At 57.6% G+C, this 57,671-nt stretch carries 47 protein-coding genes (1 of these 47 running past the window's edge); 20 read left to right on the top strand and 27 right to left on the bottom strand.

From position 1 onward, the window contains the following. The 3 genes from PSV43_RS01720 to PSV43_RS26100 form a co-directional block, all read right to left on the bottom strand. Positions 1-359 carry the start of a hypothetical protein gene (locus tag PSV43_RS01720; protein ID WP_300193041.1) on the bottom strand. The gene continues 562 nt to the left of window position 1, outside the view, so only the first 359 of its 921 coding nucleotides appear in the window; its start codon is at positions 357-359; the stop codon falls past the left edge of the window. A 69-nt stretch (positions 360-428) separates the two neighbouring features. Then, the gene (locus tag PSV43_RS01715; protein ID WP_300193039.1) at positions 429-2,144 is read right to left on the bottom strand and encodes a hypothetical protein; all 1,716 of its coding nucleotides are present in this window, start codon (positions 2,142-2,144) and stop codon (positions 429-431) included. Positions 2,145-2,207: 63 nt separating this feature from the next. After that, on the bottom strand, positions 2,208-2,498 hold the full coding sequence (locus tag PSV43_RS26100) for a PLDc N-terminal domain-containing protein (protein WP_345784643.1): 291 nt from the start codon (positions 2,496-2,498) through the stop codon (positions 2,208-2,210). Between the two features lie 533 nt (positions 2,499-3,031). Between PSV43_RS26100 and PSV43_RS01710 the strand changes: the two genes are divergently transcribed. Both PSV43_RS01710 and PSV43_RS01705 read left to right on the top strand, forming a co-directional pair. Next, positions 3,032-3,439 carry a hypothetical protein gene (locus PSV43_RS01710; RefSeq protein ID WP_300193037.1) on the top strand — a complete coding sequence of 136 codons (408 nt, stop codon included), beginning with the start codon at positions 3,032-3,034 and terminating at the stop codon, positions 3,437-3,439. 91 nt (positions 3,440-3,530) lie between these two features. Next, on the top strand, positions 3,531-4,667 hold the full coding sequence (locus PSV43_RS01705; protein WP_300193035.1) for an endonuclease/exonuclease/phosphatase family protein: 1,137 nt from the start codon (positions 3,531-3,533) through the stop codon (positions 4,665-4,667). Between the two features lie 35 nt (positions 4,668-4,702). Here the strand turns inward: PSV43_RS01705 and PSV43_RS01700 are convergent, their stop codons facing one another. From PSV43_RS01700 to PSV43_RS01690, 3 genes are read right to left on the bottom strand one after another with little or no spacing between them, the layout of a single operon-like run. Continuing rightward, positions 4,703-5,524, bottom strand: a complete 822-nt coding sequence (locus PSV43_RS01700) for a class I SAM-dependent methyltransferase (protein WP_300193033.1) — start codon at positions 5,522-5,524, stop codon at positions 4,703-4,705. Between the two features lie 5 nt (positions 5,525-5,529). Further along, positions 5,530-6,756 carry a glycosyltransferase family 4 protein gene (locus tag PSV43_RS01695; RefSeq protein WP_300193031.1) on the bottom strand — a complete coding sequence of 409 codons (1,227 nt, stop codon included), beginning with the start codon at positions 6,754-6,756 and terminating at the stop codon, positions 5,530-5,532. Between the two features lie 37 nt (positions 6,757-6,793). Further along, entirely contained in the window at positions 6,794-7,825 is a 1,032-nt protein-coding gene (locus tag PSV43_RS01690) for a glycosyltransferase (protein WP_300193029.1), read from the bottom strand. Positions 7,826-7,991: 166 nt separating this feature from the next. On the opposite strand from PSV43_RS01690, the gene PSV43_RS01685 reads away from it, so the two are divergent. Then, complete coding sequence (locus tag PSV43_RS01685) at positions 7,992-9,179, top strand: hypothetical protein (protein ID WP_300193027.1); 1,188 nt, start codon at positions 7,992-7,994, stop codon at positions 9,177-9,179. A gap of 3 nt (positions 9,180-9,182) precedes the next feature. Further along, entirely contained in the window at positions 9,183-10,346 is a 1,164-nt protein-coding gene (locus tag PSV43_RS01680) for a glycosyltransferase (RefSeq protein ID WP_300193025.1), read from the top strand. Between the two features lie 3 nt (positions 10,347-10,349). Here the strand turns inward: PSV43_RS01680 and PSV43_RS01675 are convergent, their stop codons facing one another. Together PSV43_RS01675 and PSV43_RS01670 are read right to left on the bottom strand one after the other, a co-directional pair. After that, on the bottom strand, positions 10,350-11,840 hold the full coding sequence (locus tag PSV43_RS01675; RefSeq protein WP_300193023.1) for a sugar transferase: 1,491 nt from the start codon (positions 11,838-11,840) through the stop codon (positions 10,350-10,352). Between the two features lie 162 nt (positions 11,841-12,002). Continuing rightward, a complete protein-coding gene (locus tag PSV43_RS01670) occupies positions 12,003-13,178 on the bottom strand; it encodes a glycosyltransferase (protein WP_300193021.1) in 1,176 nt (391 codons plus the stop codon). Positions 13,179-13,495: 317 nt separating this feature from the next. Here PSV43_RS01670 and PSV43_RS01665 point away from each other — a divergent pair, with 317 nt between their 5' ends. Next, a complete protein-coding gene (locus PSV43_RS01665; protein WP_300193019.1) occupies positions 13,496-15,031 on the top strand; it encodes a YifB family Mg chelatase-like AAA ATPase in 1,536 nt (511 codons plus the stop codon). A 103-nt stretch (positions 15,032-15,134) separates the two neighbouring features. Then, positions 15,135-15,815, top strand: a complete 681-nt coding sequence (locus PSV43_RS01660) for a hypothetical protein (RefSeq protein ID WP_300193017.1) — start codon at positions 15,135-15,137, stop codon at positions 15,813-15,815. A 61-nt stretch (positions 15,816-15,876) separates the two neighbouring features. Here the strand turns inward: PSV43_RS01660 and PSV43_RS01655 are convergent, their stop codons facing one another. The 4 genes from PSV43_RS01655 to PSV43_RS01640 all read right to left on the bottom strand — a co-directional run bounded on the left by PSV43_RS01655 (position 15,877) and on the right by PSV43_RS01640 (position 19,175). After that, positions 15,877-16,704, bottom strand: coding sequence for an AraC family transcriptional regulator (locus PSV43_RS01655; RefSeq protein ID WP_300193015.1), 828 nt, complete (start codon positions 16,702-16,704; stop codon positions 15,877-15,879). Between the two features lie 132 nt (positions 16,705-16,836). After that, complete coding sequence (locus PSV43_RS01650; protein WP_300193013.1) at positions 16,837-17,841, bottom strand: hypothetical protein; 1,005 nt, start codon at positions 17,839-17,841, stop codon at positions 16,837-16,839. 316 nt (positions 17,842-18,157) lie between these two features. Beyond that, the gene (locus PSV43_RS01645) at positions 18,158-18,478 is read right to left on the bottom strand and encodes a hypothetical protein (protein ID WP_300193011.1); all 321 of its coding nucleotides are present in this window, start codon (positions 18,476-18,478) and stop codon (positions 18,158-18,160) included. Next, positions 18,435-19,175 carry a ChuX/HutX family heme-like substrate-binding protein gene (locus PSV43_RS01640; RefSeq protein WP_300193010.1) on the bottom strand — a complete coding sequence of 247 codons (741 nt, stop codon included), beginning with the start codon at positions 19,173-19,175 and terminating at the stop codon, positions 18,435-18,437. The genes PSV43_RS01645 and PSV43_RS01640 overlap by 44 nt, the downstream gene beginning before the upstream one ends. A gap of 141 nt (positions 19,176-19,316) precedes the next feature. Between PSV43_RS01640 and PSV43_RS01635 the strand changes: the two genes are divergently transcribed. The 4 genes from PSV43_RS01635 (at position 19,317) to PSV43_RS01620 (ending at position 23,495) form a co-directional block, all read left to right on the top strand. Then, positions 19,317-19,511 carry a hypothetical protein gene (locus PSV43_RS01635; protein WP_300193009.1) on the top strand — a complete coding sequence of 65 codons (195 nt, stop codon included), beginning with the start codon at positions 19,317-19,319 and terminating at the stop codon, positions 19,509-19,511. Further along, complete coding sequence (locus PSV43_RS01630; protein WP_300193007.1) at positions 19,508-19,804, top strand: hypothetical protein; 297 nt, start codon at positions 19,508-19,510, stop codon at positions 19,802-19,804. Before PSV43_RS01635 ends, PSV43_RS01630 begins: the two co-directional genes overlap by 4 nt. A 135-nt stretch (positions 19,805-19,939) precedes the next feature. Next, positions 19,940-22,264, top strand: a complete 2,325-nt coding sequence (locus tag PSV43_RS01625; RefSeq protein ID WP_300193005.1) for a TonB-dependent hemoglobin/transferrin/lactoferrin family receptor — start codon at positions 19,940-19,942, stop codon at positions 22,262-22,264. Positions 22,265-22,589: 325 nt separating this feature from the next. Continuing rightward, positions 22,590-23,495 (top strand): DMT family transporter, encoded by a 906-nt coding sequence (locus PSV43_RS01620; RefSeq protein WP_300193003.1) that lies wholly within the window; start codon positions 22,590-22,592, stop codon positions 23,493-23,495. Position 23,496: 1 nt separating this feature from the next. On the opposite strand, the gene PSV43_RS01615 is transcribed toward PSV43_RS01620, so the two are convergent. The 3 genes from PSV43_RS01615 to PSV43_RS01605 all read right to left on the bottom strand — a co-directional run bounded on the left by PSV43_RS01615 (position 23,497) and on the right by PSV43_RS01605 (position 33,019). Then, positions 23,497-25,548 (bottom strand): BamA/TamA family outer membrane protein, encoded by a 2,052-nt coding sequence (locus PSV43_RS01615; protein WP_300193001.1) that lies wholly within the window; start codon positions 25,546-25,548, stop codon positions 23,497-23,499. A 17-nt stretch (positions 25,549-25,565) separates the two neighbouring features. After that, entirely contained in the window at positions 25,566-29,318 is a 3,753-nt protein-coding gene (locus tag PSV43_RS01610) for a translocation/assembly module TamB domain-containing protein (RefSeq protein ID WP_300192999.1), read from the bottom strand. Positions 29,319-29,425: 107 nt separating this feature from the next. Beyond that, positions 29,426-33,019, bottom strand: coding sequence for a PVC-type heme-binding CxxCH protein (locus PSV43_RS01605; protein ID WP_300192997.1), 3,594 nt, complete (start codon positions 33,017-33,019; stop codon positions 29,426-29,428). 126 nt (positions 33,020-33,145) lie between these two features. Here PSV43_RS01605 and PSV43_RS01600 point away from each other — a divergent pair, with 126 nt between their 5' ends. The 4 genes from PSV43_RS01600 to PSV43_RS01585 all read left to right on the top strand — a co-directional run bounded on the left by PSV43_RS01600 (position 33,146) and on the right by PSV43_RS01585 (position 36,897). After that, complete coding sequence (locus tag PSV43_RS01600) at positions 33,146-33,409, top strand: UPF0175 family protein (protein WP_300192995.1); 264 nt, start codon at positions 33,146-33,148, stop codon at positions 33,407-33,409. Next, positions 33,406-33,600: a hypothetical protein gene (locus PSV43_RS01595; RefSeq protein ID WP_300192993.1), complete on the top strand. Its 195-nt coding sequence runs from the start codon at positions 33,406-33,408 to the stop codon at positions 33,598-33,600. The genes PSV43_RS01600 and PSV43_RS01595 overlap by 4 nt, the downstream gene beginning before the upstream one ends. Positions 33,601-33,695: 95 nt before the next feature. After that, positions 33,696-33,896 carry a hypothetical protein gene (locus tag PSV43_RS01590; protein ID WP_300192991.1) on the top strand — a complete coding sequence of 67 codons (201 nt, stop codon included), beginning with the start codon at positions 33,696-33,698 and terminating at the stop codon, positions 33,894-33,896. 82 nt (positions 33,897-33,978) lie between these two features. Beyond that, on the top strand, positions 33,979-36,897 hold the full coding sequence (locus tag PSV43_RS01585) for a M28 family peptidase (protein ID WP_300192989.1): 2,919 nt from the start codon (positions 33,979-33,981) through the stop codon (positions 36,895-36,897). Between the two features lie 530 nt (positions 36,898-37,427). Here PSV43_RS01585 and PSV43_RS01580 read toward each other — a convergent pair. Beyond that, positions 37,428-38,972: a DUF1549 domain-containing protein gene (locus PSV43_RS01580; protein ID WP_300192987.1), complete on the bottom strand. Its 1,545-nt coding sequence runs from the start codon at positions 38,970-38,972 to the stop codon at positions 37,428-37,430. Between the two features lie 91 nt (positions 38,973-39,063). Here PSV43_RS01580 and purD point away from each other — a divergent pair, with 91 nt between their 5' ends. After that, entirely contained in the window at positions 39,064-40,314 is a 1,251-nt protein-coding gene (gene purD, locus PSV43_RS01575) for a phosphoribosylamine--glycine ligase (protein ID WP_300192986.1), read from the top strand. Positions 40,315-40,683: 369 nt separating this feature from the next. Here the strand turns inward: purD and PSV43_RS01570 are convergent, their stop codons facing one another. After that, positions 40,684-42,087: a DUF362 domain-containing protein gene (locus PSV43_RS01570; protein ID WP_300192985.1), complete on the bottom strand. Its 1,404-nt coding sequence runs from the start codon at positions 42,085-42,087 to the stop codon at positions 40,684-40,686. 94 nt (positions 42,088-42,181) lie between these two features. Between PSV43_RS01570 and PSV43_RS01565 the strand changes: the two genes are divergently transcribed. Together PSV43_RS01565 and PSV43_RS01560 are read left to right on the top strand one after the other, a co-directional pair. After that, positions 42,182-42,826, top strand: coding sequence for a M23 family metallopeptidase (locus PSV43_RS01565; protein ID WP_300192983.1), 645 nt, complete (start codon positions 42,182-42,184; stop codon positions 42,824-42,826). A 64-nt stretch (positions 42,827-42,890) separates the two neighbouring features. After that, a complete protein-coding gene (locus PSV43_RS01560; RefSeq protein ID WP_300192981.1) occupies positions 42,891-43,439 on the top strand; it encodes a hypothetical protein in 549 nt (182 codons plus the stop codon). Positions 43,440-43,453: 14 nt separating this feature from the next. Here the strand turns inward: PSV43_RS01560 and PSV43_RS01555 are convergent, their stop codons facing one another. After that, positions 43,454-44,962, bottom strand: coding sequence for a hypothetical protein (locus tag PSV43_RS01555; protein ID WP_300192979.1), 1,509 nt, complete (start codon positions 44,960-44,962; stop codon positions 43,454-43,456). Between the two features lie 19 nt (positions 44,963-44,981). Further along, on the bottom strand, positions 44,982-46,541 hold the full coding sequence (locus tag PSV43_RS01550) for a PA14 domain-containing protein (RefSeq protein WP_300192977.1): 1,560 nt from the start codon (positions 46,539-46,541) through the stop codon (positions 44,982-44,984). Positions 46,542-46,665: 124 nt separating this feature from the next. On the opposite strand from PSV43_RS01550, the gene PSV43_RS01545 reads away from it, so the two are divergent. Further along, complete coding sequence (locus PSV43_RS01545; RefSeq protein WP_300192975.1) at positions 46,666-47,211, top strand: hypothetical protein; 546 nt, start codon at positions 46,666-46,668, stop codon at positions 47,209-47,211. Positions 47,212-47,217: 6 nt separating this feature from the next. Here the strand turns inward: PSV43_RS01545 and PSV43_RS01540 are convergent, their stop codons facing one another. Continuing rightward, the gene (locus tag PSV43_RS01540; protein WP_300192973.1) at positions 47,218-47,475 is read right to left on the bottom strand and encodes a hypothetical protein; all 258 of its coding nucleotides are present in this window, start codon (positions 47,473-47,475) and stop codon (positions 47,218-47,220) included. Between the two features lie 202 nt (positions 47,476-47,677). Here PSV43_RS01540 and PSV43_RS01535 point away from each other — a divergent pair, with 202 nt between their 5' ends. Beyond that, on the top strand, positions 47,678-47,995 hold the full coding sequence (locus tag PSV43_RS01535; RefSeq protein WP_300192971.1) for an ATP-dependent Clp protease adaptor ClpS: 318 nt from the start codon (positions 47,678-47,680) through the stop codon (positions 47,993-47,995). A 1-nt stretch (position 47,996) separates the two neighbouring features. Here PSV43_RS01535 and PSV43_RS01530 read toward each other — a convergent pair whose 3' ends face one another. Next, positions 47,997-49,268, bottom strand: coding sequence for an MFS transporter (locus PSV43_RS01530; RefSeq protein ID WP_300192969.1), 1,272 nt, complete (start codon positions 49,266-49,268; stop codon positions 47,997-47,999). A gap of 174 nt (positions 49,269-49,442) precedes the next feature. Here PSV43_RS01530 and PSV43_RS01525 point away from each other — a divergent pair, with 174 nt between their 5' ends. Beyond that, entirely contained in the window at positions 49,443-49,979 is a 537-nt protein-coding gene (locus PSV43_RS01525) for a ferritin (protein WP_300192967.1), read from the top strand. Between the two features lie 4 nt (positions 49,980-49,983). Here the strand turns inward: PSV43_RS01525 and PSV43_RS01520 are convergent, their stop codons facing one another. From PSV43_RS01520 to PSV43_RS01495, 6 genes are all read right to left on the bottom strand, one after another. Continuing rightward, positions 49,984-52,581: a hypothetical protein gene (locus PSV43_RS01520; protein ID WP_300192966.1), complete on the bottom strand. Its 2,598-nt coding sequence runs from the start codon at positions 52,579-52,581 to the stop codon at positions 49,984-49,986. Between the two features lie 56 nt (positions 52,582-52,637). Further along, on the bottom strand, positions 52,638-54,641 hold the full coding sequence (locus PSV43_RS01515; protein WP_300192964.1) for a VWA domain-containing protein: 2,004 nt from the start codon (positions 54,639-54,641) through the stop codon (positions 52,638-52,640). Positions 54,642-54,646: 5 nt separating this feature from the next. Next, on the bottom strand, positions 54,647-55,675 hold the full coding sequence (locus PSV43_RS01510) for a VWA domain-containing protein (RefSeq protein ID WP_300192962.1): 1,029 nt from the start codon (positions 55,673-55,675) through the stop codon (positions 54,647-54,649). Continuing rightward, positions 55,672-56,232, bottom strand: coding sequence for a DUF4381 family protein (locus tag PSV43_RS01505; protein ID WP_300192960.1), 561 nt, complete (start codon positions 56,230-56,232; stop codon positions 55,672-55,674). The genes PSV43_RS01510 and PSV43_RS01505 overlap by 4 nt, the downstream gene beginning before the upstream one ends. Continuing rightward, on the bottom strand, positions 56,229-57,149 hold the full coding sequence (locus tag PSV43_RS01500; RefSeq protein ID WP_300192959.1) for a DUF58 domain-containing protein: 921 nt from the start codon (positions 57,147-57,149) through the stop codon (positions 56,229-56,231). Before PSV43_RS01500 ends, PSV43_RS01505 begins: the two co-directional genes overlap by 4 nt. 13 nt (positions 57,150-57,162) lie before the next feature. Next, on the bottom strand, positions 57,163-57,671 hold a 509-nt coding region (locus tag PSV43_RS01495), incomplete at its 5' end, for a MoxR family ATPase (RefSeq protein ID WP_300192957.1).

Here is a 57,671-nt window from a genome sequence, read left to right as displayed (position 1 = left end):
AAATCCACGCGGTAAGGCAGCAGACGGACGACGAAACGGGTCATTTCTCCCACACCCAAGATCATTCCCGGCGGCGTCGCTTCAAAGGCTCCATTATCAGCCGGATCAATGTTTTGAATCATGCCATCATGGTTCATGTCTGCATCGATATCCAGTTTGGCAATCTGGCGTTCTGCGTCCAAAAAGGAGTTAACTCGCTGACCGAAATACTTGTGGAAACTTGAAGGCGCATCCTTGTTGGTTTGCAATGATGGCGAGTCTTCAGCTTTGATACTTACTGAAAGTGCTGATAATACCCAGGTGCAAAGACACACAGCGGAGCGTGTGAATGAATGAGTTGGGGAATGCAGTGAGTCCATGGGAGTTATATACACTAAGTGGTTAAGAATGGAAAAGGAACTTGTCGGTGGTGGATTTCACAGGCAAAATTAAAAATACCTTCTGATCGTAACGCCGATAAGATGTTCGGAGAATCTTGCGGGGTTGTCGACCTGATAATCTTCATACTGATAAAACAAACTGCCGGTAAGACGCATTCCAAGCTGCTGTGTAGCAGTCACCATATAGCGCCATCTGTCACCGGTAAGCGTGCTCTGGCTGAACTTGTCATAGATGATCGATGCATTTAGTTGGGTAAAATCCAAGGGTTGGTAATTGAACGCAACTCCTACAGATGTTCGCCGGGCGGTCTGCATGGTGAGAAGGTTGGTTTCGCTGTCCGCGTATTGAATGAATGCATTCCCGTATGAACGGCTGTTAAGGCGTTGGTTTATGCTGTATTGCGCATATCTTGACAGGAGCGCTTCGCCAACGACATTGTTGTGGAAAACGGTTTCTCCTAGGCCAAAGGACTGAGTCGTGTTCTGGGTGAGTGAATGCCTTAAGTCGATATTCCAAATAAAACGGTTCCCACTCGATCCACGCGCCCCGGCTCCTGTCATGAAGAAATCACCTACGCTTCCCAGCCAGTTGAGATTTTCTGTTAGCCTTCCGGTTAAGCTCAACAAGAATTGATGCATAACGCTATCGGATCCACCGTAAGCATACATGTCGTAAGAAAATCGTGGTGCGAACGGAATCTTGGAGCCCTCATAACCCAAGGCCACGCCTATGTTTTCTAAATTTGCATGATTTCTGAACTCATAGCCTTGCCAAAAATCCACATGACGTCCTGTAATCCACAACCTCCATGAATTGTCAAATACGAGCGTCGATAAGGACATGCCAATGGTATTCCCAAACCTTGCATAACCTGAGTTTTGGAATGAATTGGTTGGTCCAGGTGTCTGGAAGCCATAAAAATAACGGCCCGCCCTGTCGTATCCGTTGACAGTCGCCGACGAAAACCAGTTTAAGCTCGATTGCCCTATGAATTCGTCATAGAAGAGCACGTCCCAAGAACCTAGGGTTTTGCTGTAATTTAAACGGGTGAACAATGCGGGTCCTCCGCCCCCTCCGCCAAATTGTAGAGCAAAGCGATTTGTAAAAGGGAGATACATGAGATCCGCTACTGCAGAAAGGTACAGGGAGTCGGAAATTCGGAGGACTCCACGCACGCCGACATCTACATAGGCAATGACTCCGTCTCCTTCGTCTCCTCTGTTTCCCGTGGTATTGAGGTTGCCATTATAATCTGACCATATGGCTCCTGCGCCCACCCATAAGAGGTCGAAATAGAGGGGGCCAGCTTTGACGGTGGCCAGTTCTGGCGCAAATGATCGGGTGAAAATACCACCCAAATTACCGTCTACCGTTAGGGAGTTGTTATCCATCTGACTAAACTGCATTGTCCACGCATCATGCGGAGTCAGCCAGCCGAGGGTCTGGTTCAAGGGTCTGAAAAAATTCTGATTTCGCTGGTAAAAATCAGGATCCGAATCCTCATAGGGGAACAGACCTGAAGCAGTTTGCATACCTGCATCGGGGCCTTCCGCATTGCCCAGGGCTGCTCCCTGAGGAGATCTGGCGTTGTAAGCGCCTCGGAGCAAAGCGCTTTCTCCCAAGGTGGGAAAGTAACCTTGTCCTCCTCTGGTCGTAGGTAGCGTGGGCTCAACAATAGTATCCTGTGCCCCAGACTGTGTTGCACAAGCACAAAACAATGCCATAAACAGAGCGGCAGCTGTTGGTAGTTGATTTGTGATCATGAAAAAAGAAGTCTTCTTCTGAAGGGTATTTAGAAAGGGTGTGAGTTGAGGCTGTAGTCTAATTCACGAATTCCAGTGTTTTGGGCCTTGCGGCGGGGCAGGGCTGAATTGCTTTAGAAAGTGAAAGTCTGATGATGCCAAGCAGCGGATGCAGTAAATAGCGATGCCAATTACTGGTAGAAAAGTTACGAGCAGAATCCATGCCAGTTTCAGGGCGAGGCTGGAAGTGGTTTTCTTAATGCTTAAGATCGTAGCGATGATAAAAATGAAATATATAGCGCCGAGTGCCCAGTAGACTTCCTTGCTGACGTTTTCGGGCGCAAGGGTTAAAAATTTGATTAATAAAGTTAGCATGCCATCTCAAAAAATGGGGTGTCACAATGAGCGTATACTTTGACAGTTTGTGTTTCTGCGTCTTTGTCGGGGATAACAATTAAGGATATACTCGGTTACGCTCCGGGCTGAGCTTGCAAAAGTCGGTGACCTAAACGCAGAATCGAGGGTGCTGCAAATCATAAAATGTCTTGTTTTCGGAGAATTAGCATTTGAATAAATATATATTTGAACGACGCCTGTTGTCACTCGCGGAAGATTACAATTTTTCTGGGATCCGTGGTGCTTAAGAAATACTTGCTTAATTTTTTTGGTATGTCCAAACTTGAATCCTCTGCTCACATACGGTTGCTGTTGCCGCTTTTTTCAGTTTTTTTATTGACCAATTGCGCGTCCCTTTACCCTTTCGGTGCAAGCCAGAACGGTCATTATTTCGGAGGGCAGGGTAACTCTATTACTCCTTCAGTCTACATCCCCAAGGACATTCAGCGTGAAGAGTCGGTCTTCGATCAACGATCGGGAGCTGGTAAAAAGCAAACCGTTATCTCTTACCCGTGAAACGCTTTAAGCGCCCTTCACATGGGGAGATTAAAAAAGGTTTGCAGGTCATATTTAAGCCAAGGGCGGCGACCATGCGGAGCGGAGAGGGAATTGATCCAACTTTGCCCATGACGACACAGCCCAGCCAGCGTAAATTGGGATTCACAATTCTTGAGTCTTGCTTGATGTTGGTGCTGCTGACTGCCTTCTGCTTGGTAACTTTTGCTGTCATCAAGCGGGGGCCGACCAGTGTGCGGGACGCCGATAATCCCGAGTGGAAGAAGAAAGGCGGGGATGAATCCACCATCACCCTGCCGATATCAGGCGATACTCTGCTTCCTGATGTCGTGAGAGAGCAGACTGGTCTGGGTAGCGGCCCGCCTGCGAGGTCCCAGCCAGCGGAGAAGCCACGCGCCCAATGATGATTCAATGGCTTTCGACAGCCCAGACCCAAACACTGCTGCTGACCTGACCGGGCGCGGTGCGCCCACACAGGCGACGCAAATGGGACAGGTGGACCGCATCGCGTCTCGCCTGGGTGGTAAATTGATTGTCGCAGCAGAGCAGGGGGGATTGCTTAAGTTGATCGGTCGTTTTTTTCGCAGCCTCACGCTATGGCTGACCGTGATCTATTTTGTCCTCGGGGCTGGACTCTGCTTTGCCATGCACTTCGTGGGCGAGCGCAACATCACCACCGCCTTTTTGATTTATCTACCGCCGTCGCTCTGGCTTCTCCCCCTAGCGCCGCTCATGCTGCTCGGGCTGCTGTTTTACCGACGGTGTCTGATGGCTCAGATCGCCATGGGATGTTTGCTAATGCTCTGGCTGGGTTATCCGCTCGTCAGGCTCTCTACGGCGACGGGGGATGGGGGTGAGACCCATGAAATTTCAGTGATGACCTACAACCGAGGTCAGAATATGAGCCAAAGCCTGCAGCCGTTCAAGAACGCCACCCATCCTGACATCTTGGTGTTTCAGGAGGCGGGGGGGCGGGCGGCTGGGTTTCTGCATTCTCCAGATTATGCCGAGTTTGGCCATGCAGCGGATATTGGGGAGTTCACCTTGCTCAGCCGCTACCCGATTAAAGACCGCTCTCTGGTGCCTGCTGCGAGCTTGGGTAGCGCCAGGGCTGCACGGTTTGTGATCGATTGGAACGGCAGGCCCATATCAGTCTATGTCGTGCATTTGATGACCCCACGCGATGTGCTCGGTTTTTACATGAGGGGTGCTTTCCTGTGGGGTATCCTCGGGGTTCCGGGCACTCCCGGGGCCGAGAAACGCAGACACTACCAGACGTTTTGGGACCAGCAGATCAACGATGCCAGCCAGATCATGGCGTCCGTGCGCGCAGATGCCAATCCATGCATCCTCGCCGGTGACTTTAACGCGCCACACGTTGGCTATATCCACAGAATGCTGGCTGCGGAACTGGGCGACGCCCACGCGGCGGCCGGGCATGGGTTTGGCTTTACATTTCCCGGGGTGACTCGCAATCCTTTGAGTTTGGGCGGCCCCTGGATGCGCATCGATTATATTTTTTACGACCGACATTGGAAGGCGGTCGAGTGCCTCACTGAAAAGAAACGCCCTTCACAGCATCGGGCTGTAATGGCCAGAATGCGTCTCACAGGCGGAAGTTCGAAGCCGTAAGAAAAGGAAAAGCAGTCTGGATGCGGGCCACCCGCTTACGCGCGAGCAAACATGGTCACCGAAGGAAACAAGCGCCTGGAGATCTTCTGACGAAGTGGGGCTGGCAGCCATCCCACGGCGAGTTCGATGAGGTCGTTTACCCGATTGAGAAAGCGGCTGAAAACAGGTTTGCCAAAGCGATAGACGGAAGAGTGTGAAAACCCGTGTTTTTTCAAAAGATGCCGCATGTCGCTGCTGGTCCATTCTTGAAAGTGAAAGCAGACAAGCTCGTTGCCAAAATGGCGGGAGATGTCGTGCGGGCCTGAGTAACGATGCGGCGTGTCGAAGACATAAACCCCACCTGGCTTGAGCAAGCGGTGGGCCATCGCAAAATGGGCGTCAACGTCTTCGGGGTGCAGGTGCTCGAGAAACTGATAGCTGAAGACGACATCAACTGAGGCATCCGCCACAGCAAGATTATATCCGTCATAAACGATCAGTTCGAGATTATCCGGGAATTGCTCTCCCCCTGAACGTTGATCTGATATATCGACGCCCACCACGCTGTGAACCTCTTTGGCAACAGCCGCAGCAAGTCGGCAATCGCCGGGGGCAAACTCGAGAAAAACGGAATCTTTGCGGAGGAACGGACGAAGCAATCGCATTTGAGATTCGACCTTCCGACGGCTGGACTCCGGCGTCTCGCGCCTTGTCAGTCTCGGGTGATCCGGCACTCGTTCAAACAGTTGGGTGTAAAGAGTTTTGAAAAGTTCGGTTCGCTCCTTTTGCGTTGACTGGCGCATTTGATGAGCAAGTTCCCTCTCCACTTCAAAGTGATGGCGGAGGCGTTCTGGCGTGCGTTGAACTTCGGAAGACATGGCGTTTATACGGAGGCTGGTTTGCAGCGGGTGGTCAGTTCCATGAAGCAGCGAGCGGCCTTCGTCCACGAATGATTCGTTTCGACTGCATTTCGCGCTTTTTGGGCCAATTCCATCGAGAATTTGCGGTCGTGAGCTAGGCTCAATAACAGAGCCGCAAAAGTTGCTGAATCGTCGGCAATGAGGATGTCTTCTTCATGAGTTACTGCCAGCCCTTCGGCTCCAATCGTGGTCGAGACAACAGGGACCCCCATGGCCATGGCTTCATAGATTTTGATGCGGGTGCCACCACCGGCTTTCAACGGAACCACGATGACATCACATTCCTGCACGTGACTCTGGACTTCCTCCACGGTGCCGGTGACTTCGATGCCGGGATCGTTGGTGGCAAGCTCGCGAATTTTTGCGGTTGGTTTGCGGCCGATGATTTTGAAGCGGCAGTCGGGAAGCTTTGCCCTGACGCCTGGCAGGATGTCCTGCACAAAATAAAGGGTCGCATCAATGTTCGGCATCCAGTCCATGGAGCCAAGGAATCCCATGACAAAGGGCTGGCCTTGCGCCCTGGGGGCTGCGGGTTGGAATGCATCCACATCGACACCCGTTGGGACGTGGCCCAGCACATTGGTCAGCTGGTATTCCGTGCGGGCGATTTCAGTATCCTCTGGTGAAACGGTGATGACACCTTCGAACAAGGCGGAAAGGCGGGCTTCCCAGTGATGCATCCGTTTGTATTGGATGCCAAAGTACCATCTTTTAACTGCTGAGGCCTGACTATCAGCGAGGCGCCGCCAGATCTGGGCCTCGATGTTGTGCTGAAAAAGAATCACCGGGCAACGAAACCTCAGGCCGAGGAAATTCAGAGCCGGAGCTAAGAAATCACAAATAACAAAATCAAACGATGGATCATTTGAGAGTTCGCGCAGCTTACAATGCAGTGCCTGGTCTTCGTAGCGCTGCAGTGCATAGGGACGCGTGGTGAAGATCGTGCTTTTGGCAAGGTCGAACCAGAAGCTCAGAGTACCCTTCGCGGGGGAGTGAGTTCGGATCCATATTTTCTCCGCTGCATAAGCAGCACTTTCTTCCTGCGCATGAAGCATCTCGCCTTCCGGTAAAAGAGAGAGATAAACAACGTGGTGCGCTTTGCTCATTTCTGTGAGCAAAGCGTGGGTTCTCCGTTTGCCCCCGGTGTCAAGAGGGAGGAGTGGTCCTGTTTTTACCCAGAGTATGCGCATGCGGTGGGAAGCAAAGTGAGAGTGGTTTGGGCGTCCCTCAAGCAACTTGTCCAACATCGGACTTTTTCTTCCAAAGGCTCAAGGGATCACGGCGACAGCGCAAGTAGGCGAACAAAGCACGGGCACAATTCCATTGGAGCATCAAGAAGCCAGCCGGCACCATGATCCACCGCGAACGAAGGCCTTTATAAGAACAACCGATGAGCCCTAGACTGTAGCAGAGCCCCTGTCCGGCCAGCAGCAGCCATATCAGCGGAGATTTGGGCGCGGCCACATTCAGAGCAAGTGCAGCAACCATCAGCCAGGGAACTGCAAGCCGGGCGTATTTATGCGAGAGCAACTGGATCCAGAGACGATTGCGCCAAGGCAACAGCCAAGTCGGAAACTGCTCCATCATTTGATAGTTGCCGAACAAAGTTCGTAACTTTCGCTCGGCCTCTTTGTCTGGATCGAGGGCTTGGGGGTCAAAGGCAAGGGACTCAGTGGCATAGCCTACGTGCCAGCCTTGCAGCGCTATTTGCATCGGCACCACCACGTCATCAAGAATCGTGCTCGATGGCAGATCAGTGAAAAGCTCCCTGCGAATGGCATAAATGGCTCCTGTGCAACCGATCACGGAATCGAAACGAGCTTCCCACTCCCTGAGTTTTGTCTCCATTCGCCAGTAAATGTCCACGCCCCTGCCGGCACCCGACTCAGATTGGGCGATGACGAGACGGCCGCTCGCCGCGCCGATGGTTGGGTCCTTGAATGCTTCTGCGAGCTTTTGCAGTGCGCTGGCATGAAAGGACTGACGTAAGTCAGCAAAGATGATGATCGGGTGCCGGGCGGATCGAACCGCATCATTGATCGCCGCCCACTTCCCCCGCTGGATCGGATGTGACAAAACGCGAACATTTCCTACCTCGGTGCTGGCCGCCAGAGCGGCGGAATCATCGTCGCAGCCATCACAGAACACAATGTACTCACGGTCACCATCCCATTCGCATGCATGGAGGTTTCTAAGCCGCTCCTGAATGCGACCCGCGCCGTTATGAATGCATAGCACGATGCTGATTGCGGCTGGCATGGGGTGTGTAGCCACCGGTTTCCGAGGGCGCCATCTCGCCAAAAAAAACATCCCGCAGGCATATCCGGCTTGGATGTAAACGATGGCAAGAAGAGTGATGGCCAGCAAAACTGTCATGAACGAAGCGTTCGAGATACCGCAGTGGCATGTAAAGTAAACATGCGTCTTGAACATCGGGCTAATCAGGGGCAAAAAACGGCATGTTCAAACCTTCGCACTTATCCCCGAACGCCCTGCTTTTGGAACGACCATGTTAAAGGCATTCGACAAATGGTTGTTGCCATGGCTGCGTCAAAGCATCGGCTGTTCCAAGGCGCCTGTGACCGATGTCATGCTGGCGGTGTGTGATCACTTCGAACCCTTTCATCACACGGACAAGGACGGGGCCATGCGGCGGATGAAGGCTTGGCACGACAGTCTTCCCGCCGTTACCGATGCGAACAGAGATCATGACGGGAGCGGTCCGCGGCACACCTTTTTCTACCCCGTTGAGCAGTACGATTCCGAGGTCGTGCAATCATTGGCGGCGCTTTGCCAGAAGACTCGGAATGAGGTCGAGGTGCATCTGCATCACGAGAATGACACCGCCGAAAATTTCGCAAGGTTACTTACACAAGGCAAGACCGATTTGCGCAAGCACGGACTGCTGGGCGGAAACGCGAGCGGAGAGGCCGCGTTCGGTTTCATTCACGGCAACTGGGCGCTGGACGATTCCGATCCTCAAGGAGAAGGCTGCGGGGTGAAGGGGGAGCTCGCCATTCTCAAGCAAACGGGCTGCTATGCGGATTTCACCATGCCTTCAGCCCCTCACCGGACGCAGACTCCGATTGTCAATCAGCTCTACTATTCTCGTAGTAACCTCAAAGGCTGTTCACATCATCAGGGCACGCGAGTTTCGAACGGTGAATCTGGCACACGGGGTTTGCGTGATAAAGATGATCACTTGCTGCTGGTTCAGGGGCCCCTCGGCCTGGATTGGCAAAGGCGCAAATGGGGCCTGTTGCCCCGAGTTGAGAACTCGGATATTACTTCAGTCAATCCTCCGACTGCACAACGCATGACGGGTTGGATAAATGCGGGAATCAGCGTGGCCGGGGCGGATGGCTGGCGTTTCGTGAAACTTCACACCCATGGCGGCCCGGAGCGAAATCATGAAGCCTTGATTGGTGACGCACGCCGTAAGTTTCACACTGATTTAACCGCGCTGGCAGCCAGTGCTGGCTTCCGATTACACTACGTGAGCGCACGAGAAATGGTGAATATTCTCCACGCGGCGGAAGATGGGAACAGGGGAAATGCAGGTGAGTGGCGCGACTACATTTACGGTCAGCCCCCGAGTCTGCAAAACGCGTGACCTATGGATCTTCTTTTTGTTTCCAATCTGTTTCCTGACGAGGCGGAGCCGTGGCGCGGCCTCGATAATGTGACGCTGTTGCATGCACTTCGGGATCTGGATGCCAGCCTGAGGATTCGCGTTCTAGCGTTCCGCCCTTCGATCACACACTTTGGCCGTGCTCCAAAGCGGCCGCGAGTTCAAGATGTCTGCTTTCACCCTGAATACTTCTGGACGCCCTATCTTCCAAAACTGGGTGGATTGAATCACTGGCTGTTCGCCCGCGTTCTTGCCAAAGCATGGACTTCACTTCCTGAAGATTTTCACCCACAAGCGATCCTTGCGCCCTGGCTCTTTCCGGATGCCTGTGCGGTTTCGCTTGTTGCTGCAAAGAAAAGTATTCCTGTTGTTGCCGTGGCTCAGGGATCAGATGCGCATCAGTATCTAGACATGCCCATGCGGCGCAGCGCCATTGTGGCGATGACGAAGAGGGTGAAGTCCGTTGTCACCCGCAGCAATGATTTGGAAAAGAGATTGATCAGCCATGGTGCCCGGCTTGGTGGCGTGCAGACGATCTATAACGGCGTGGACGTTCATACGTTCAGGCCCGTGCCTCGGCATGCCGCACGCCGAGGACTTGAACTGCCGCCGGATGAGCAGTTGCTGCTGTTCGTGGGCAATTTTCTTCCCGTGAAGGGGCTTGATCTGCTGCTCCAGTCCTTTGCATTGGTCGTCGCCCGAACGAGTAACCCCATCAAACTGGCGTTGATCGGTGGCGGTCCTTTAGAAAGTGCGCTGCGTAGCCAGGCGGAAGCTTTGGGCATTTCCAGCCGGCTTCTGTTTCTCGGACGTCAGCAGCCTTCTGAAGTTGCACGTTGGATGCAGGCTGCCGATGCCATCTGCATGACGAGCCACAACGAGGGCGTTCCCAATGTAGTGCTGGAATCATTGTCATGCGGACGTGTTCCAGTGTGCACGGATGTCGGCGGGATTGCTGAGATCATCGAACCGATCTTGGGACGCAGATTCCTGGTTCCATCGCGCGATGCCGAGGCCTACGCGTCAGCCCTCATGGATGCGCTGCAGAATTCGCCGGATGAAATGGGACTGCATGAATCAATGCAATCCTTCTCCTGGGAAAATTGCTCGCGGCAATATCTCGACCTGCTCACCAATCACCTCGCCTGATCTTCAGGCTATCCTGGAAGCGGGTTGGAGGTGGCCTTGCTCAGTGGCTATTTTCGCACTCATGACTGCCTCCAGCTGAGAGTATTTTTCTGACGCCTCTCCGCCAGAGTAGCGTTGGCGAGCGGATGGTTTTAACCCGCCGCCCAGAACAACACGCACGGTGTCGAGGAGGATGAGCAAATCGAAGACGACGCCTGCGTGTTTCAGGTAGTAGAGATCGTATTCCAATTTGCACTTCGAATCCTCGATGGAGGCTCCGTACGGGTAGCAGACCTGAGCCCAGCCAGTAAGTCCCGGATGGATCATGTGCCGCTCTTCGTAAAACGGGAGTGTTTCGCTGAGTTGTTTCACGAATCCTGGTCGCTCTGGACGCGGGCCAACGAAAGACATATCTCCCCTAAGAACGTTGATCAGCTGGGGGATTTCGTCGATACGGTACTTGCGCAGCAGGGCTCCACCGGGGAAAACCCGCGGATCCTTAAACGCAGCCGACCATACCGGCCCGGCTGATTCGGCATCAAGACGCATGCTTCGCAGCTTCCAGATTGTGAAGGGCTTGCCGAATCGCCCCACTCGTTCCTGAGTGAAAAACATCGGCCCCTCGGGAGAGAAGATGCGAACGATTGCCATGCCGACCAAGAGAAACGGAGCCAGCACGACCATGAGCACCAATGAGCTGATGATGTCAAAAAGCCGCTTCATTTTACTGAAATAGAGATTCCTCGAGCCTTTCTCTGAATAGAGCAGCCAGTTGAGTGAAACCAGATGCAGAGGAACGTAATGGAGGTGCTTTTCGCACACGTCGATCAAGGGCGTGCACGTGATCCCAAGATAGCGCAATTGACGCAGCCGAGTACGAATCGACCCGTTCTCTATGTGGGCTTCTGAAAAAACCAGACAGTCCAAATTGTATGTCTTCATAATCCTTGGGGCATCGTCAAGGCTCCCAAGGTAATCAGCTTCTTGAATTGAATCCGGGGAAATTGAAATTCTGCCTACCGGATGAACACCTGAAAGAGGCGTTTTCCGAATCCGCTGGTATTCGATCATCTCACTTTCGGATTCGACAAGAAAAGCAATGCGTCGCGGGGCGATCCTGTGCTTGTGAAATATGAACCAGTGATTAACAAGCAGCAGAGGATAGGAAAACAGACAGCCCAAGGCCATGAATCCTCGCCCGACGCGTTGATCAAAACTGATGTAGCCGCAGAGAGTGACGGCGATCAGAGCCATTAAAAAGCCAAATGTTAAAAGAACCAGGTGAATCCTAAACCCTGACCTTCGTTGGGACTCCACGGAGTACAATCCGAGGATGTAGGTGGTGCATACGAGCACAAGCGCCCCGATCACGATGGGCGGAGCAAAGCTGTCGATTCGCCACAACTCGGTGAAGCGAACGTAGTTTGCGATGCCATAGGCGGCTGCAAAGAGCAAAGCATCTCGCGCAGCTCGTTTCGCAATCGTCAAACTATGGGCTGTTCCGGAGGTGTGCATCTCAATGGAGCAGTTGAAGGAAAAGTGGGGTGATGAATTTTGGCTGCGGCGTTTTCCCCGGGATGCTCTTAGAGAACTCCAGGAAGATCGAATTCTTTCCCCAGCTTTTCATATGGGTTAATCGAATAGTATGCATCGGGAAATACCTGTTCACAATTTCCGTTACTCGGCCTTCTTTAATACGTGAAGTCCGAGCAGTCCAAAAGAGAACAGGATGGATACAGCCAGTACATGAACCCAAAACAGCAGATCATGTGCCATGTTTAAATTGACGAAGCCTTGCAGCGACCACTTTAACGTGACAAAACCGATCGTTCCAGCCATTAAGGTCATCAAGGACAGCAGCACAAAGAAAAGAACGCCTTCATCAAGGTGGATCAATTGCCGCGTCAAAGCCAGGGGGCGATCTTCGGTCCGAAGATAAAGCATGCAGCTGAACAAGTAGAACTGGGCCCCCATGACGCCTGCTAGCAGAAGCATCGCCTGGGAGTGGACGTCAAAAATGTGAAACTTGTCCAGAATGCTGATCGGGCCGGTGAAAAACGCGGCAGTCTGCAGAAAGGTTGCCAGCAGCAAGGCAACGATCCCGAGGAGTTCAAACAAGCGGGGCTTCTCCGAAAAGATAAAGAGAAGGTGGCGCATGCCATCCCTCCAGGTGCGCAAATGCGCCACGCGTCCCGGAGGTCCACAACGCAGACCGGAAGAAGTCTCAACGACGACAGCCTTTGCTTTGAGAGATTTAATCAAAAGTTCGGAGGCAAATTCCATCCCGTTCGAGCGGATATCCCACTTTTTGAAAGCCTCTTTTCGCAGGCAGCGGAAGCCGGAATTGCAGTCTGAGAGCCGCCCATGAAACAAGATGTTGATAAGCCACGTGAGCACCGGGGTTCCAAGGTAACGGTGCAGCGGTGGCATCGCGCCAGGCTCGATGCGGCCCTTCATGCGGGACGCGATGGACATGTCTGCATTATGCTTTTTTGCCGCGAGGTAAAGGGGCGCGGCATCTGCATAAAGGTAAGTGCTGTCTGAATCCGCAAACATCACATATTCGCCCCGCCCTGCCTCAATGCCGTTCCGTAAGGCGGCTCCATAGCCGCGCTCTGCCACAGGCACTACCCGGCAGCCCAGGCTGAGAGCGATTTCGCGGGAACGGTCGGTGCTTCCATTGTCAGCCACAATGATTTCGTAAGCGATGCCGCTCGGTGCCAAGCTTTCATTTACCTGCTGAATGCAGGCTGCCAAGGTGGCTTCCTCATTTAGGCATGGAAAAACAAAGCTCAAATCAGTAGCCGGTGTTTCTGAATGATTGTTTGTAATAAGCGGGAGAGTGCTGCTCATGGGCGGGCTTTGCTGCACCTGAATTCATTGAATGGCAAGCCTCCACTTCGACGTTTCTGAGTTCTCGGCGAAGCATTCAAGGGGCGATCTGATACGGGTGAAATGTTTCAACTTCTCAGAAGTGAGTCGCGGTGAAACTGCAGGCTGACTTCAGTGCTAAACATGAGTTACTGTTAGAAAAACTATAACCAACTAAATATCTATTTGTATTTAGCGGGGGTGTTAGGATCAAGGCAGCCTGCGATGAAAGCGGTGAAAGCGAGGAGCGTGAAGCGCGCTTGCACTCGCCTCGACCCACTTCTTAATAGTCGAACCGAATGATCGCCAGAACCTACTCAGCCACTCTTGTGGGCGTTGATGCCGTGGAGGTGGAGATTGAATCCTACGACAGTGGCGGAACCCCTAAAATGTTCATCGTGGGTTTGCCAGATGCTTCGGTGAAGGAAAGCCGCGAGCGTGTCACTGCCGCCATTTCGTCCTCTGGGTTCATGATGAATGACGGAGTGACCACCGTGAACCTGGCTCCGGCTGATTTGAAAAAGGAGGGACCGGGCTTTGACCTGCCCATCGCCATTTCGCTGATCGCACACCGGTCCCGCATCCCCATGGCGATGCTTGCCGAGACCGCCATGATCGGGGAGTTGGCCTTGAATGGCGAACTGCGAACGGTGCGCGGCCTGCTCGCGGTTGCGCTTGAAGCCAGGCGTAAAGGGCGCAAACGGCTGCTGGTGCCCAAGCGGGCAGCACTTGAGGCCAGCGTCGTGGCCGGCATCGATATCGTCGGCGTACAAAATCTCCGCGAGGTCGTGGACTACCTCAAAGGCGATCTGGAAATCGCACCCGAGCCCTGCCGTGCGACGGAGCTTTTCGCCGCCGTCTCCCACTACGACATTGATTTCAATGATGTGAAAGGGCAGGCCGATGCGATCCGCGCCATCGAAATCGCCGTCAGCGGCGGCCATGGGCTGCTGATGATCGGTCCGCCAGGCACCGGCAAATCGATGATCGCCAAACGCATCCCCACCATCATGCCGGGCATGAGCGAGGAAGAGGCCATTGAAACCACCAAAATTCACAGCGCCGCAGGATTGCTGGGCGAGGCCAGCGCCTTTGTTGCCACGCGTCCCTTTCGTTCCCCTCATCACACCATCAGTGATGCCGGTCTGCTCGGTGGCGGCAGCAATCCCGGCCCCGGTGAAGTCTCCCTCTCGCACAATGGCGTGCTCTTCCTTGATGAACTGCCTGAATTCCGCCGCAGCACGCTGGAAGTCCTGCGCCAGCCGCTCGAAGATGGCAAGGTCACCATCTCCCGTGCCGCAGGCTCCGTCACTTTCCCGGCCAAGTTCATGCTCGTCGCGGCGATGAATCCATGCCCCTGCGGCTACTACGGCGATCTCAAACGCGAGTGCCGCTGCGGCTCGGCGGTGATCCAGCGTTATCGTCAGCGCATCAGCGGTCCCTTGCTTGATCGCATCGATCTTCATGTCGATGTGCCGCTCGTTGATTACAAGGCGCTGGCTTCGCGCGAGGGCGGTGAAGCCTCTGAACCCATCCGCAAACGGGTCGAAACCGCACGCGGCATGCAGCATGAGCGCTTCGCCAAACATGCGGGCGTTCATACCAACAGCAGCATGACGCCGCGCCTCATCAAAAAGCACTGCGAACTCGATGCCGAGGGTGCGGGCTGTCTTGAGCACGCCATGAGCGAGATGAATTTCAGCGCCCGGGCCCATGATCGCATTCTCAAAGTGGCGCGCACTCTCGCCGACCTCGGCGGGCACGAGAAAATCACCGCCGACAACGTGCTGGAAGCCATCGGCTACCGCACCCTGGATAGGAAGATGTGGGCGTGATTTTCCGAGGAAACAGCGCAAGACAACGCCAGTTCCTGACAAATGCCCGCAAGAACTCCGCTTCCATCTCATGTATGGCATCAGCTTAAACCTAACCCCCATCATGATCCGCTCACTCCTCGCCCTCACCGCTTTCAGCCTTCTGCCTCTGACAGCCTCCGCACACTCACTCTGGATTGAAGAACTGCCGGACCATGCCGGTCTCGGCGTACGCTTCGCCCAGTGGGGAGACGAATACGAAGTCTCGCCAGGGCATCTCGATTCCTTCGCGCAGGTCTCCGGCTGGACACTCGACGACAAAGGTCAGCCGCAGGTCTTCGACGTGGTCAAAAAGAAGGATCACTTCTTTCTCGGCAAGGTCGAGGCCGGTCGCCCAGCCTTTGCTCAGGCTCAGTTCACCGTGCGCCAGCTCCATGACGACAAGCCAGCCCGTGCCCCCATCTTCTATTGCCGCTGGCAGCCCGAAGGCGCAGGTGCCGGTACGCCCGCGATGACGATGGATGTCGTTCCCACCGGCAAGCCCGGCGAAGCGCGGGTTTACTTCCGTGGCAAGCCCCTCGGCGGTGTCGAACTGCTGTTCTTCTCCCCCAAGGTCACGGATCAGAAAATTCAGGCCGATGCCGAAGGTTATGTGCGTGCACCAGACATCTCAAAGCCCGGCCAGTACTTGCTCGCCGTCGCTCGTTACTCCGAAGAACTCCCCGGTTTCTTCAATGGCATCCCCTTCAACATCACCAGCCACAGCGCCTCGCTGTATTGGACGGTCAAAGAAGCGAAGAAGTAAGACACTGCGGCAAAAAGCCTGGCTGTTGGCGCGATCTGCTAAACAGCCAGTGCATGGATGACTACTTACCGCTGCTCAAGCGGCGCACCCATTGCGAAGGCGGCACGCCTTTCTCCTCTGCAAAGGCTCGGCTGAAGTGCGAGAAGCTTTGATAGCCCACTTCGAGTGCGGCTTCGGAGACATTGCACTTACCCGTGGCGATCAGAGCCGCCGCCCGTTCAATGCGCACCCGCCGCAGCCACTGCGACAGCGTGGAGCCTTCGATCTGTGTGAAGGTGCGGCTCAGATAGCTCGGATTGCAGCCGACAGTCGCGGCCAGTTCATCCAGAGAGGGTGGCGCATCGATTTGTACCAGCATCAGATCCTTCACGCGCTGCACTCGCTCCTGGGCCACTCGCAGCGTACGGCTGATGGCCGTGCCTGCCTCGGCTGCCGTGTCATTGCGGAAGATGGAGTGGATGAAAAACTCGGTCAGACGTGCCGAGTCCAGCAACTGCCTGGCCTGCGAGCACAGATGCGGCGGCATGGCCCCACGTGCCCAGCCTTCATCCTCCTCCGTTAGCGGCTGTCTTAGCAGACTGCGGGCCGTACCGCTAATCAGCGGCTGAAATGCTTCGCCCACCTGCGATGTCACACCCTTCAAGATCAAGCGCAGCCAGGTATCAGGAAACACCAGCGTGAGGCATTCATGACGGTCTCGGCTGGCCAGGCGGCGGGCCATCTTCAAGTCCGCCGGACTGGCGCGCAGCCAGCAAGTCGTTCGCGGTGAAAGAGTGCTGCTGCTGCCATCGCTCCATCTCAGTTCAGCCTCACCACGAAAATTGAGGTGAGCCACGAGAGCATCTGCCGCCGTGGCCCCCGCCCAATCCTCCTCAATACGCTCAGGCATGGTGACCCATGAGCGAAAAGGAGGGTCTGGAACAGGGGTAGGCATTCTAATTGTGATTGAAACTCAATCTCAACATTTCATCGTTTATCCATTTTGGCTAGGTTCAGCGCCGATTATTTTGACTCCGCGACCTTAGGGATGCTTGCCTGCGGGCTTCGCAGGAGCGGGCTCGTCGGGCAGGGGGGCCGAGTCCGCAGCAGGCAGTGTGATGACTTCTGGCGGCGCCTTGACTCCTTTAAGGCTCTCCCCACCGATAGCGATGACCTTGCCAGCTCCGCCACTCAACAACCGATGGAAATACCGTGGATGGGCGAGCTTTGCGACTGCGACCCAAGCCTCACCGCGAAGTTCGAGCAGTTGGCCGGTCACTCCACTGGAAAACAGCCTGCCTTCATGTGCCACCGCCGCAAAACCAAATCCACCGATCTTCTCAGCGGGCAGCGCCGGTCCTTCACTCCATTTGCCCGTCGTCGTGTCGAGCACCGAGACTGCGCTCGTGGTCTTTTCCTCGTCGTTCATGCCGCCGATGGCATACACCTTCGTGCCGATAGTCTGCACCGCGATGGCCCGGCGTTTGAACGGCTGCGCATGGCTTTCCCAGTTCGCATCCGCCTTGCTCAGATCGAGGGTGACATAGGTTTCATGCCACACCGGGTCTTCTTCGCCTTCCATACTCCAGCCGCCGATGACATAGAGAGTGTTGCCAGAGACGATGCTGTCATGGCTGGAACGGCGCTGCGGCAGTTTCGGCAGAGGCACCCACTTGTTGGTGGCGATGTCATAACGCGCCGCTGTCTCGCTCGACCACAAGTCCTGCTTTTCTCCCTTTGCGTTGCGTGCAGCCATGCCGCCGATACGGATCACGCCATCCTTCGCGGCGATGAGGGATGCGCCCTGCGCGGGTTCATCTTTTGCCAGAGTCTCCCATTTGTCCGCACCCTGTTTCCAGCGAAACAAATCACCATGCACTTCATCACGGTTGTACTTGTGGCGCTTCCCGCTGTGGCCACCGTAAAAATACAACGAGCCATCGGGCATGCCTGCAGCACCAAAACTCGCCACACTCAGAGGCATCTCAGGCGGAGTGTCGCTCGCCCTCAATGCGGAGGTGAGGGAGAGCAGGAAAAGGGAAATCAATGGAAGAGCTTTCATACGGATAGCTGCGATACAACAGCTACGCGCCGCTGCTTGCGTTGGTTTGTGAAATACTGGCCCTGAAATGACATGTGCGCCTGACGCCCGAGATTAGGGGCTAATATTCAAAAACAGCCGCGTTGCCACTTTTCCCCCACATCTGGGTTGTGCATGACAAACGCGGTGATGAGACTCCAAATACCATGAAAATGATTTCCGCCATCCTCGCGCTGGAGCAGGTGCATCGGGCCATGAAATAAAAGTACTCCCGAGCTTCAGCTCGTTCTGGTTCTGGACGCTACAGTTTCCCCCCACTACTTCAGCACGCCGCCTCACGCAGCCAGTGCTTCCACTGGATGTGGTGCGTGGGCATCGCCTCCGGCCGCAGGCCCAGCCCAGCGCGAAAATTCCCGGCATCGTCATAGATTTCCAGGCAGAGAGATTCCTGACCGCGCACCTCGAAGCGTGTCACCCAGACTTCTGCCTGGCTCAGTTCACGCCGCAGCGTGAGTTGTGATGTTCCCGCGAAAAACGTCGTGCCGCAGCAGCAGTCCGCCCAGTGGGTCGGATACATGCCCACCGGCAGAAACACAGCATCATTTCTCACACCAATGCCCAGCGGCGCATCCGCCAGGGACATGGCGCGGATGAGGGGCATCACGGCTGTCTCTCGGATCTGCCACGCATGCCGCAGTCCGGCCAAGCCTAACGCACGCCGCCGCGAGACACCTTCCAGACCTGGGAAGGTGCTCGTCGGCAGCGTACGGCGCAGTCCCCCCCCAGAGACTGCGCACGGCCTGGGCGTCCGGCTCTGCTGCACCCAATGTCAGCGCAGCAGCAGAACCAGTTTGCCCAAAGGGAGAGATGTGCGGCGGCATGGCATGCCGGCTCACCAAATGTTCAAATGCAGCGAGGTCGCTGCGGTTCGTGACGAGCAGCTTCAGGCAGCCTTCGCCACTGCGGTCAAAGAATTGCAGCGCCGCAGTCTGCTGCCCGCCTTCCAGCGGTTCCAGTGTGGCGAGCACACCACCGAGCTTCGCCTGACAGATCTCCATTCCGCTCTCCAGGCAGATCCAGTCGGGAGACTCCGGCACCTTCTCAAACCGCGCAGCCTTGAGTGCCTCCGCTGCAGTGACCGGGTGAGAGGGCGCACATGCCATGAGCAATCCTATTTTGCCCAGCGCTGGCAGCAGCCGCGACCAGTCCGCGTCGAGCTGCACATACGCAGAGCCGCAGTCCTCATCATCACACCACATCTCCGACCTCATGCGTTCGATGTCGAAGATGCCAGGTGCGAAACTAAAGGCGATGCGGTGGGTGGAATGAGTCGGGTCCATGAGATTGGTAGGCCGCTTGATACGCCCGCGTCAGGAGACCTTGCTTTCGTTCCTTTGACGAAATCTAGCGGTCAAATGCGCTGCACCTCGCCATGCGCAAACCAGCGGCAGTATTAGTCAAGCCAGCCAAAGCGTTGACGCATGACTCACGGCTATGAGCGCATCGCCATGCAATACACCAATCTGCACACTCGCCTGAACTTTCGCCCTGATCTCAATCCCGCGCTGCTGCGCCGCATCGCAGACATCCGCCGTCGCAGCCGCAAAGCCCGCACGCATGCCGAAAAAATCGCCATGGCGGAGCGGATCGAACCCCGAGCCCAGCCACAACCATGAGCCGTCTCCTCACAGAGGCCGACCAGCGCTGCCTGTTTTATAACGACTGTGTACAGGCCCACCTGCTGGGACTTGATCGCCGATGTCCATGTTTTGAATCTTGCGCGGCAAATGAAACCGCCGTGGTTATCACCTTCGGCGAAGCCGCCGCCTATCTCGACGGCGCCGAAGTACTCCTGCGTTGCGGCGAGCGCCTGCGTGTGCCCGCCGCCTGCCCCTTGCGCCTCGTTGCGGCGGAGGCGGCTGATGTGCTGCTGCTCCGCAGTCCTGTCGCGATGAGCGCGGCGGCATGAACTCATCCTCTTTGCGCTCATTTGTGAAATACTGGCGCTGAATTGATCTGCTGCGCAATTCACCGCAAACGAGCGCCATTCTTGGTCATTCGAACGAAAGCGTGACATGCCTCTGCTGAGTTAAAGCGGCGGTCCATGAAACCACCTCCCGCATTATTGCACACACTCACATTTTTAGCGCTGGCCTGCGGCCTCCCGCTGGCGGCCCAGGAGCAGCCCAAGACCGAACAAGACACCAATGCTTTGGCGAAAAAAGCAGCCAAGACGCAGAATTCAGCCGGTGGTGCCGTGCTTCCTGAAGTTGTCATCGTTGCGTCCCGCAGCGAACAGTCAGGCGCGGATGTTCCAGCCTCCGTCACCGTGCTGGATAAAGATGCCAGCGTTTTCTCCCTCGCCACCAGCATGCGCGACTACGCACGTTATGAGCCCGGCGTCAGCGTTCCTTTCGGTGTCGGTGGTACTGGCCCTGCCGCCAACTCCCGCGCTGGCACTTCCAGCATCAACATTCGTGGTCTCGATGGCAACCGTGTCCTCATGACCGTTGACGGCATCCGCCAGGCAGATCAGTTCACCTTTGGTGGCTCATACAACGTCGGTCGTGACTTCGTGGACGTGGACTCCCTCAAGCAAGTGGAAATCCTCAAAAATGCTGCCTCGTCGCTCTATGGCAGTGACGCGCTTGCCGGTGTGGTTTCCTTCACCACCATCGATCCTGAAGACCTGCTGGCGATGTCGCCCGGCGGCCTGAACTCTGTGGCCCGCCTCACCACACGCTATGACAGCGCCGACTCTAGCTGGAGCAACACCATCAGCATGGCGCAGCGTGCCGGCAATGTGGAGTTCCTGCTCCACTACACCCGCCGCGACGGACACGAGGTCGACAACCGCGGCGCTGTGCAGCCAGATCCCAGCACCTACAGTGTGAACAACTGGCTCGCCAAAATGGTGTGGAAGCCTTCTGCTCGTCATCGCTTTGAGCTGACCGGTGAGTACCTCGAACGCTCCAGTGACAACGATATCGTCAGTGCGCGTCGTGTGGTGGTGGCTGCACCAGGGTTTAATTACAATGTGAACTCCTTGCTGCTGAACGACGATCTGCGCCGCATGCGCTTCAGCCTGGAGCACAAGTATGACGCCACTGGCCTCCGTTATATTTTCGACACTCTGACTTGGAACATGTACTATCAGCTTTCGGAGACTCCGGAGCACCAGGTCGAGGATCGCGACCGCATCACCCCCACTCCTCAGGACCGCCTGCGCATCCGCGATTACCTTTATCGTCAGGATCACATCGGCACGAACTTCAACTTCACCAAGGCGTTTAAAACAGGCGCTTTGAATCACACGCTGGCCTACGGCACCCAGTTGGTCACATCCAACTCACGTCGTGTTCGTGACGCCACAGAGTACAATTTCACCACGAACACAGTGACAAACGTCATCACGCCGGACACCTACCCGCTGAAGGACATGCCAGACACGCGGACTTCCCGTGTGGGTGTATATATCCAGGATGAGATTGCCTGGGGCAGGAATCTGCGTCACCGCCTCACTCCCGGTCTGCGTGCCGAATACTACGACGTGGCCACGCATTCAGATCCGCTCTACCTGAGAGCCAGCGCCGGCAGAGCGCCTCAGGACTTCAATCAGTTCGCCCTCGCTCCAAAGCTTTCCTACCTCTTCAAGATTGACGAGGAGCACAGTGCTTACTTCCAGTATTCGAACGGCTTCCGCAACCCGAGTGGCGAAGAGCTGAACGCCACCATCACCAATACTGCGTTCGGCTATCAGACTGTGCCCAATCCGAGCCTGAAAAAAGAAACCAGCAACAGCTTCGAAATCGGCGTTCGTCGCAAAGGAAAAGAGTCCTCGTGGAATTTCGCAGGCTATTACAATCACTACGAAAACTTCATCAACAGCTTCATGCAGGTCGGCGGCACCGGAGCTCCTGGCAACCCGATCATTTATCAGAGCACCAACCTCGCCTCGGCAGAAATTTACGGCCTCGAATTCAAAGGGGAGACAACCTTCGGTTTCATTCATGAGTCGCTGGGCAACTTCGGCATCTTCACCAATGCCGCCTACAGCCAGGGCTGGGATGGTCAGAACAAGCAGCCCCTCGCGAGTGTGGATCCCTTCAAGCTCGTCACCGGTCTGCGCTATCGTCGTGAAACCTGGCAGGTGGAACTGATCTCGACCTGCTTTGCGCACAAGGGTTCCACCGAATCCACTTCCGGCGGCATCAATCAGTTCAAGACGCCAAGCGCTCTCACGGTTGATCTCGTCGGCCGCTGGCAGCTCTCCAAAAATGTCAGCCTCAGCGCGGGTCTCTACAATCTCACGAATCAAAAATACTGGCTGTATCAGAACGTGCGTGGTGTCGACGCTAACAATTCACAGCTCGACCGTTACACCCAGCCCGGCATCAATGGCCGTGTGGCTTTGACAGTGATCTTCTAACACATTTTGAGTCGGCACTTAGGTTGGTGTTCGAGTCATTCAAGCGGGCGTAGCGAGTGGTGTCGCTACGCCCGTCTTTTTTACGCTGCGGGGCAGGGGCGGGGCAAGATCAGCATTGCACATCCGCATTTCTCATCCATCCTCCGAAGTCTGATGAACCTCAAACCTGCCAGCCGAATCGCGATTCGTGCCGTTGTAAAAACGGTCCGAGCCTTTTGGCATGCCTAACAACACGGTTTGAGGAACCTGCGCAAAGCGCGACCATCATCAAGAGACAGAACAATCAGATATGATGCAAGAAGGTAGCCCTCATACCGGCACCTCCATGAGCACCCCTGAGATACAACTCCAATACCATCCCCGGCGCGGCGCGCAGGCGATGTTGCTTTCGCTCACCTGCTTTTCTGGCAATGCCCTGCTGCTTAAAGAGCTTGCCTCCCATCGCCACATTGATCCGTGGATGTCCATGACCTTCCGCGCGGTGGTTGGCCTGCTTTTGACTGTCATCCTCTTTGCCCCTTCAGGGTCGCTGAAACTACGTCGTTCGTTTCAAAGCTGGCTTCTGGCCTCCCGTGGTGTGCTGGGAGCACTTGGCACGGCGGCATACTACACCACCATCGGGCCGCTCGGTGCTGGCAAGGCCACGCTCATTGGCAATACCTGGACGATCTTTGCCGCGATCATGGCCGCCTTCGTTTTGCATGAGCGGCTTGGCTTGGTGAAGCTCTTTGGCATCCTGCTGGCGCTCACCGGTTTGAGCCTGCTCACTGGACTCGCACCAGGTACCATGGCCCAGTTTGGACATCACGAAATGATCGCGCTAACCGGCGCTGTACTCGCCGCCGCAGTCGTCGTGGTGATTCGCCAGCTCACCCGCACGGAGACCAGCGCCACCATCTTTTCATCCCAGTGCATTTACGCGCTGCTCCTTTCCCTGCCGCTTGCCGCAGCACATTTCACGTCGTTGAACACCATGGACGTGGTGCTGCTCCTGGCTGCGGCGTTGTGTGCCAGCATCGGTCAGCTCGCGATGACTGAGGGCTTCCGCTTTCTCTCTGTCGCGGCAGGTGGAGCCTTCCAGATGACGGTCCCCGTCGTCATCTCACTTTCCAGCATCACCCTGTTTGCAGAGCCCTTCACACTCGCGCAAGCCATGGGCGGTGTGCTCGTGCTCTGGGGCAGCTATCACACCGTCGTGGGTGGCTTTAGCAAGAAGGTCGCAGCCACCTGACTCAGAACGCAAATCCCACCGTCACATGCAGGAATCCGCTTTGCTCGCCAAGGCGCGGGTTGGGATTGTGCCCGTAGTCGATGCGGATCGGTCCAAACGGCAGCTTGTAGCGCAAGCCCGCGCCGATGGCCTCGCGGAAGTCTGAGGAGTAGGAGAGCGGCGAGGAGTTGTTCCCCTGTCCCAGACTGCCGATGTCGCCAAAGACGGCAAACTCCAAATTCGGCATGATCTCATAGGAAAATTCGGCGCTGGCAAACAGCGCCGAAGTTCCGCCCAGCGGTGTTCCGCCCGGAGTCACGGGGCCGAGCTTGCGCTGGCCGAAGGAGCGAACGCTGTACGGACCGCCGTTGAACACGCGGCTGTCGATCGGGATTTTATCGGCCGTTGCCCCTTGAATCGTTGAAAGCTCTGCGCCGGTGGCGAAGCGGAACTTCTTAGTGATCGGAATGTACCATGCACCACGCAGATCGGAGCGTATAAAGCTCACGCCCGAACCCAGCGCGTCGTTGGAGCTCTCGATCCGTCCCGAAATATACCAGCCCTTCTTCGGCAGCACCGGGCTGTCCCGGCGGTCATACATCACGTTTCCCCCGATGTTCATCAGTGAGTAGTTGGCAGGGCCCGTCTGCGGCAGCGTAAGATTCGTGGAGCTGACCGTGTTTGCCGTCGCGCCCACGAACAACGAATAGCTCAGTGCCTGATTCCGCCGGCGTGCCACATCCAAACTCAAGGATGTGCCGATTCGATCATACTCGAAGCGGTTGAACTGCTCCAGCGCGAGTCGTGTCGTCGTCGAATACTGTGAATTGAAGACCGCAGGGTTGGTCAGGCTCACAAAGCCCACCGGACCCGCCATGCTGTAGCTCAGTTCCGCCGCCAGCGTATTGCCCGTGTCACGCCAGTTCGTGTTCTTGTACGTCACGCCTGCCTGGGGTCCGAGGAAGGTGTCAAAACCTGGCTCAAACCCCAAAGTGACCGGTTGGGTCTCTTCGCCCGTGATGCGCAGATTGCCTGCCGCCATGTCGCCATTCTCAGGCAGTACCTTGGTGTCGAGCAGCGCAAACATCCCCGTGTCCAAAGCTCGCTTGAAAAGGAAGTCTGCCTCCGCTGCTTCGTAGATCTGCCCCGTCAGGGGTTTGAATTTGGCCATCAGCACGCGCTTGGCACCACGACTGAAAGCTTCATGCGTCGTGATACGGGCGATCCTCACACGCTCACCGGCCTGTACACGAAACACCACATCCACTGCGCCCCCGGATTTGCCCAGTGTGTACTCCGCCGTCGTCGCCGAATGCAGCCAGCCGTGTTCAGAGCAGATCGAATCCAGCCGCTGTTGGATCAACTGCACCCGCGCTTCATTGAAGGGCGTACCGCTCGCCTCCGTCATCTCCGCCTGCGTCAGTTTCTCTAACTGCGGTGGCGATCCCGTGATTGATGTCTGGCCAAAAATAAACTTCGGCCCCGGTTTGATCTCCAGCGTCAGATCTCGCCGCATGTCCTTGCCCGTGGTCGGTGCGGGCAGCAGCAGCGTTTCCGCATTCAGGTAGCCTTCGGCACGCAGGCGCCGCTGCACCAGCCCTGCGCCCTGCTCCATGTCTGCCTCCACCCATTGCGGCAGTTTTTTGTCCACATCCTCGCGTTCCAGCGTTGGCTTCATCAGGTACTTTTTCAGTTCCTCCTCCGGCAGCGGCAAATCACCTTTCAGTGTCACGGTTCCCACGCGCACGGCCTTGCCCTGCTTCACGTTCAGTTCGATGCCGCCCCTGGCCATTTTCCACGCCGTTTCAGCGTCCGGCCATCCCTCGCGGATGAAATGCTGCCGCACAAAAAACGCCAGATCATCCGCCAGCGGCTCGCCAGCTGGACCGTTGCCATTCAGCGTGAGCTGATCCATCAGCATGCTGCGCAGATCGTCCCAATGCTCTTCTTCCACGCCGTTTACCTTCACCGTCGTCTGGCCAAGATGCACCTCATGAGACCACGCGGATCCCATCAGGCTAAACAGCGCCAGCAAAATCAGCCGGGCGCATAGCAGCCGGCTTCCATTTTTCATGCTGCTTTCTCGATTCATCATTGCGTGTCCTCATCCATGGCTCTCGCTGCCTTGCCAAATTTCAGCACATAGCCCAGTAGCGCCTTCATGCGTCCCGTTTGCGAAAAGCGGGCGATGAACCTCACCTTCGGCGTGATCTCGTACATCGCCTGCACGCTGTCACTCGAACGATCGGCTCCTGAGGGATTGAAAGTCGTGTGCAGTTTTGGCGGATCGGGGCTCACCGTCTTTTTCTTGTTGAAGATTTTCCGATAGGTCTCGGCGATCACGATAAAAGCTGCGCGCGTTATCGCCTCGCTCGCCATCTGCGAATTGTCGCCGCCCAGCGTCATCCCCGTTCCTAGCAGTGTCACGATGTCTGCTTCCGACAGCGGCGGCGAACTGGTAAAGCGTGTCTTCGGATTCGACGCATCCCCATAGACATACAGTGTGATGTCATGGCTCCCCACGCGTGATTCCCCCCGCACATCGAGCTTGGGCGTGAATGGATTGTCCGGATTCATCGTCACCACGCCCTTCGTGATCTTCAGCAGGCTGAACGGCAGCTTCAGCACCATGCGGTCCACATTCGCAAAGCCCGTCACTCGCGGTGCCGCACCCGTGCCGCCGACCGCAATGTCGGCCGAGATGGCCCCATTCATGAGATTGCCCGCGATCACCACCGGATCACGCGTCCTCACTTTCAAGTCGAATGTCCAGTCCTGCAGCATCGGCGGCAGTGTCAGATTTTGCTCGATCTTTGAGGTTGAAGGCGGTGGCGGTGGCAGTTTTTCGCCCTGCTCAATCATGCCCATGACATTCGGCAGCAGGTTCACTTCTTGGAAAACACGGCCTCGCACGATCTCCACCGTGCCGCTCACGCGTGCCGCCTTCAGAGTGCCCACGCACGCGACGTCTGCGTTTGCACGCACGCTTGAGGTCGGGTTCCGCATCACCAGCGCCTCACGTGCTTCCACCTTGAGATCAAATCGTGGGTCCTGGGTGTTGGCCGCATCCAGCATTCCTCCCAGCCGCACCTTCCCACCGGCCAGCGTCACCGAAATGTTTTCCAGCGTCACCTTGCGATCATGGGAGTGTATCTTCACGCGCAGATCACGCACGCTCGGCATGTCCGCGCTCACGAAATCGATCGTCGGCGCATCTAGATCGAGCACCGAATCAATCAGCGGTGCCCTCACCGTGCCGCCTACCGTCGCATGCAGTTTCAATTTCGCTGGCACTGACCGCAGCATGTCAGGCGCAAACTCACGCGCAAAACTCAGATCGCTCTCTGGCAGGTCCAGCGTCGCCTTCAATGGCAGGTCCATCGCAAGTGCGGGCTCCTTGACCAGTTTCGTCAGCACCACCGGCACTGTCGCCTTCAATGTCAAAGGTTTCAGCGGTGCCTGCACCGCAGTCACATCAAGCACCAGTTGATTCGCCTTCAACGTCGCGAGCACATCGACGATGGCCGGTTTAAATGATTTCGTCAGTCCAGGTGCTTTCAGCTCCTTAACCCCCACCTTCACGGACGCATCCATCGTATCCAGCCGTCCGCCGATCTTCACCTCCATGCTCAGCAGCCCCGGCGGCACACTCTTCACACCCGCTGCCGCCGCGATGTCATGAATCGGCAGCTCTTGCGCATTCAGCACCACATCCAGCGGTACACCTTTCACCACTTCGGTTTGCATCACATCAAACGGCGCATGGGCATGCCCGCTCATCAGTTGCCGGTCCTTCTGCCAAAAACTCAGCTCGCTCAAATGCGCCTCCTTGTTCGTCACCGTGCCCTTGGTCAGAAGCTTCCACGGCCCCAGCACTGCCTGCATCGTCTCGATCTGCGCCGTGGTGCCGGCAAACGTCGTCTTTAAATCCACATCCGCCGCCTCCGGCATTCCCGCCACCTTCACCTTCGCCGCCTGCATCTCGACGCTGCCTTCACCGCGCCACGGGCTCGCGTCGCCGCTCATATTCAGTTTCACCGCCAGACTGCCCGACTCAATGGCTGGCGCTTTCACGGCGGCCAGTAGCGGGTTCAAGCTCATGAGCACCGGCAGCGCGATGTCTCCATTCAAATCAAAACCCCACGGTGCCTGCAGCTTCGCCTTGCCCTTCAGTTCGATGTGGTTCTGCACATCCACCACGATGCGGCATGGCTGCAAGGTGGCTTCTCCCTTCGCCACCTTCACCTTCATCTCGACCACCGGTAGCGGTGCATTGTCAAAGCGCCCCTCCTTCACACTCAGATCGACCTCGGCGTCCATATTCATCACATCATTCACCTTGAAGGCTGCTTTGCCCGCTATGGCGATCTTCGCCATCATCGGTTTCTCCAGCGGCGCTAGCCCCACCGTTTGCATCAAAGCCATAGGATCATCAAATTGAATGCGCCATGCTGCCTCCACAGGCATCGCATCATCCATCATCATCGTCGCATTGAGATCTACGCGATTTCCAGCGCCTAGCATCAGCGCAGGCACGCTCACTTTCGCCTCCTTGCCATCCAGACTTAAGGTCACGCCTAATTGCGGCAGCTTGTAGCTTTCAAAGCCCAAGTCTGTCCCATTGACCTGCGCCGCGACCTTCGTCGGTGTGGCACCGATTCCCTTGGCATCCGCCGTGAGTTCGATCAAGCCGCGTGCCGGTGGCGGCTTCGCCAGCAGTTGAGTCACATCGGCAATCTTGGCCTTCACCTTGGCTGTCCACGGCGACTTCATCACATCCTCGGCCAGCTTCGACTCCATCTCCGCCACCACTTCATTCACACCGCGCAGCACCCTCAGCTCCTTCACACGCGCCACGCCATCTTTGACCTCCAGCGTGGTCGTGATCGAGTCCAGCACGGCGCCCGCAGCCCGCACCTCAGGAATGCTGATCTTCCCATTCGCCGCCAGCGTCATCGGTTTGGTCGGATCGCCCTCGGCGTGCAAATCCACACTCACCGGCCCGAACTCGACGCCCTCCGGCAGCTTGATCGCTGTTAGTTCGCTTGAGGACAGGTCGCTCACGTGCACATCAACCTTCGCCTGCATCTCACCACCAAACAGCCCGCGCGCCAGCGTTTCCACGACCAATGCAGCTTTGCCCATCCCCACATCCAGTTTCACACTCGCTGCATCCTTGTCCCATTCGCTCAAATCCACCGCGAGTGATTTCAGCTTCGCGCCATACGGCAGATCAAGTCCTGTAACTTTCAGCGTGCGCTCTCCCCACTGAACCTGCGCTTTTACATCCACGACGCGCACATCTCCCGGCTCCATCTTGAACTCAGCGAGCTCAAAAATCCCCGGCATGCCTTCGCCCACCCGCAGGCTCAGGCCACGCACCGTGATCTTGCGCCCGTCTGCGAGAATCACCTCGGTATTCACGTTTTCGATGTCGATCGTCTTCGGCCATACCAGTGGCGGCGGCTTGCCTGATGGCGGCTGCTTCACCTCCACCACCACCTTTTCATCCGTGGCCAGCTTGCGTAGATCCAGCGCCACATCCGCGTCCTTCACCACCACACTTTTCACAATGTCGACGTTACGGGTCTTGAGAAACGTCCAGGCATCGTAGTTCACCTCCACCTTGCCAATCGTCGCTCGCTCCACCAGCGACCCGCTGGCTTCGATGTGATTGAGCTTTAAATCCCGCAGCACGGACCCATCCCCCTGCCACTTGATCTTGATCCCCGCCACCTCAATACCCCGCTGGCCGCTGTAGCCCACCGCCCAGCGCAGCAACGATTCATGGAAAACGACCGCCAGCACCAGCAGCGCAAAGCCAGCTAGGAGCAGTCGTTTCATCCATCTCCACCAGCGGCGGGTCTTTTTGGGAACATCAGAAGGCACGCTCATTCGATGCCTTAAATCGCAGCAAGTTCAATGCTAGCCGTGAATCCTTTTATCCTTCTTCATTTCGCCAGTTCTTCCTCAGTCCACAGCGCAGTGCGGTTCGTAGTGGCATCACGCACGGCTTTCACCTGCTCAGGTGTCACGGCTGGGGCCTTGTTGTTGAAATTGGCCCGCAAATAGCTTAGCACATCGGCCACCTGCTGATCATTCAGCCCCATGGGGGGCATCGGCAGCAGAGCAAGTTGCTTGAATTCCTCGCCATTCACGCGAATCGGCCCGGTGAGTCCATGAGTCAGCATTTTGATCAAACGCACCGGATCTCCTGCAGCCCAGTCACTTCCCGCGATGGAAGGATAGATGCCCGGCAGCCCCTTGCCCTCTGGCTGGTGGCAGTTCAGGCACAGCGCGTCATACACCAGTTTGCCCGGGTGATCGACCACAGCTGCCGCGCTGGCGATCTTCTTCACATACTCCGCCTGTTTGGCATTGCCGCCAAAGGTCAGCTTCGCCATCATCGGCTGAAACTGCGGCTTCAAACTCTTCACGACCTGCTTCAGCGCGTAATCGATAAACCTGTCCGTCGGCTTGTCGAGCGCCTGCACAGCCACCTCCACCGCTTCGGGCTTGGTCACATGCGCACACGCCACCACCGCCTCCAGCCGTACGCGCGGATTCTCGTCACGCACAGCCTGGGTCAGAAGTTCCAACGAATTCGTCGCCCTTGCACCATAAGCACGCACACGCGCATCCTTCGCCTTCAGCAGACGCTTCACCAGCTCCTCACGCGGCGATTCATGCGATTGAAACACGCCGCACACCTCCATCAGCACATGCTCATCATCATTCTTCGTGATGAACTCATCCGCCGCTTTCAGTACCTCCGCTGTCGGTGCATCAAACAGCATTCGCTTCGCCTGATACCGCGTCCAGCGCTCTGGTGATTTCAGTTGCTCAAGCAATTCCGTCGGCTTCATCTCCGCCAGTTTTGGCTGCTTGACAGAAGCACGACCTTTCGCCGTAATGCGCCAGATGCGGCCATGCGAGCGGTCACGGCGCGGGTCCGCATAGCTCGCCTGGTAGTGGCCGATCACCGGATTGAACCAGTCGCACAAATACATCGCGCCATCCGGCCCGATGCTCACATCCACCGGACGAAACGAAGTTTCGCTCGATTTCACCAGCTTCGGTAGCTGCGTGCTCTTGAAGCCGGAGCCATCATCTTCGAGGCGGTGCAGTTCCACCACATTGCCAAAGTAGCCGCCGATCAGCGCACAGCCCTGGATGTCATCCGGCAGCGCTTTCGTGCCGATGAATTCCAGGCTGTTCGTCTTCGGATTCGAGTCAAACAAAGCTCCGGTAGGATGGTATTCATCAGGATCAGCCAGCGCCACCAGTCCCGGCACGCTGTAGTAGCCCACCGGGCGGTCACCGCTCTTGTGAAAGACTTGGTTGTAGTCGTCAAACGCCACGCCCCAGCAGTTATGCCCCGCCTTGCCGCCGTTGAAATAAGCCTCCATCTTCTGCGTGCGCGGATTCAGTTTCCACACGCCTGCCTTTTCCAGCTTGGCCAATCCCCAGGCCGTTTCCACCCGTGAAAACGCATGCAGGCCCTGGGTGAACCACAGCGCGCCATCAGGACCATGGCAGATCGAGTTCGCCAGCTGATGCGTGTCACCAATGCCGAAGCCGGCGAGGAGAACCGTCTTCTCATCCGCCTTGCCGTCACCGTCGCTGTCCTTGAGATGCACGATCTGGTCAAAGTCGCAGACATACACACCACCCGCGCCCACTTCCACGCCCTGCACCATCGTCAGACCTTCCGCAAAGCGCGTGGATTTATCCGCCTTGCCATCGCCATCCGTGTCTTCCAGCACCAAGATAAAATCGGAAGGCTTGATGCCCAGCCGGGTCTGCGGATACGTCGGCGAGCAGGCCACATACAGCCGGCCCCGTTCATCCCAGGAAAACTGCGTCGGCTTCGCCACGCCTTCCGCCTCTGACGCGAAAAGATTCATCTCATAACCCTCCGCCACCGTGAAGGAGGCCATCTGCTGCTCCGCCGTGAGCACCGTTTCCGTGATCACGGGTGGTTCCGGCTTCGTCTCCTCCTGCACCTTTTCGCCCTTCGCCAGCGCATGAATGCGTGCATCCAGTTTCGCGACCAGCGGCTTCCGTTCTTCAAAGCTCTCCCGCAGCGACGGCGCAGCCTGCGCAGGCTTGCCAAACATCTGCGTCACGCGGTCGCCATACACGAACGACCAATTCGCCGGACGCCAGCAGTCAAACCACAGCCGGTTCTTCTCCACAATCGCCTCCCTCAGCGCAGTGAAATCATCCGCGTCGCTCGATGATGCACCGAGTTGCTGCGCCATCTCACGTGCCACCACGCGCAGGCCCAGTGCATTCAAATGCAGCCCATCGTCCGTGATGCGTGCCTTCGCGGCAGGTGCCGACAAGGGCGTGAACAGATCAACGAAGACCGCACCACGCTGTTTCGCCACCTCGCGCACCGCCTCGGCGTAGGCCTTCACATCAGCATTCCGCTCTGTCAGATCTGGCGCATGCGATGCCGTGGGCTTTTCAAACGGCATCGGCGACACCAGCACGAAGCGCGCTGTTTGGCCGCTGAACTGGTCCAGCAGCCGATGATAGGCCGACTTGAACTCCGCCAGCCGCTTCACGCCATCAAACGATTCCGTCTGCCCAAATTGTGCGATCACGATGCTCGCGCCCGCTGCATCAAGCTGCGCCTTCCAGTCGCCGAAATTCAAGTCCCGCCACTGCTCATACACCGTGTCCCCTTCCCAGGCCATCGACCGGAAACGCGGCTGCTTGGCTGCAAATGCTGTGCCGAGCACCGCTTCGAGTTCGCCGACTTTTTGATCACGCACCAGATTTTCCTGACCTGCCATCACAATCACTTCGTCCTGCTCCAGCACGAACTTGCCGCCTTCAAACGGCGCATGTTTCGCCACCGCAGTGCCAGGATTGCCAAAACGATTCAGCACATCCTTCTCCTCAGGCACCATCGCATCCGGCAGTGCCTCAATGGTGATGTTGCGGTAGGAGATCTGCGCCTTGCATTTGCCATGGATTTGCAGAGCAATAAGTCCCTTCAAATCGATGCCCGGCTCCCGCTCGGTGTAGTCCACCGTGCGCACCTTGTTCACAAACAACTGAATGCGCTGCTCCTCGGCGCGAATCTCATACTTGTTCCACTCGCCTGGTTTCTCAGCTTTCTCGATCAGTTCCTTCGCTGGCTGCAGCAGCATCTTCTTCCGCCGCGATTCATCATACAGGCAGCCCGAATAACCAGCGCCAATGTCCGCCTGATACCCACTCATCTCATTCGGCGGCTGCGGGATGCGCACGCTACGGAACTGCACGCCGCCATTCACAAAGCCCTCCGTGCCCTCCAGCTTGTATTCCAGCCGCAGGATGAAATTACGATACACCTTCTTCGAGGCCAGGAATTCATTCTGCGGATTCCCCTCCAGCGACCCGCCCACGATCACCCCATCCTGCACCCGCCAGACCTTCGTCTTTTCGCCATCCCAGCCCTTGAGCGTCTTGCCATCAAACAGAGACACCGGTTCAGCAGTGGCGGCGGAAACAAGCAGGGAAAAAAGAGCGAGCAGGGGGAGTGTGCGCATGGTTGGGAAAAAAGTAACGGGGCGCACCAAACGCGGCTGGACGCCGGATGCACCCGCAAAGTTTTACGAATACCAGCCGTGGAGCCTCCAGCTTGCGATGGCGGCAGAAGAGAGTAGACTTGGGGCATGACACTTGTTCTCCAACTGCCTGACGCATGGCAGCGGCTGCTCGGACTCGACTCTGGGAATGCAGAGACACGTGCCCGTGAGATGCTCATCATGGAAGGCTACCGTGAAGGTCGGCTTTCGCGTGGTCAGGCTGCGGAGATGCTGGGCCTGGGCTTTCATGAGACCGAGGCATTCTTGAAGAAGCATGGTGCTGAGCAGCAGCCGACATGGGCAGAACTGGAGACAGATGGTGATGCCATCCGATCCCTGCTGAAGGCATGAATGTTATCCCGCTGGTGGTGGCTGACACGACGCCACTGAACTATCTGGTGCTCATCGACAGGGCTGACGTTTTGGCAAAGCTCTTTGACGAAGTCTGGATTCCCGCAGCCGTCATGAATGAGTTGCGCCATCCCAAAGCGCCACCTGCTTTAGCCGATGGCTTCAGGCACCTCCTGCTTGGTTGCACGTGACCCAAGTCCAGCGCGTCGATCCATCCATCGCCCTCGGTGCAGGTGAAAATGAAGCCATTAGCCTTGCTCTTGAACGACAGGTGAGGGTCGTGTTAATGGACGAACGCAGAGGCCGGGCCGCCGCCCAAGCCAGAGGCCTGCTCCCGGTGGGCACGTTGAACCTGATCGATCTCGGTGACGAGTTGGGCTTTCTCGACGGCATCGCAGCATTGCAGGATCTCCGCCAAACGACCTTCCGTGCTGAAAAGACTCTCTTGGATCATTTTGAGGCGAAGCTGAAGGGCCGCAGGCAGTGACTTCGACGCATGCCACACGGTGCATGGCATGCGTAAAGATTCTGCAAACATCCCCGGCGGACGTATGTTCTCTCTCACAACCATGCGCCTACTCGCCCTCCTTTTTCTCTCCACCGCCGTCTTTGCCCAGACCGAGGCGGATTTCATCACGGCCCCACGCCAGCTCACCTTCGAAGGCAAACGCTCCGGGGAGGGCTACTTCAATGCCGAGGGCACGAAGATGATCTTCCAGTCCGAACGCGAGGAGGGGAACCCATTTTATCAAATCTACCTGATGGACCTCGAAACGGGCGACCAAGAGCGGATTTCCCCCGGTATGGGCAAGACCACCTGCGCGTGGATCCATCCTGATGGCAAGCGCGTCCTCTTCGCCTCCACCCACATTGATCCGGAATCGAAAAAACTCCAGGCCGCTGAGTACGAAGAACGCAAGAACTCCAAGGTCCGCCGCTACTCCTGGGACTACGACGAGCACTACGACATCTGGGAATACTCCCTCGGGGACAAGTCGCTCAAAAACCTCACCCACACACGCGGCTACGATGCCGAGGGCGGCTATTCACCCGATGGCAAAAAGATCGTCTTCGCCAGCAATCGCCAGGCCTATGCCGCCAACCTCAGCAAGGAAGACGAGGAGCGCCTGAAGATCGACAAACAGTACTTCATGGAGATCTACACCGCCGATGCCGACGGATCAAACGTGAAGCGCCTCACCGATGCGCCCGGCTACGATGGCGGCCCCTTCTTCAGCGCCGATGGCAAACGCATCTGCTGGCGCCGCTTCACCCCGAAGGGCGATGTGGCTGAAGTCTGGACCATGAACGCTGACGGCAGCGAGCAAAAACCCATCACCAAGCTCGGCGCGATGAGCTGGGCGCCGTATTTCCACCCCAGCGGCGAATACCTGATCTTCACCACCAATCTGCAAGGCTTCGCCAACTTCGAGCTCTACATCGTCGATGCCGCTGGCAAGCACGCTCCGGTGCGCGTTACCACCACGGACGGATTCGATGGTCTGCCCGTCTTCTCGCCCGATGGCAAGAAACTCTCCTGGACCAGCGGACGCGGGGCAGGGGGGGCTTCACAAATCTACCTCGCAGACTGGAACCACGACCACGCGCTCACAGCCCTCGGGCTCAAGACCGATCCGAATGCGGCTGTCTCCAAGACTCCAGAACCCGACTTCTCCGCCACCGTCGCTGAAATTCGTCCCGAAGACATGAAGCAGCAGGTAACCTACCTCGCCAGCGATGCCCTCGGCGGCCGCCTCACCGGCACCGAAGGCGAAAAACTCGCCACCCAGTATGTGGCAGACGTCTTCCAAAAAATCGGCCTCTCCCCCTTCGGCGATGATGACACCTACTTCGACAACTTCGACTTCACCGCTGGCGTCGCCCTCGGCGAGGGCAACTCCTTGACCCTCCTTGACCAATCCTTGACCGTTGACCAAGACTGGAAACCTCTCTCCTTCTCCCAAAACGGCGAGGTAAAACCCGCCGGCATCGTCTTCGCCGGTTACGGCATCGAAACATCCGAGACGGCCACCGGCAACGACGGCAAAAAAATCGAGACCTACAGCAGCTACGCTCATCTTGATGTGAAGGACAAATGGGTCCTCGTCTTTCGCTACGTGCCCGAAGGCATCACGCAGGAACGCCGCAATGAACTCAGCAGCTACGCCAGCCTGCGCTACAAGGCCCTCATCGCTCGGCAGAAAGGCGCACGCGGCTTGATCGTCGTCAGCGGTCCCAATTCCAAAGTGGTGCAGCAGCTCGCACCCCTCGCGTTTGATGCCTCGCTTGCCACCAGCGGCATCGCCGCCATCAGCATCACCGACGCCCTCGGTGACAAACTGCTCGCCAGCGCCGGCAAGACCCTCAAGGAACTCCAGGACAAGCTCGACAACGGCGATCTCATGGGCGGCATCGACTGCAAGGGGCTCACGCTCGCCGCGAACATCGTCATCCAGCAGGAAAAGAAAAAGGGCCGCAACGTACTCGGCGTTCTGCCTTACAGCGACAAGCCAGATCCCCACGTCGCCCCCCTCATCGTCTGCGCTCATGTGGATCATCTCGGCAGCAGCGGCGGCTCAAACTCTCGCGCCAAAGGCGATGAAGTGAACAAGATCCACCACGGCGCCGATGACAATGCCTCCGGCACCTCCGGCGTGCTCGAAATCGCCCAGTGGCTTGCCGACTTGAAAAAGCAGGGCAAGCTCACGCTCAAACGCGACATCATTTTCGCCGCATGGAGCGGTGAGGAACTCGGCCTGCTCGGCAGCAATCACTTCGTCGAAGCCTACGCCAAAATGATCAAGGGCGATCCCAACGCAAAACTCACCGGCATGTTCGCCGCATGCCTGAACATGGACATGATCGGCCGCTTTCAGAAAACCCTCGTGCTTCAGGGCCTCGGCAGCAGCTCGGTGTGGGCCAAGGAAATCGAAAAACGTAACGCCCCCATCGGCCTGTCCATCACCACGCAGAACGATGCCCACCTGCCTACCGACAGCACCGCATTCTATTTGAAAGGCATCCCCTCGCTGAACGCCTTCACCGGCTCCCACGCCGACTACCACATGCCCAGCGACACCGCCGACAAGATCGACTATATCAACGCCGCCAAGATCGCCAAGCTCATGGGCCTCATCGCCCGTGGCATCGCCACCACCGATCCCGCCCCCGACTACGTCGCCATGGAAGCGCCGAAAAACCAAGGCGTCCGCACCGGCCTGCGTGCCTACCTCGGCACCATCCCCGACTACGCCCAGGGCGACATCAAAGGCGTCAAACTCAGCGGCGTCTCCCCCATCGGTCCCGCAGCCAAAGCCGGCGTCAAAGCCGGCGACATCATCATCAAACTCGGCGGCAAGGACATCACCAATATCTACGACTACACCTACGTCATGGGCGATCTCAAAATCGGCAAAGAAACCACCATCAGCGTGCAGCGCGAAGGCAAGGACGTAGAAATGAAGATCACCCCCGGCTCTCGCGACTGATCACCAAAGCGGCTGGCTGGTGTGCCATATACAAGAGGCCGACATTCTTGTCTTGAAGGCCAACGGCCTTCCGCAACATAGCGAAGGGTTGCCGAGCCTCGGCGAGGCTACCCTGGTGCTGGCTGGTGTGCCATATACAAGAGGCCGACATTCTTGTCTTGAAGGCCAACGGCCTTCCGCAACATAGCGAAGGGTTGCCGAGCCTCGGCGAGGCTACCCTGGTGCTGGCTGGTGTGCCATATACAAGAGGCCGACATTCTTGTCTTGAAGGCAACGGCCTTCCGCAACATAGCGAAGGGTTGCCGAGCCTCAGCGAGGCTACCCTGGTGCCAGGCGACAGCCATCCGGAAAGCAAATCCAACGCTTTCTTTTGCACACCGCGCCTGCCAGTAGCGTCTGCCACGCCCTCCCGCCGCAGGCCCGTTCGTATTCATTGCTGGCGGTGCTTGATGTAATGAACTTCTGTGGCAGCAAACTGGCTGTTGAGCGCTGTCCCACCGCTGTCTCCACACACTGCGGCCACCAGCAGATCACGGCCTGAACATAAACTCCGTCGTGTTCAGCAGCGCCCACGCGACATCCTGATCCGACGCCGCGGTGCGCAAAATAGCCGCCCGCTCGTTATCGCTTGGTTCCCGCCCCAGCAGCCCCAAAAACATCCCTTCGGCATTGCCAGCCTTCGCCGTTGTTTGGGCCACGAGTTCGCCATTCATCATGAAGCGCACAAGCTCATGCGAAAGCGGTGTGCGGCTTTCGTCCGTCCATTCACGCGTGCCACGGCCCAACATTCGTAGCACATGCCCGGACTGCGGGACTTGCGGCAGTTGGGCATCGTTTTCACCCGTGAGTGTTTTCCAGATGACCTCGGAAGGCAGGCGACGGATCTGCGGTGCTGGCGCAAGGTAGCAGTCGCGCCACTTCCAAGTGTAGTCGATGCCTGACCGGCTGTAGGCCTCGGTGCGAGCCAGGATACGCTGGAATTCTCCAAGCCTCCCACCGCAGTGCAAAAATTCCTCGATGAGCAGCTTGGGGGCTTGGGAAAAATCGTCGCGAGCATTGATGGTCAGATCGATCCAAGTAGCCGCTCCACGCGGCGATCCGCTGAAACAACTCCGGTGATAGTGTTGGGGATTTTCTCCACCCTTGATGCCGTGCCACGGCGGCGCGTCATCCACGCCGCCCACCGTGATGTCCGCCTCCTGTCCCGGCATGCCGAACATACCACTCCACACTCGGAGCGCCGCCACCAGGGCGAATCGTTTACTCTGGTCATCCTCAGTGATCCACTGAACCACCTGCATGAGTTTATCTCGATCATCCCGCAACCAGCCGCCACCCAAGCGAGGTAGTGCAGGCTGAATCACTTCGCCTGGTTTGGCATCGGGGTATTTATAGTCGAGCGGCACCCGCATCTCTTTTTGGCCGGTGAAGCAAGCTGCTAAAGCATAGCAATTATGCTCGGTGTAGTCGTTAAAAGGATGGTCGTGGCACATGGCGCAGTACAGATCCTCCCCCAGTACGGTGTAGAATGTCTCCACGGCAGCGCGCATCGCATTGCCTTCATCTATTGAAGGCTTCCGCCAGCTGCCGATCATAGCGGCAACGATTTCAGTATAGGGACGGTCCTCCGCAGTCGCCTGCCGCAACCACGCGATGGTTTTGAAATCGTAGTCTCTCACTCGAAACGCCTCCGCCAGCATGCGGAAGCGCACCTCGGCGGCACCGGGTTCGCGGGTGAGAGCGTCTGTGAGTTTGGCGCGTTTGTCAGGTGATGAATCTGCGATGAACTCAAGCACCTCATCCGGACGCGGCAGCCTGCCTGCGAGATCGATGCACGCACGCCGCAGAAATGTCGTGTCGTCAGCAACAGCCGGCAATTCTGGCAGTGCAGGATTGCGTTGGTAATTCACCCGTTTCTCCGAGGTGAGCCGATAGTCATGCATCAATCCCCGGTCGATTCGCTCAGCCGCTTCTTGAGCAGTCGCGCTCTCCGCCGTTGGTGAAGCATTCATCTGCGCTTGAATCTCAGGGGTGCAGACGAGCAACAGGGCGCAAAGCGGCAGACAGCGTTTCATGCCTCCTGAACGTCCGACCCCGCAAGTTCTTAGCCCCCGTCCTCTCGCGCAGGCTTGCACAGGCGGATCGACTCGCTAAGCATCCCGGCCCATGAAAATCCTCGTTACTGGCAAAGGCGGTCGTGAACACGCGCTCATCACCGCACTCAGCGAATCGCCCCAAAAGCATGAACTCTTCGTCTATCCGGGCAGCGATGCCATCGCGATGCTGGCGACGCGGGTGGACGTGGCAGGATTGCCCGAGTTGATCTCTTGGATGACGCAGAACAGCATCGACCTCTGCGTGGCGGGCGAAGAGGCGCTCCTCGTCAAAGACAGCGGCCTATCCAATCTCTGCGCCGAGGCCGGCATCCCATGCTGGGGCCCACGAAAAGAGATCGCCCAGCTCGAAGCCTCCAAGACCTTTGCGAAAAAATTCCTCCAACGCCACGGCATCCCCACCGCAGATTTCGAGATCTGTACCAACGCGGCGGAAGCCAAGTCTGCCCTGACTGAAATGCCCATCGTCCTGAAGTTCGACGGCCTGGCCGCTGGCAAAGGCGTGGCGGTCTGCACCTCGAAGGACGAAGCGGAAGCCTTCATCGATGACGTGATGGAAAAGCGCTGCTTCGGCGCAGGCGATCTGCTGGTCGAAAAATGCCTCACTGGCCCGGAGATCTCGATCTTCGTCTCCGTGTGTGATGACAAGTATCAGATCCTCATGCCAGCGCGCGACTACAAACGCATCCGCGATAATGATCAGGGACCCAACACCGGCGGTATGGGTGCAGTGGCCTCGCTTGAATTGGCCGAGCCAGCGCTGATGCAGCGCATCGAACGCGAGATCGTGCAGCCCACCGTGCAGGGTATCTTGAAGGACGGCCTCAAATATCGCGGCTTCCTCTACTTCGGCCTCATGCTCACGCCCAACGGCCCGCAGGTGATCGAGTACAACTGCCGCTTCGGTGATCCCGAAGCCGAAGCTGTGCTGCCCATGCTGCGCGGTGATTTCGCCACCTACGCCTTTGAAGCGGCCAAAGGCAATCTACAGCCCGACCTCATCCACTTCGCCCCCGGCTGGAGCATCTGCCTCATCAGCGCCAGCGCCGGTTATCCCGCCTCATCACGCAACGGCGATGTCATCTCCGGCCTGGAATCCGTCAGCGGTGCCCGTGTGTATCACTGCGGCACCAAGCAAAATGCCAGCGGCCAGTTTGAAACGAATGGTGGCCGCGTCCTCGCCGTCGTTGCCCAAGGCGCAACCCGTGTCGAAGCACGTGAGAAAGCCTACGCCGAGAGCACCAAGATCACCTTTGACGGCCTGCAGCGCCGCTCAGACATCGGCAAGATGCACTTTGAATGAAGCATTAGTCCATACCACATGGAGCAAGCGCCTTTGCCCATTCCTTGCCGCAGGGTATAAAAAATATTGGTAGCAGCAGGCAACCTGCGAATTTGGCGGCAGCAAAGTAGTCCGCACATTCCATGTGCGGTTCGTCTGCGTCTCCTGATCGCATTTTGCTCAAAGCGTCAAGGCTGGACAAAACTCTGAGGACCCATGGCATCGCTACTGCTGGCGAAGCAAAGTAGCCTTGTTCCTGTGGAACAAGGAACGCGCCGCTTCATCCCAAACTCTTAAAAAGGTAGAGCTAATGCGTTCTCCCTCACAACACCTCAAAGGCTGAAATCTCATCGCCACTCTGGCCGCGTGAACCCGCTCCCTCGGAACCATTCATTTCCCCATCTTCGCCAGCCGCTCATCACTCTCTAGATGCCCGGACCAGCCAAAGTGGCACCGAAATTCAAAGCAGTCCTTCATCTCCTCAAACGGCCCAGTCCACTCAGACTTGTTTGACGCGACAGTAATATCCGCAGCCACAAAGCCAGTAATAGGAAGTCGCTCAATGGCAAAAGCATCATTGAGAAGCCGCGTCTTTTTCCAATTAAGCCCCATGAGCTGCGCGCTGACGCAATCCACCGCCACCGGATGCGTCCCCGCAAGGATAACACCGCTCGCCACCGGATCGCAGGACATCGGCCCATCGCCATCGCCGCCGATGATGCCATCCACAATCGTCAGGTAGCGCAGCGGCTTCTCACGCCGCACCCCACGCCCATCAAAGTAGAAGAAGCATTTGTGCAGATCCAGGATCATGCGCCACGCCGTGTTGTTGCCGTGCCAGTTGCCGGAGCGGACGACATGCTTCGTGTCGCCAAACACCATTCGCCCCATCTTCTTCAGCGGCACAAACAGCTTGGACAGAAAGAAGCGGCCAAACAGAATTTTTTTGGCGGTCCGCATCAGCGAGCCTTCGAGCGCGCGCTTAGCGGAGGATTCGGCAAATTGATCCCCGCCTTCAGCCGGTGTGCCTTCAGTGTGGCGCGGCAGCCAGTTGGTGCGCGGCGTGGTGCCGACAAGGTTTTTCAACGCGACAGTGAGCCCCACTTTTTTATGCGTCTTGAGCTTCGGCACATTGATCAGCACATCCGCATTCATCGGCGTGCGGCAGATGCGGTATTCGTGGTTCGGGTCCGTGTGCTGGCGGTTGGTCGTGGCAAAGTCAAACGAAGCTCCGTAAAGCTTGCCCAGCCCTGGATGCCCCAGAAATTCGCTGTCCGCATCAAGGTGAATGTCCACCGCTCCCGAGGGATCGCTCGGCAGTTCCCGCTTCGCAATCGTCACCCCGTCATCAATCGTCCATTCCTCACAGCGCATGTCGAACAGCAGAAAAGCGATCCCCGCGAACTCCTTCGTGAGGTCCGTGATAAGATCATCCAGACGGTGCAAACGACGGATTGTGGCAAAAGACGAATCACTCTGCGGTGCATCACACAACGTGACGCTGCCATGCCCCTGAAGCTTGCGAGCCGCCCAGCGAGCGACCTCGCGCACAACGGCGGGATGCGTGATGATGGTGAGCCAGCCGCCTTCATCCTCCGGCTTGCTCGCATTGTGCTCCTTCACCCAGTTTGGCTTGATCACCACACGATCACCAGGCGTGATGAAATCTGCCGCAAGTTCCAGCGCATCAATGGCCGCCTCGATCTGCTGGCGCAGCGCGTCGGCATCATCATAGCTGGCTTGGCCGCTGAAGACGGAGACTTTAGGTGCGCCGAACGAGGAAGGGGAGAGCATGTTCACAGAGATGTGAACTCTTAAGGTCGGCACGTTCCCTTTGCAACGCTCTGGCAACTGCCGAGTTTCCCGTATGAAGAAAGTGCTGCGAATCATGCTCCTCGTCCTCATGGCGGCGGTGGCCATCGTGATTTGGCTACAACGGCATGTCACCCATGTGCTGCCCCAGCCCCTGGATCCCGCCTTCATCCGGCTGACTCCTCGCGAAGTGGCCACCCTGCCCCTGGCGACCCGTTTTGACATGCCCATGGGTTCTGAACACGGCGCGCTCACCTACAATGCGCGGCCCTTTCGCATCCAGCGGCATCTCGGCGATGACTTGAACGGCATCGGCGGCGGCAACTCAGATCTGGGCGATGCCGTTTACGCGGCAGCAGCCGGGCGGGTGGTCTACGCGGGGAGTCCCGGTCCAGGCTGGGGCAAAATGATCCTCATCGCGCATCGTCTGCCGGACGGCGACGAACTCGGCCCCGTGATCCAGACAATGTATGCCCATTTGGATTCAATCCGAGTGGAGGCCGGGCAGAATGTGCAGCGCGGCCACCAGATCGGCACCGTGGGCACGGCCGAAGGTGCCTATTTGGCACACCTGCATTTCGAAGTGCGCCTCGGCCCTTATGTGAATCCTGGCCAAGGTTATGCTAACACGCCCCTGAATCGCTTCGGGCCAGAACAATTCATCCGAACACATCGTGGTGCCGGGGTGGAATTGCTGAATCCGACACACAAAAAAGACTGAGATTTACAAAAAGATGATTTGAAGGAAGCCCTTTTAATCCGTCAATCATACATCCCTTCAATCCATGCGTTTGATCTCCGTATTTTGTTGTCTGCCTATCCTAGTGTCTTCACTAGGATTTGCTCAGCCAGTGAAATCGACCCAGCCCCAGATCTCCTGCGAGAATCTATGTGGGGAGTTGTTTAACTCGATCCGGATGGAACCCGACAAGATGGTGATGCGGCTGGAGGAGGCTCTGGTCATCCATGAATCCTGCGCCGGTGATATCGTGACCGCAGCGATTGATGCCGTGAATGCCGAGCCCGGGCAGGTTCGCAGAATCGTAGAAACAGCGATGGATCTTGCGCCCGGGCGCGCAGCGATGATTACGGCTGCGGTGAAAAACTACACCACTCCGCAGGTCGTGGCTGCCGCCGAAGAGCAGATGGAGGTGCGCCGCGCTGTGGTTCCGGATGCAGCACCACCTATGCCGATGGCCGGAGAGCAGGTGATGCGTGCGGAACTACCGCTAGAAACCCGCAGCATCCCCATCGTCGAAGTGCGGCGTGCTGAACCGGCGCCCGAGGCACCCATGAATCTGATGGATGTGCCCAAGGCAAAAGCGATGCACTAGTTGGCTCTGTTCCGTTACTTCGTGGGAATCTCGTTCAGCGTGTAATAGCCCACCTTGTGCAGCAGCGGGAGCTTGTCAGCGCTACGTACGCCATCAAGATGCAGTTCATGAATGTGCCCTTGGGTGAGCGGCGAGATCGTCAGGCGTACGGATTTGCCATCTGCAGCCACTGTGGCGGCGGTAATCTTCGGCAGGATTTCGGAGACCTCGTCACCACCGTACTGCTCGCGATACGCATAGGTGAACTCACGCATGCTGTAGCTCTTCAAATCACCTGCGGAAGTGGGATCAACAGGCTGCGTGAAGGTGACCTCAAAGCCGTCCGGCTTGGCGTGCATTTCATGTATCTCAAAAGGTGTCTTGCCGGTCCATTCGCATTTTTCAAAGCAGAAGGGCTTTCCGCCGCGTGCTCCCCAGCCGCGGTCACTGCCGCCGACGAAGACGCGGCCTTCTTCATCCATGCGTCCCCCAATGATGCCGCTGGCAAAGCCGCTGCGGAAGGGAATCACCACTCCCTGCTTGATGCCATTCACCGTTTCCAAATAGACGCGGCTGAGATTGCTGTGGCTTTGATCCGCCACAAAGAGCTGCTTGCTGAAGGGGCCAAATTTGCCCGCGCTGAGATCACAGATGATGGCGGTGGCGGAGTTGCCGATCTTGCCGTGCACAAGGTAAACAGCGGGCGGCAGGAGCTGCTTGATGCGTTCGCGTTCCGTCACCATGCGGTCGGGATCACCATCGGGGCGGTTTTCCTTGCGACTGCGCTCGCCTTGAAAAGCCTCGGGGATGGGATCAATCGGCCGCGGTCCCATGTTGGGGGCGAGATCATACCAGACATTGCCACCTGGATGGCCTTGGAAGCTGCCAGGAACGAGATGCTGCAACGTGCAGGCACCGTGCCACGGGCCTTGATTGTCGCAGTAATAGACCTCGCCATCCGCATCGAAACCGATGCCCCCAGGGCTGCGGATGCCGGAGCATGTGGGAACCATGGTGCCGTCAGGTTTGATGCGGAGCGCCCAGCCGCGAAACGGCACGGCGCTGCCGAAAGAACCCGTCAGGCACAGCGTCACCCAAAGATCGCCCGCTTTGTCAAAACGACTGCCAATGGCATATTCGTGGTAATCGCCGGAGACGCCCCAGCTGTCGTTCACATTTTCAAACACATCGGCCCGGCCATCGTGATCGGTGTCTATGAGCCGGGTGACTTCGTATCGCGTGGTGGCGTAGAGGTTTTTGTCCTTCGGATTGTAAGCGATCCCGAGAACCTCATGCAGACCGGAGGCGAAGAGCTTGTAGTTGACACTCGCGGCATCATCGCTGCCCGCACCACTGACGATCCAGATTTCACCACGACGGGTGCCGAGGGCCAGCTTGCCATCCGGCATTAGCTCGATGGAGCCGACCTCCAGCGCGGTCTCCTTGGGTGTGGCATAAGTGGTGATCTTGTAAAAATCAGCTTCGACCGGATCAGCGGCAAAAAGCGGTGAGCAGAGCAGGGAAAGAAAGAGAATGCATTTCATGGCAGTGCGTGGCGAAAGATTACTGGGCCCACTGGTAGGTGATGGTCATCGTTCCCGGCTTCGCACGAACAACGAGATTCTGACCGGCGAGCTGGGCGTCGCTGGCGGTGATGCGATAGGGAAGCGAACCTTTGCTGACAAAACTACCGTCCCTGCTCTCAAACGAACCATTGCCGATGCGATACCACGCATGGGCAGGCAGTTTGCCCGTGACCTTGATCGTGCGGATCAGCTTCGCCTTGCCGTCGGGTTTGTTGCCGTCCCCTTCGACCGCGAAAGACTCCTCAATCTCCGCACCCTGCCACGTGTAGCGGAAGGTGGGGCTGCGTTTGGTGTCGAGCGAATAGCCCAGCCAGTGGAAGCCTTCATAGCGCTTCGTCTTGTCCCACTTCGGCCACTCCGCCTCCGGCTTCTCAGTCACAAAAAAAGCGGGTGTGGCCTCTCCGGTGGGCAGCAGTACATCGTACCCCAGCGGCTTCTCATGGCCACCGCCGCGCGAGTTCCAGTGCCTTGCAGCGTCCATGAAAGCACCGCGCCAGATGAGCGCCAGGTTCATGCTCTCAGCACTCCACGCAATGTTCACCCCGCCGGGATAGCCGACTCCGATGCCTCGATTGCCCGCGCCTTGAATGAAGTTCCGATACACCACCGCTTCGTCCTTCACCACGAGGGGGATGGGGTCGAACTCCTTCTGCTTTTTGGTGCCACCCTTCCACTTCGGGTGCAGCCATGTGGACAGCGGCGTGATCTGGAAGTCGCTGCCTTTCCATGCGGCATAAAGCTCGATCTCCCCGCCGCCTTGGAAATATTCCAGGCGAAACTCATGCTCACCCTTTTCGAGGGGGATCCCTGCTTCCTTGATGTCGCCCGAAGGGTGAATGCCGTCATAGGCCAGGATATCCTTGCCGTCGATCAAGATGCGCGAGCCATCATCGCTGGAGAGATAGAAGCGATAGGGGCCCTTCCTGGGAGCGACAAATTTACCCGTGAAGACCACCCCAAACTCGTTTTTGTAGTCGTCCAGCTTCACCTGAAGAAGGTTGTCGTCGATCTTGCCTTCACGGTGCGGCTTGAGCTTGGAGAAATCCGGGAGCTGCTGCCAGTTGCCCAGATACAGGGCAAACTGGAGGTCATGCAGCGTGTCTCCCACCGGCGCTACTTTCAGCACGCCACGCATGGTCAGCGCATGGCCGGGAAAAGTGCAGACGTAGGGGTAGTTGCCGGACTTCTCAGGCGCAGAGAAGCTGATCACTTCTTTTTCATGCGGATTCAGCATCTTGGAGTGTGCCCAGATGCGTTTGTCGTCGGGCAGCCAGTTGCGCTTCAGGGCGTCCTCCGGCTTTTCCATCTGCTTCATCGCCATGGCGGCGGTGTCCGTGCCCGGCTGGCAGAAAACCAGGTTATGCGGTAGGTCATCACCGTTTTCAAAAGTGATTTTCACCGCCTGCCCCGGCTGCACCACGAGTTCAGCTGTGTCATATTTCATCTGCGCCGTCATCGTTTTGAGCGAAAAGACGGCGGGCTCGGCGGCCCGGGCAGCGGCGGCGGCGAGAAGAATGGCGAAAAGCAGGCGGGTCATATGGGGGCGCGATAAACGAAGGCGGCGGAGGTTGCCTTGCGGAAATCCAGCGTCAATGCCCTGAGTTTTATTTCCTTCGCACTTTGAGCTTGGCGCAGGCCGTGGAATTTGATTATCTCTCCCCATGCACACTTGGTATCTGCTTAAAGCCTCGGACAAGGAAGTCTATGAAGCCAAAGACCTCGAAACCCTTCGCGGCTGGGCGGCTGACGCCAAAATTTCTCCGCTCGACAAGATCTCCAGCGACAACCGCCTGAGCTGGCAGCGCGCGCCCATGATCGCGGAACTGCAGATGGACCTCCTCGTGCAGATGCCGGACAATTATCTCTACGGCCCGACCAACGTGGCGACGATCCAGGAGTTCATGGCCACCGGCGAGATCGATGAAAATGTGACGATCATCAACTGTCTCGACAACAAGGAGTCGCGGCTGGCGGATCTGTCGTGGTTCCAGGCCAGCCCGCATCATGTGCGCAGCGCTGCCACGACCTTTATTGGCACCGGGCGCTCAGATGAGAAGAGCGGCATGGGAGACGCCATGCAGCAGTCGCGCATTTCCACGCTGGAAAAGCAGGTGATGGAGCTGCAACGCGTGGTGGATGAATGGCAGCAGGCCTACAACGGCCTGCGCCAGCAGTTTGTCGAATCAACCGGCCGCGAGCCGATGTGATTCAAATCAGGCTTCATCCGTTGTTTTATCCACGCTTAAACCGGGGAGCTCTTTGGCTTTGTCGGCATAGCGGTCGAAGCGGTTGGAGAGGATCAGCAGCGTGGGAGCCCACAGCCCGATGAAAATGCCCAGGCGCTCCGCGTGGGCCGCCTGTTCCGGCGAATTGCCGTTAAAAAACCACCAGCACCAGATGGAGAGGACGACGGAGAGCATGCCCGCCTGGAAACAGATCGTGCTGAGCGTGCGGCAGATGGAAGGGTTCATGGCTCAAACTCTGCCATGCATCCATGCCCTCCGGCAAGCAGTCACCGCCCTCAGCGCAAATCCGGCGTACTAAAACGCAGTCGCAGGCGCGTGGTGCGTGTGGGAGCTTGAGACAACACCGCTCTGGGGCATAGTGTGTGCAATGATTTCCTTTGCTGACATCCGCTGCACGACCGCTCCTGTGAGACCGCGGCAGCCCCGCGTGGCTCCTCACAAGCCCCGTGTGCAGCCGCAGACAGCACCGCCAGCGCTGGAGCCACCCTGGCATGTCATCCTGCTGGATGACGAGGTTCACTCGTTTGATTACGTGATCGAAATGCTCAACGTGATCTTTGGTCATACACTCGAACTAGGCAAACGTATGGCGAACGAGGTCAATGACTGCGGCCGTGTGATCGTGGCAACGGTCCACAAGGAACTGGCCGAATTGCGCCAGCAGCAGATTGAGGAATACGGTCCTGATCCCCGCGTGCCGGAATGCAAGGTGTCCATGCGGGCGACGATAGAGTGCTCCGAATAGGCTAGACCTGACGTGCGCGGGGCTCTGGAATACCACGCAAAATCAGGATGGAAATGGCCGACATCACTGCCGCGAGGCAGGCGACGAGGTAAAACGAACCGCTGAGCGAGTAAATCACACCGCCAAGACTCGTGGCGAGCATCAGCGCCCACACATTGCAAAAGCCGAGCACGGCTTGCAGCGTCGAGCGGCGTTCCGGTGGGCAAAGTTCTGCAGCGAGCGTCAGATCGCCGACTTTATCCAGGAACTGTCCGAATCCGAGGATGAAGAAAGCCGCGCTGAAGCCGCCAAATGAGTGAGTCAGGCTGGCCCAGACGCACAGCGTGATGCAGATGATCCGTGACAGGATCAACAGCATCTTGCCGCCTTTGTGGTAGCCCATCCAGGCTGCAAGCATGCTGCCTAAAATGGTGCTGATGTATTGGATTGAGACAAAGATGCCCACATCCGCTGCTGGCCTGCCCGTGGTGTGCAGCGCATGCAGGGTGAGAAATGAAACCACCATCAAGTAGCCCATGCCTGTGAAACGCGCGGCGATCAGCTTGAGCAACTGCGGCTGTTCACCCAGCAGGCCTGGCAGACTACGCAGATAGCTCCAGTAGTTGCCGGAGTGCGGAGGGTGATATGGATGCGACTCTGGTAGCTCGCGCATGAACGATTGTGACAGCCAGGACAGAAGTAAAAAGCCGAAGGTGATCAGGTGCAGCATCGCGTAGCCGCGTTGTCCCGGTGCATGGGTCAGCACCTGATGGATCACCGCTCCGGCCACCATGCCGATGCACGCCTGCGTGATGTAGCGTGCTGCCCAGCCTGCGGCACGGACACGCTCTGGCACCATGCGCGTGACCATCTCCATCCAGGCCACCGCTCCCACGCCGCCAATGAGACCGGAGACCACCGGCGTCAGCACCACCAGCGGCAGCAGCCACGGGCCGGCATCCTGCCAAAACCACAGCACCAGGCCGGTGATGAGATAAGGCAGCCGTTGCAGCAGGCCAAAGCTCATCACCCACAGCTTGAAATTCGTGAGGCGTTCCACCAGCGGTGACACAAACAGTCCAGCCATCGCAAACGCCGCCGGCAGAATGGCGGGCATGATCGCGATGATTGCCGAGCGTCCGCCGAGTTGCTCCACCATTTTGGGCATCACCGTTTCCGGCTGGAGAAACGCCACCCCGCCCATGTACAAACCGCCTTCCAGGCAGTGGCAGATGAAATTTCGCCGCACGACCTGCGGATGATGCTGATGAGGGATTGCGGTGTCTGAGGGCATCGCGGTAGGCATCATCGTGGCGTGGTCTGGCTCGAAAGAAAGTGAATCGTCTGAACTGATGGCTTTGCGTCTCAGTATCACGTTTTGCCTCGTAAAAAATCAACCTCCCGTCCTTGCGTAGCGTTTCCATTGCTGGTTCAATCCACCCACAATCCTTAACCCTGAATACATATTATGACACTCAATCCCAAACTTACCAATCTGCTCAACGAGCAGATCAACAACGAAATGTCCTCCAGCTATGTGTACCTCGCCATGGCAGGGTGGTTTGAGCGCACACCGTATGCCGGTTTTGCGCAGTGGATGTTTGCCCAGAGCCGCGAAGAGACCATGCATGCGCTGAAGTTCTACCAATACCTCGTGGATCGTGATGCCACAGTGGAATTGCAGCCGATCGCCCAGCCGAAAATGGATTACGCATCGCCGATGGATGCTTTTCAGCACAGCCTCATGCAGGAAGAAAAAGTCACCCAGCAGATCAATGATTTGTATGAGGTCGCGGAGCAGGTGAAAGACCATGCCTCGAAAAATCTGCTGCTCTGGTTCCTCAATGAGCAGATGGAAGAGGAGAAAACCGTGCGCGACATGCTCGACCGCCTCAAACTTGCCGGCGAAGATCCAGCCAGCCTCTTGGTCCTTGACCGTGAAGCTGGCAGCCGTCCAAGCGGTGGTGGTGGGCGTGGCAAGCCCGGTGGCCCAGGCGGTGCCTGATCAGTTACGGCACCAGCCCCATATCCCACGGCCACAACGGTGTGTACGTGGCGGATTCCACCCAGCCGCGCACGTGTTCGTCGCCGCTGGGCACTTCCACATAGCTCCAAGCTCCGCGTTTTTCGAGCAACCGCACCTGGCTGCCGGGTGGGAGGGCGATGACATTGCCGGAAGTGACTGTGGCGGCGCTGTAGGCGCTGACTTCACGTGCAGTGACGACCATCACATCCTTCACCCGGTCTCCTGGCACGGGCCGGATGGCGGCAAAAGTGGCTGAAGGAATGAAAATCAGCAGGCCAAGGATGCTGAAAATCAGTGCATAGGTTCCGCTGCTGCCTTTCTGTGAGTCGGCAAGAATCCAGCGCATCAGCGCCAGCAAAATAAGCCATACCCCGACGGATGCAGCGATGACCCAGGTGTTTTTGTTCAGCAGCAGGCTCCACTCAGCCAGAGGCGAGTCCTCTCCAAATCGGAAGAATCGCAGCTTTCCATCCAGGTGCCGCAGATTCTGCCTCACTTCAGGGTTCAAGGGATCCAGCAACTGCGCACGCTGGTACCACAGGGCTGCACGCCCCATGTCCTCCTGCCGGTAACGGGCGTTGGCAATGAGGGTGAAAACCGCAGAACTCAAGGCGGGCGGCTGCTGCTTGGTGAGTGATTCGCCGAGGTATTGCGCCTGGGTGAACTTGCCTTTTTCCAAAGCTTCGCGCGCCTGCTGATAAAGTTCGTCAGGGGAAGCATCGGCGGCACCTGCATTGAGTGAGAGCAGGGTCAGCGTGGCGATGAAAATGGCAGTGCGCTTCAGCAGCGGTGCCAAAGTGGACAGGATGCGGCTGCGCTCACCTGCGCCAAGCTCTTGCCCGGAGGCAGGAGCGGCAGTGAAACTCTGGGTCTCATAGCGGCGGATGATCTGCTGCAGTTCCTCGTCCTGCACTCCATCCGGCTGGCTGCGGTGGATGAAGTGGGCGGCGCGCTGGAGGAAATCACGATCCGGGAGATGGCTCTCCTCCAGACCCTGCCACAACTGCTGCAGTTCACCCCGCACCCCGCTCGTTGCTTCTGCGCGACGGCGGCGAAGCCACATGAACAGAGCTGCCAGAACCACAAGGGCCGCTGGAATCGACTGAATGGCCCAAAAACGTGTGCTGGTGGTGAGCGGGGCGTTGGCGGCGGTCGTGCTCAGCCACTGTGCCTTGGCCGGAATCTTCATGAGGATGTCGCTGACCTGAGGCTTGGGCTGCTGCACGGGAGGCGGCTTGGGGGGCTCCACTCCGCCACTGCTTTCCGCACCCACGGCAGCGGCCACCACGGCACCGGGCTTGATCCGCAGCGCTATCGGCGGCGTGCGTGCGGCGACGTATTTCTTCTGTGCAGGGCTGAAGTAGCTCAGCTCAAACGGGGGCAGTTCGGTGTGCACTTTTTCCGGCACAAAGACCATCGAATAACCGATGCGGTGCTGCAGGGTGGGCATGAGATTGGGATCAATCGGGCCGTCCACATTGTAGCGTCGCGGGGGGTAGGCCTTCCAACCTTCAGGCGGCATGAGGCCGGGTGGGTTGAGCGCGTCGAAATTGCCCGAACCGTCGATGGTGATGTCCACGGCCAGCGGATCGCCGACGCTGAGTTCATTGGGGGTGGCAGTGGCGCTGATGCTGAAATCACCCACGGCTCCGCTGAAGTTGGCGGGTTTGCCCTCGGTGGGAAGCGGCAGCACCTTGATCTTCACTTCCTGGCTTTTGACCACATGCTTGCGTGGCTCCACGTCGCCCATGATCATGCCAAAGGGCAGGCCTCGGCTCATCTGCCGCTGGGCGGTTTCGTCATAAACCTCGAACAACAACTCACAATTGGCGGGCCCCACCTTGAGATCGCCTGCGTGGAGTGCGGAGAGCGTGCTGCGATAGGTGAAGACAATGTAGTCAACGTCATTGATGCGCTGCGGGTTTTGCTCGGCCTGCTGCGGAAAGCGGGCGATGGCAAAATCACTCTTGTTCACTTCGATCAGGCCGACACGGCGCAGCATCACACTGCGGCGGGGGACATACAGGCTGGCACTGATGGGAACCACCTCGCCCTGGTAGATCTCCGTCTTGCCGACTTCAATTTGAAACAGCGGTATGGTGGCGTCTTCGGCTGCCGTGGGAACGGTGGTTGCAGATTCACTGACGGTGAGACGGACCTCATTGGTTTTGAGAACCTCACCGTTCACCAGCAACTCCTGCGGTGGAAGGACAAACTCGCCGGGTTCGGAGCTGGTGACACCCCAGGAAAGCTGCGTGGAGATCACCTGCTGGGCACCGCGAATCTCGATGCTCTGCCGGGTGGAAAGCGCGGAACTCATGCCGACTTGCACCGGCAGTCGCAGTTGTGGCTCGCTTTGGATGGTGCCGTTCTGAACTGTGATGACGTAGCTGACCTCCTGGCCGGTCCGCGCGTGGTCAGGCTGGAGATAAGCACGGATCGTAGCTGCGGAGGCGCTGGTTAGAAAAAATGTCAGAAACAGCAGCGCTTGCAGCAAGCCAGACTGAGGACTGAAAGTCCAGAGACCCGCAATGGCTGCTGGCCGTGCCTGAGTGGAGGTGAGATGGAGGCTATGAATCATTCGAACTTGGGAATTGCGTTAGTCCTTCTGGCTTCGTCAATGCCGGAGCATGCGGCTCACCAGTCCTTCTTGTTAGGCGGCGGGGTGTGGTAGCGGTTGGTCGGCGGCGTAGTGATCTCATCCATGTATTGACGGAGATAGCCTTCTGCTTCGCCGGGGGTATAACCCGTACGTGGATTGCGTTGATCAGAGGGAATGGCTTTAGCCGTTTTTTTATCCTCGTCCCCACCAGGCTTCTGGCCGTCTTTGCCCTGCTGGCCTTCTTTTTCGCCGGGCTCACTGCCAGCGGCTTGGAGCCGTCCTTCGGGCAGTTCTTTGGCATCCTTGCCGCCAATGCCGTCATCATCCTCCTTCTTTTCGCCCTTGCCTTCTTTTGGCTCTTTGGCTTTTCCTTGGCCGTCCGGGTCGCTGCCTTGCTTGCCAGCGTCCCCCTCCTCGCCTTCTTCACCTTCCTGGCCTTCGCCCTTGTCGCCTTTTTGCCCCTTCTGACCTTTTTGGCCGTTGTCACCTTTTTGGCCCTGTTTTTCCTCCAACTGCTTCATCATCTGGCGCAGTTGGGCGAGCATTTTATCCACGTGATTTCGGTTCTCGCGTAGCTCCTTGTTCTCAGGATCGAGTTCCAGTGCTGCATCAAGATGACGCAGCGCATCGGTCCAGCGTTGAAGGGTGATTTTTGGCTGCTCCTGCAGGCCGCGCACCCCTTGATCATAGAGCGTCTGACCGAGGCCGCGATGAGCGCGTGTGCGCAGTGACTTGTCCTCTGTGTGGAGCACTTCGCTGAAGTTCTTGACGCTGCCATCGTAGTTGGTGAGGTCATGCTCTGCCGTGGCGAGACCGTAGAGAAGTTCATCGCGGGAATGCGCGTCGAAATCCTCTCGTTCCAGCAGCTTGCCGTAGAGATCACGGGCCTTTTTAAAATCCCCGCTCGCAAGTGCTTTGAGCGCATCCTCCGGGGTGGGCCCGCTGGATTGAAACATGGATGCCAGAAAGTCTGACGGACCTGCGGCCTGCGCAGAAGGTGCAGACGCAAAGGTGGCCACCGCCAGTACCAGGATGACCGGGCGTGCGGCAGGGCGGGGCAGGGCGCTGATGATCCAGGCAAGCATGAGAAGGAATATACCCAGACCCAGTGGCCAGGCAAAGCGCTCAATCGGCCGCGAAGTCTGCCGGTTGGCGGACTCCTGCTCGGTCAGCCGGTCAAGCACGGGCTGGATGGACTGGCGGCTGAGTGGCTGGGCATCAAGTTTAAGAAAGCGTCCGCCAGTGGCGCTGGCCAGCTGCTGTAGCACGCCGCTTTGCAGTTTTGAGAGCACCACATTGCCGGCCTCGTCCCGGATGTAATCACCTTCTATTTCAGGATCTGGAATGAACATGCCGTCAGCAGTGCCGACACCTACCGTGACGACAACGACACCCGCCGCTGTGAGGCGTTGGATGTAAGATGCGAGGTTCGCGTCCGCATCTCCACCGTCACTGAAAACAACCAACGCGTAATTGCTCTTGGGTAGATTTTTAATCGCACGCAGGGTCACATCCAGCAGGTCGGCCAGATTGCTCCCCCCCCACTCGATGATCGTGTGGTCAAAGGCCAGCAATGACTCGATGATGGCGTCATGATCAGTCGTGAGCGGTGCCTGAAGGTAGGCGCGGCCGGCAAAGGCCAGCAGACCGACACGTTCTCCGGCGAGTTCCATGACGAGGTCATGGGCAGCCAGTCTTGCCCGCGTGAGGCGGTCCGGTGGCACGTCTCGCGCAAGCATGGAACGCGAGGTATCGATGGCGATGAAGATGTTGCGGCCCTTGTCGGGAATCTCGAGTTTTTCTTCGCCCCAGCGCGGTTGGGCAACAGCGACGAGGAGACAGGCCATGGCCATGACATACAAAGCGTACACGAACCATGACCGCCACCGAGAGCGGCCAATGATGAGAGTCGTCCGCAGACGCGCCGCGGTGAACAGGCGTTCTGCCTTGGTGCCATGTGCATCCACCAGCAGTTTCATTCCCACCAGCGCGGGAATGATCAGCAGGAACCAGAGCAGATGTGGATGGGCAAAGCTCATGAAAATCAGGTGACGACAGGCTCAGGAGCCGAATGCAGAACGGTCAATGACAGCAGCAGTGCGAGAAACAGCGCGATGGCGGAAACGGCAAGCGGCCAGGGGAAAAGCTCTTCGGTTTCGATGATCTTGTGGTGCTCGATCTTGGTTTTTTCGAGTTTGTCGATGGTGCCGAACACATCGCTGAGTGAACTGAGGTTTTGCGCCATGTAGAACTGGCCGTTGCCGATGGCTGCGACTTCTTTGAGCGTGCCTTCGTCAAACAACTGCTGTCCCACCGGCGTGAACGTGCCGCGTCTGGGATCAGGGATGACGTGCATGCCCGGCGTGCCGATGGCGATGGTGTAAATCTTGATGCCCAGCGTGGCGGCCAGCTTCGCCGCAACCTGTGGGCTGAGGCGGCCGGAATTGTTCGCACCATCCGTCAGCAGCACGATGACTTTGCTTGGCGATTTTTCACGACGCATGCGGTTGGCGGCAGACGCGATGCCGGAGCCGATGGCGGTGCCGTCACCCACACGCTGCGTCTGCACACGGTCGAGATTGTTGATCAGCCAGTCGCGGTCAAGCGTGAGCGGGCAGGGCAGGTAGGTTTCACCGGCAAAGGCCACGATGCCGATTTTATCACTGCGGCGACCTTTGATGAAGTCCGCCATCACTCGCTTGGCCGCCGTCAGGCGGTTTACGGGCTGCCCGCCGATGTAGAAGTCTTCGATCAGCATCGACAGCGAGACGTCAACCGTCAGCATGATGGCGATGCCCTCGGATTTTTCCTCTTCGTACGACAATATTTTCTGCGGTCGGGACAGTGCCAGAATGCCGAAGGTCAGAGCGATCAGGATGAGTCCAAAGACAAAGCCCCCGAGACTGTTGCGCGCCGGTCTGCCGAGATCACGCAGCAGGGAGGCGGTGGGGAATTTGATCGCCGCCCGTTTGCCACGTGCACCCCGCAGCAGCGCCATCAGCGGCACGAAGGGCAGCAGCACCAGCCACAGCGGGTGCAAAATTTGAAATGCAGGAAGGCCAGGAATCGTCATGGTTTCTCCTCCTGCATGCGTGCAATCGCCTGATCAATGAGCATGGTCGATTCCTCCTCAGTACGCGGAGCTGGCATGAACGAGATGTCGTCACATAGATGAGCCACAGGCTCAAAGCGTTCGCGCCACATTCCTTGGGATCGCGGCACCTTCATGCCGGGCTGCCGTTCTATTTTGCCGTCGAATATCTCGCGTGTCGTGCGGGAGGGGGCAGGCACAGCGTAGCGTTCCTGCAGGTAGCGCCGCAAGATCTGTGAGATCTTATGACTCATCTCCTGCGGCGGGATGGATTGAATGCGTGCGCGCAGATCACTCAATGCACGAAAGGCCGAACCCCACGGCTGCCGCAGCGGCGTTGATGGCGCCTGTTTAGGGCGGACCAACAGCCAGACGATGACGGAGATCAAGAGACACAGCAACACCAGCGTCGCCCAAGGAATCCACCACGGGGGCGGCAGTTGTACGCTGTCTGGCGGTGGCAGTTCAGGATGCGGCATCGGCCCCGGACCCTGAAATTGCGCCAGCAGGATATGCATGTCGAACAGCGCGGGCTTCATCCACGCTTCCTCCTCTTCCTTGAACGGAAATACGCTTTCAGGGCAGGTGCGTAGTCTTCATCTGTTCGCACGGTGATGCGCTCCACTCCACAACGGCGTAGGAGATGCACCAGTGCATCCTGTCGTTCCATCAGGCGTTGTTCATACTGCTCGCGCACGGCTGGGTGCGAGGTATTGACGAGAAATTGCTCCCCGGTCTCCGGGTCTTCGAGACAGACGCGGCCTGCGTCTGGCAGTGTGATTTCACGCGGGTCCAGGATCTGCGCCGCTATCACATCATGTTTGGCCGCAACAGCCCGCAGGCTTTTCTCCCAGCTTTGATCCGGTGTGATAAAATCCGAAATTAGGATCACCAGCGCGTGATGGGCGATGCGTTCCAGCGCAAGATCAAGCGCTGGCTTGAGGTCCGTGCCGTGCCGCTTGGGTTCATTGTTTAAAATGTCACGCAGAATGCGCAGCGCATGAGGGGCTCCTTTGCGTGCAGGCAGGTAGTGTTCGATTCCGTCGGAGAAGAGCATCAGCCCCACCTTGTCCTGGTTCTGCACAGCGCTGAAAGCGAACACCGCCGCTATCTCCGCTGCACGCTCTCGTTTCGTGTCGTCTTGGCTGCCGTAATCACCGGACCCGCTGACATCCACGCAGATCATCACCGTCAGTTCGCGCTCCTCAACGTACTTGCGTACAAATGGATCATTCATGCGCGCCGTGACGTTCCAGTCGATGAAGCGCACATCGTCACCCGGCTGGTACTCGCGAAAATCATCAAACTCGATGCCCTGACCCTTGAAGCGGGAGTGGTACTGGCCGCCAAGCATCTCCTTTACCATGCCTCGCGTGAGCAGCTCGATGCGCCTCACGCGCTTCAGGATGCGCGTGAGTCTGGCGTCGTTGTCGTTCTGCTCAGTTTCCCGGTTCACGGTGTGGGCAGTGTTAAGGAACAGGCAGCTTGTCGAGGAGTGTCTTGACCACATCATCCGTGGTCACCCCTTCCGCCTCGGCTTCATAAGAAAGCAAAATGCGGTGGCGCAGGATGTCTGGGGCGAGGTCTTTAATATCCTGCGGAATGACGTAGTTGCGGCCGTTGAGGAAGGCCAGCGCCTTGGCGGCCAGCGCCAGATTGATCGTGCCGCGCGGCGAGGCACCACAGCGGATCAGCAGCTTCAGGTGCGGGGCCAGTGCCTCAGGGTGACGGGTCGCATGAATCAGGGCCACGATGTAATCACGGATCTTTTCATCCATGAACAACTCGTTCACCACTGCCCGGCTGGCACTGATGGCCGTGACGTCGGTGACCTGGCTCACATCGAGTTTCGGTGCCGATGTGGCCATTGCATCCAGCACCATGCGTTCCTCGACGGGGGTCGGGTAGGTAACGCGGACTTTGAGCAGGAAGCGGTCAAGCTGGGCTTCGGGCAGGGTGTAGGTACCCTCCTGATCGA

This window comes from Prosthecobacter sp. (assembly GCF_029946185.1).
Taxonomy (GTDB): Bacteria; Verrucomicrobiota; Verrucomicrobiia; order Verrucomicrobiales; family Verrucomicrobiaceae; genus Prosthecobacter.
Note: the sequence above shows the minus strand (reverse complement) of the source record. Positions and strands in the feature narration are given on the sequence as shown.

Coding starts and splice junctions, on each gene's coding strand:
- PSV43_RS01715 (WP_300193039.1), bottom strand. CDS start 2,144: ATGATCACAAATCAACTACCAACAGCTGCCGCTCTGTTTATGGCATTG.
- PSV43_RS26100 (WP_345784643.1), bottom strand. CDS start 2,498: ATGCTAACTTTATTAATCAAATTTTTAACCCTTGCGCCCGAAAACGTC.
- PSV43_RS01700 (WP_300193033.1), bottom strand. CDS start 5,524: ATGTCTTCCGAAGTTCAACGCACGCCAGAACGCCTCCGCCATCACTTT.
- PSV43_RS01695 (WP_300193031.1), bottom strand. CDS start 6,756: ATGCGCATACTCTGGGTAAAAACAGGACCACTCCTCCCTCTTGACACC.
- PSV43_RS01690 (WP_300193029.1), bottom strand. CDS start 7,825: ATGCCAGCCGCAATCAGCATCGTGCTATGCATTCATAACGGCGCGGGT.
- PSV43_RS01680 (WP_300193025.1), top strand. CDS start 9,183: ATGGATCTTCTTTTTGTTTCCAATCTGTTTCCTGACGAGGCGGAGCCG.
- PSV43_RS01675 (WP_300193023.1), bottom strand. CDS start 11,840: ATGCACACCTCCGGAACAGCCCATAGTTTGACGATTGCGAAACGAGCT.
- PSV43_RS01670 (WP_300193021.1), bottom strand. CDS start 13,178: ATGAGCAGCACTCTCCCGCTTATTACAAACAATCATTCAGAAACACCG.
- PSV43_RS01665 (WP_300193019.1), top strand. CDS start 13,496: ATGATCGCCAGAACCTACTCAGCCACTCTTGTGGGCGTTGATGCCGTG.
- PSV43_RS01660 (WP_300193017.1), top strand. CDS start 15,135: ATGATCCGCTCACTCCTCGCCCTCACCGCTTTCAGCCTTCTGCCTCTG.
- PSV43_RS01655 (WP_300193015.1), bottom strand. CDS start 16,704: ATGCCTGAGCGTATTGAGGAGGATTGGGCGGGGGCCACGGCGGCAGAT.
- PSV43_RS01645 (WP_300193011.1), bottom strand. CDS start 18,478: ATGTCCCTGGCGGATGCGCCGCTGGGCATTGGTGTGAGAAATGATGCT.
- PSV43_RS01640 (WP_300193010.1), bottom strand. CDS start 19,175: ATGGACCCGACTCATTCCACCCACCGCATCGCCTTTAGTTTCGCACCT.
- PSV43_RS01635 (WP_300193009.1), top strand. CDS start 19,317: ATGACTCACGGCTATGAGCGCATCGCCATGCAATACACCAATCTGCAC.
- PSV43_RS01630 (WP_300193007.1), top strand. CDS start 19,508: ATGAGCCGTCTCCTCACAGAGGCCGACCAGCGCTGCCTGTTTTATAAC.
- PSV43_RS01625 (WP_300193005.1), top strand. CDS start 19,940: ATGAAACCACCTCCCGCATTATTGCACACACTCACATTTTTAGCGCTG.
- PSV43_RS01620 (WP_300193003.1), top strand. CDS start 22,590: ATGAGCACCCCTGAGATACAACTCCAATACCATCCCCGGCGCGGCGCG.
- PSV43_RS01615 (WP_300193001.1), bottom strand. CDS start 25,548: ATGAAAAATGGAAGCCGGCTGCTATGCGCCCGGCTGATTTTGCTGGCG.
- PSV43_RS01610 (WP_300192999.1), bottom strand. CDS start 29,318: ATGAAACGACTGCTCCTAGCTGGCTTTGCGCTGCTGGTGCTGGCGGTC.
- PSV43_RS01605 (WP_300192997.1), bottom strand. CDS start 33,019: ATGCGCACACTCCCCCTGCTCGCTCTTTTTTCCCTGCTTGTTTCCGCC.
- PSV43_RS01600 (WP_300192995.1), top strand. CDS start 33,146: ATGACACTTGTTCTCCAACTGCCTGACGCATGGCAGCGGCTGCTCGGA.
- PSV43_RS01595 (WP_300192993.1), top strand. CDS start 33,406: ATGAATGTTATCCCGCTGGTGGTGGCTGACACGACGCCACTGAACTAT.
- PSV43_RS01590 (WP_300192991.1), top strand. CDS start 33,696: ATGGACGAACGCAGAGGCCGGGCCGCCGCCCAAGCCAGAGGCCTGCTC.
- PSV43_RS01585 (WP_300192989.1), top strand. CDS start 33,979: ATGCGCCTACTCGCCCTCCTTTTTCTCTCCACCGCCGTCTTTGCCCAG.
- PSV43_RS01580 (WP_300192987.1), bottom strand. CDS start 38,972: ATGAAACGCTGTCTGCCGCTTTGCGCCCTGTTGCTCGTCTGCACCCCT.
- purD (WP_300192986.1), top strand. CDS start 39,064: ATGAAAATCCTCGTTACTGGCAAAGGCGGTCGTGAACACGCGCTCATC.
- PSV43_RS01570 (WP_300192985.1), bottom strand. CDS start 42,087: ATGCTCTCCCCTTCCTCGTTCGGCGCACCTAAAGTCTCCGTCTTCAGC.
- PSV43_RS01565 (WP_300192983.1), top strand. CDS start 42,182: ATGCTCCTCGTCCTCATGGCGGCGGTGGCCATCGTGATTTGGCTACAA.
- PSV43_RS01560 (WP_300192981.1), top strand. CDS start 42,891: ATGCGTTTGATCTCCGTATTTTGTTGTCTGCCTATCCTAGTGTCTTCA.
- PSV43_RS01555 (WP_300192979.1), bottom strand. CDS start 44,962: ATGAAATGCATTCTCTTTCTTTCCCTGCTCTGCTCACCGCTTTTTGCC.
- PSV43_RS01550 (WP_300192977.1), bottom strand. CDS start 46,541: ATGACCCGCCTGCTTTTCGCCATTCTTCTCGCCGCCGCCGCTGCCCGG.
- PSV43_RS01545 (WP_300192975.1), top strand. CDS start 46,666: ATGCACACTTGGTATCTGCTTAAAGCCTCGGACAAGGAAGTCTATGAA.
- PSV43_RS01540 (WP_300192973.1), bottom strand. CDS start 47,475: ATGAACCCTTCCATCTGCCGCACGCTCAGCACGATCTGTTTCCAGGCG.
- PSV43_RS01530 (WP_300192969.1), bottom strand. CDS start 49,268: ATGCCCTCAGACACCGCAATCCCTCATCAGCATCATCCGCAGGTCGTG.
- PSV43_RS01525 (WP_300192967.1), top strand. CDS start 49,443: ATGACACTCAATCCCAAACTTACCAATCTGCTCAACGAGCAGATCAAC.
- PSV43_RS01520 (WP_300192966.1), bottom strand. CDS start 52,581: ATGATTCATAGCCTCCATCTCACCTCCACTCAGGCACGGCCAGCAGCC.
- PSV43_RS01515 (WP_300192964.1), bottom strand. CDS start 54,641: ATGAGCTTTGCCCATCCACATCTGCTCTGGTTCCTGCTGATCATTCCC.
- PSV43_RS01510 (WP_300192962.1), bottom strand. CDS start 55,675: ATGACGATTCCTGGCCTTCCTGCATTTCAAATTTTGCACCCGCTGTGG.
- PSV43_RS01505 (WP_300192960.1), bottom strand. CDS start 56,232: ATGAAGCCCGCGCTGTTCGACATGCATATCCTGCTGGCGCAATTTCAG.